Source organism: Chryseobacterium sp. FR048, from assembly GCF_056844665.1.
Map to the genome: position 1 here is coordinate 1 of NZ_JBXDSE010000001.1, position 57,671 is coordinate 57,671.

At 34.3% G+C, this 57,671-nt stretch carries 49 protein-coding genes (1 of these 49 running past the window's edge); 8 read left to right on the top strand and 41 right to left on the bottom strand.

The features are described 5' to 3' along the window. Positions 1-272: transposase (locus tag AC106K_RS00005; RefSeq protein WP_482442769.1), on the top strand; the 272-nt coding region annotated here is incomplete at its 5' end. 80 nt (positions 273-352) lie between these two features. Here the strand turns inward: AC106K_RS00005 and AC106K_RS00010 are convergent. From AC106K_RS00010 to AC106K_RS00020, 3 genes are read right to left on the bottom strand one after another with little or no spacing between them, the layout of a single operon-like run. Further along, positions 353-2,887 (bottom strand): alpha/beta hydrolase family protein, encoded by a 2,535-nt coding sequence (locus AC106K_RS00010; RefSeq protein WP_482442771.1) that lies wholly within the window; start codon positions 2,885-2,887, stop codon positions 353-355. Beyond that, the gene (locus tag AC106K_RS00015; RefSeq protein WP_482442772.1) at positions 2,887-4,266 is read right to left on the bottom strand and encodes a RagB/SusD family nutrient uptake outer membrane protein; all 1,380 of its coding nucleotides are present in this window, start codon (positions 4,264-4,266) and stop codon (positions 2,887-2,889) included. The genes AC106K_RS00010 and AC106K_RS00015 overlap by 1 nt, the downstream gene beginning before the upstream one ends. A gap of 60 nt (positions 4,267-4,326) precedes the next feature. Further along, positions 4,327-7,329, bottom strand: a complete 3,003-nt coding sequence (locus AC106K_RS00020) for a SusC/RagA family TonB-linked outer membrane protein (protein WP_482442774.1) — start codon at positions 7,327-7,329, stop codon at positions 4,327-4,329. A 654-nt stretch (positions 7,330-7,983) separates the two neighbouring features. Here AC106K_RS00020 and AC106K_RS00025 point away from each other — a divergent pair. From AC106K_RS00025 to AC106K_RS00040, 4 genes are all read left to right on the top strand, one after another. Further along, complete coding sequence (locus AC106K_RS00025; protein ID WP_482442775.1) at positions 7,984-8,244, top strand: helix-turn-helix domain-containing protein; 261 nt, start codon at positions 7,984-7,986, stop codon at positions 8,242-8,244. Between the two features lie 176 nt (positions 8,245-8,420). Further along, a complete protein-coding gene (locus AC106K_RS00030; RefSeq protein ID WP_482442776.1) occupies positions 8,421-9,509 on the top strand; it encodes a DUF262 domain-containing protein in 1,089 nt (362 codons plus the stop codon). After that, on the top strand, positions 9,509-10,012 hold the full coding sequence (locus AC106K_RS00035; RefSeq protein WP_482442778.1) for a HEPN domain-containing protein: 504 nt from the start codon (positions 9,509-9,511) through the stop codon (positions 10,010-10,012). The genes AC106K_RS00030 and AC106K_RS00035 overlap by 1 nt, the downstream gene beginning before the upstream one ends. A gap of 262 nt (positions 10,013-10,274) precedes the next feature. Further along, entirely contained in the window at positions 10,275-11,336 is a 1,062-nt protein-coding gene (locus AC106K_RS00040) for a DNA methyltransferase (protein WP_482442780.1), read from the top strand. On the opposite strand, the gene AC106K_RS00045 is transcribed toward AC106K_RS00040, so the two are convergent. The 5 genes from AC106K_RS00045 to AC106K_RS00065 all read right to left on the bottom strand — a co-directional run bounded on the left by AC106K_RS00045 (position 11,325) and on the right by AC106K_RS00065 (position 16,918). Next, positions 11,325-12,212 (bottom strand): hypothetical protein, encoded by an 888-nt coding sequence (locus tag AC106K_RS00045; protein WP_482442782.1) that lies wholly within the window; start codon positions 12,210-12,212, stop codon positions 11,325-11,327. The genes AC106K_RS00040 and AC106K_RS00045 overlap by 12 nt on opposite strands. Before the next feature lie 397 nt (positions 12,213-12,609). Next, entirely contained in the window at positions 12,610-13,227 is a 618-nt protein-coding gene (locus tag AC106K_RS00050) for a hypothetical protein (protein ID WP_104916116.1), read from the bottom strand. 48 nt (positions 13,228-13,275) lie between these two features. After that, the gene (locus AC106K_RS00055) at positions 13,276-13,950 is read right to left on the bottom strand and encodes a DUF6904 family protein (RefSeq protein ID WP_104916117.1); all 675 of its coding nucleotides are present in this window, start codon (positions 13,948-13,950) and stop codon (positions 13,276-13,278) included. 198 nt (positions 13,951-14,148) lie between these two features. Then, positions 14,149-14,976, bottom strand: coding sequence for an HNH endonuclease (locus tag AC106K_RS00060; protein ID WP_104916118.1), 828 nt, complete (start codon positions 14,974-14,976; stop codon positions 14,149-14,151). Beyond that, positions 14,969-16,918: an AAA family ATPase gene (locus tag AC106K_RS00065; RefSeq protein WP_104916119.1), complete on the bottom strand. Its 1,950-nt coding sequence runs from the start codon at positions 16,916-16,918 to the stop codon at positions 14,969-14,971. Before AC106K_RS00065 ends, AC106K_RS00060 begins: the two co-directional genes overlap by 8 nt. Positions 16,919-17,105: 187 nt before the next feature. Here AC106K_RS00065 and AC106K_RS00070 point away from each other — a divergent pair, with 187 nt between their 5' ends. After that, complete coding sequence (locus tag AC106K_RS00070; RefSeq protein ID WP_104916120.1) at positions 17,106-20,168, top strand: DEAD/DEAH box helicase; 3,063 nt, start codon at positions 17,106-17,108, stop codon at positions 20,166-20,168. A gap of 77 nt (positions 20,169-20,245) precedes the next feature. On the opposite strand, the gene AC106K_RS00075 is transcribed toward AC106K_RS00070, so the two are convergent. From AC106K_RS00075 to AC106K_RS00205, 27 genes are all read right to left on the bottom strand, one after another. Continuing rightward, entirely contained in the window at positions 20,246-25,402 is a 5,157-nt protein-coding gene (locus tag AC106K_RS00075) for an Eco57I restriction-modification methylase domain-containing protein (protein WP_104916121.1), read from the bottom strand. After that, entirely contained in the window at positions 25,395-26,075 is a 681-nt protein-coding gene (locus tag AC106K_RS00080; RefSeq protein WP_104916122.1) for a hypothetical protein, read from the bottom strand. The genes AC106K_RS00075 and AC106K_RS00080 overlap by 8 nt, the downstream gene beginning before the upstream one ends. A 71-nt stretch (positions 26,076-26,146) precedes the next feature. Continuing rightward, on the bottom strand, positions 26,147-28,417 hold the full coding sequence (locus AC106K_RS00085; RefSeq protein ID WP_260213958.1) for a hypothetical protein: 2,271 nt from the start codon (positions 28,415-28,417) through the stop codon (positions 26,147-26,149). A gap of 56 nt (positions 28,418-28,473) precedes the next feature. Then, a complete protein-coding gene (locus tag AC106K_RS00090) occupies positions 28,474-29,163 on the bottom strand; it encodes a hypothetical protein (protein WP_104916123.1) in 690 nt (229 codons plus the stop codon). 12 nt (positions 29,164-29,175) lie between these two features. Next, positions 29,176-29,985, bottom strand: coding sequence for a M23 family metallopeptidase (locus AC106K_RS00095; RefSeq protein ID WP_278379765.1), 810 nt, complete (start codon positions 29,983-29,985; stop codon positions 29,176-29,178). A 77-nt stretch (positions 29,986-30,062) separates the two neighbouring features. Next, positions 30,063-32,069, bottom strand: a complete 2,007-nt coding sequence (locus AC106K_RS00100) for a type IV secretion system DNA-binding domain-containing protein (protein WP_104916125.1) — start codon at positions 32,067-32,069, stop codon at positions 30,063-30,065. Positions 32,070-32,246: 177 nt separating this feature from the next. Continuing rightward, positions 32,247-33,032: a hypothetical protein gene (locus AC106K_RS00105; protein ID WP_104916126.1), complete on the bottom strand. Its 786-nt coding sequence runs from the start codon at positions 33,030-33,032 to the stop codon at positions 32,247-32,249. Between the two features lie 180 nt (positions 33,033-33,212). After that, entirely contained in the window at positions 33,213-34,082 is an 870-nt protein-coding gene (locus AC106K_RS00110; RefSeq protein ID WP_104916127.1) for a DUF4138 domain-containing protein, read from the bottom strand. Positions 34,083-34,086: 4 nt separating this feature from the next. Beyond that, positions 34,087-35,301, bottom strand: a complete 1,215-nt coding sequence (gene traM / locus AC106K_RS00115; RefSeq protein WP_104917219.1) for a conjugative transposon protein TraM — start codon at positions 35,299-35,301, stop codon at positions 34,087-34,089. A 34-nt stretch (positions 35,302-35,335) separates the two neighbouring features. Continuing rightward, positions 35,336-35,689 carry a hypothetical protein gene (locus AC106K_RS00120; RefSeq protein ID WP_104916128.1) on the bottom strand — a complete coding sequence of 118 codons (354 nt, stop codon included), beginning with the start codon at positions 35,687-35,689 and terminating at the stop codon, positions 35,336-35,338. A 2-nt stretch (positions 35,690-35,691) separates the two neighbouring features. Further along, entirely contained in the window at positions 35,692-36,306 is a 615-nt protein-coding gene (traK, locus tag AC106K_RS00125) for a conjugative transposon protein TraK (protein ID WP_104917220.1), read from the bottom strand. Positions 36,307-36,343: 37 nt separating this feature from the next. Beyond that, a complete protein-coding gene (locus AC106K_RS00130) occupies positions 36,344-37,579 on the bottom strand; it encodes a TraJ family protein (RefSeq protein WP_104916129.1) in 1,236 nt (411 codons plus the stop codon). Between the two features lie 2 nt (positions 37,580-37,581). Further along, entirely contained in the window at positions 37,582-38,412 is an 831-nt protein-coding gene (locus tag AC106K_RS00135; RefSeq protein WP_104916130.1) for a hypothetical protein, read from the bottom strand. Between the two features lie 3 nt (positions 38,413-38,415). Next, entirely contained in the window at positions 38,416-39,084 is a 669-nt protein-coding gene (locus tag AC106K_RS00140; protein ID WP_104917221.1) for a hypothetical protein, read from the bottom strand. Between the two features lie 11 nt (positions 39,085-39,095). Beyond that, complete coding sequence (locus AC106K_RS00145; RefSeq protein WP_278379764.1) at positions 39,096-39,782, bottom strand: hypothetical protein; 687 nt, start codon at positions 39,780-39,782, stop codon at positions 39,096-39,098. A gap of 10 nt (positions 39,783-39,792) precedes the next feature. Further along, entirely contained in the window at positions 39,793-40,446 is a 654-nt protein-coding gene (locus AC106K_RS00150; RefSeq protein ID WP_024566503.1) for a hypothetical protein, read from the bottom strand. Beyond that, positions 40,433-43,513: a TraG family conjugative transposon ATPase gene (locus AC106K_RS00155; protein WP_104916132.1), complete on the bottom strand. Its 3,081-nt coding sequence runs from the start codon at positions 43,511-43,513 to the stop codon at positions 40,433-40,435. The genes AC106K_RS00150 and AC106K_RS00155 overlap by 14 nt, the downstream gene beginning before the upstream one ends. Before the next feature lie 6 nt (positions 43,514-43,519). Beyond that, positions 43,520-43,849 (bottom strand): DUF4133 domain-containing protein, encoded by a 330-nt coding sequence (locus tag AC106K_RS00160; protein WP_078677446.1) that lies wholly within the window; start codon positions 43,847-43,849, stop codon positions 43,520-43,522. Positions 43,850-43,852: 3 nt separating this feature from the next. Then, positions 43,853-44,173 (bottom strand): DUF4134 domain-containing protein, encoded by a 321-nt coding sequence (locus tag AC106K_RS00165; protein WP_104916133.1) that lies wholly within the window; start codon positions 44,171-44,173, stop codon positions 43,853-43,855. Between the two features lie 116 nt (positions 44,174-44,289). Then, complete coding sequence (locus tag AC106K_RS00170; RefSeq protein WP_104916134.1) at positions 44,290-44,829, bottom strand: hypothetical protein; 540 nt, start codon at positions 44,827-44,829, stop codon at positions 44,290-44,292. Between the two features lie 38 nt (positions 44,830-44,867). Continuing rightward, on the bottom strand, positions 44,868-45,521 hold the full coding sequence (locus AC106K_RS00175; RefSeq protein ID WP_104916135.1) for a ParA family protein: 654 nt from the start codon (positions 45,519-45,521) through the stop codon (positions 44,868-44,870). Positions 45,522-45,598: 77 nt separating this feature from the next. Further along, positions 45,599-47,089 (bottom strand): relaxase/mobilization nuclease domain-containing protein, encoded by a 1,491-nt coding sequence (locus AC106K_RS00180; RefSeq protein ID WP_104916136.1) that lies wholly within the window; start codon positions 47,087-47,089, stop codon positions 45,599-45,601. Then, positions 47,086-47,436 carry a hypothetical protein gene (locus tag AC106K_RS00185; protein ID WP_104916137.1) on the bottom strand — a complete coding sequence of 117 codons (351 nt, stop codon included), beginning with the start codon at positions 47,434-47,436 and terminating at the stop codon, positions 47,086-47,088. The genes AC106K_RS00180 and AC106K_RS00185 overlap by 4 nt, the downstream gene beginning before the upstream one ends. Positions 47,437-48,561: 1,125 nt before the next feature. Next, on the bottom strand, positions 48,562-49,686 hold the full coding sequence (gene chrA / locus AC106K_RS00190; RefSeq protein ID WP_278379763.1) for a chromate efflux transporter: 1,125 nt from the start codon (positions 49,684-49,686) through the stop codon (positions 48,562-48,564). Then, a complete protein-coding gene (locus AC106K_RS00195; protein ID WP_104916139.1) occupies positions 49,670-50,104 on the bottom strand; it encodes a DoxX family protein in 435 nt (144 codons plus the stop codon). Before AC106K_RS00195 ends, chrA begins: the two co-directional genes overlap by 17 nt. Next, the gene (locus tag AC106K_RS00200; RefSeq protein WP_104916140.1) at positions 50,094-50,588 is read right to left on the bottom strand and encodes a hypothetical protein; all 495 of its coding nucleotides are present in this window, start codon (positions 50,586-50,588) and stop codon (positions 50,094-50,096) included. Before AC106K_RS00200 ends, AC106K_RS00195 begins: the two co-directional genes overlap by 11 nt. Before the next feature lie 90 nt (positions 50,589-50,678). Then, positions 50,679-51,482, bottom strand: a complete 804-nt coding sequence (locus tag AC106K_RS00205; protein WP_104916141.1) for a helix-turn-helix domain-containing protein — start codon at positions 51,480-51,482, stop codon at positions 50,679-50,681. A 697-nt stretch (positions 51,483-52,179) separates the two neighbouring features. Here AC106K_RS00205 and AC106K_RS00210 point away from each other — a divergent pair. Both AC106K_RS00210 and AC106K_RS00215 read left to right on the top strand, forming a co-directional pair. Then, positions 52,180-53,076, top strand: a complete 897-nt coding sequence (locus AC106K_RS00210) for a phospholipase D-like domain-containing protein (RefSeq protein WP_185117410.1) — start codon at positions 52,180-52,182, stop codon at positions 53,074-53,076. Positions 53,077-53,282: 206 nt separating this feature from the next. Next, positions 53,283-53,756 (top strand): PH domain-containing protein, encoded by a 474-nt coding sequence (locus tag AC106K_RS00215; RefSeq protein WP_104916142.1) that lies wholly within the window; start codon positions 53,283-53,285, stop codon positions 53,754-53,756. 187 nt (positions 53,757-53,943) lie between these two features. Here AC106K_RS00215 and AC106K_RS00220 read toward each other — a convergent pair whose 3' ends face one another. The 6 genes from AC106K_RS00220 to AC106K_RS00245 all read right to left on the bottom strand — a co-directional run. Further along, a complete protein-coding gene (locus AC106K_RS00220) occupies positions 53,944-54,753 on the bottom strand; it encodes a PRTRC system ThiF family protein (RefSeq protein ID WP_104917222.1) in 810 nt (269 codons plus the stop codon). A 9-nt stretch (positions 54,754-54,762) separates the two neighbouring features. Beyond that, a complete protein-coding gene (locus tag AC106K_RS00225; RefSeq protein WP_104916143.1) occupies positions 54,763-55,503 on the bottom strand; it encodes a PRTRC system protein B in 741 nt (246 codons plus the stop codon). A 38-nt stretch (positions 55,504-55,541) separates the two neighbouring features. Further along, positions 55,542-56,717: a hypothetical protein gene (locus AC106K_RS00230; protein WP_278379758.1), complete on the bottom strand. Its 1,176-nt coding sequence runs from the start codon at positions 56,715-56,717 to the stop codon at positions 55,542-55,544. Positions 56,718-56,793: 76 nt separating this feature from the next. Then, positions 56,794-57,012: a PRTRC system protein C gene (locus tag AC106K_RS00235; protein ID WP_104916144.1), complete on the bottom strand. Its 219-nt coding sequence runs from the start codon at positions 57,010-57,012 to the stop codon at positions 56,794-56,796. 11 nt (positions 57,013-57,023) lie between these two features. Next, positions 57,024-57,584: a PRTRC system protein E gene (locus AC106K_RS00240; protein WP_104916145.1), complete on the bottom strand. Its 561-nt coding sequence runs from the start codon at positions 57,582-57,584 to the stop codon at positions 57,024-57,026. A 6-nt stretch (positions 57,585-57,590) separates the two neighbouring features. Beyond that, positions 57,591-57,671, bottom strand: the 3' portion of a protein-coding gene (locus AC106K_RS00245) for a hypothetical protein (protein ID WP_104916146.1). 378 nt of this gene lie beyond the right edge of the window; only the last 81 of its 459 coding nucleotides appear in the window; its start codon lies beyond the right edge, outside the window; its stop codon occupies positions 57,591-57,593.

Here is a 57,671-nt window from a genome sequence, read left to right on the forward strand (position 1 = left end):
TTGATAAAGATCAGAAAACCAAAACTATAACATCTTCGCCTTCTAACCCAAAACTTTCAAAGCTCCGGCATAAGGTTCATAAGCTTCTCAATACAAAACGGGGCATAATGCTCAGAAAACAAAGGTGTCACGATGTAGAACCTGTTTTTGCTCAGATCAAACATAACAAAGGGTTTAAAAGATTTTTTCTCAGAGGACAAAATAAAGTCGAAATAGAAACCGGCTTGATTGCTATTGCGCATAATCTTAGAAAATTGGCTCTGGCAGGATAAAAAATCCTCCCTTTGCTTTATTCTACCATAAAAACTCAAAAATATGACCCCCGAAAAATAAATTCATTGAAAAATATGAGTTACAAAAAAATACGCCCATAAAAAAGGCTGTCCTTTTGAGACAACCTCTTTTTCATCTGTTCATCAATCCAGGGAATATGATGGTGATCTTTCAAAAAATAATCCCACCACTGCAGTGATCTATAGTAGAGATCTTTCCTTTCAGGACTCAGTGCACCAAGTGCATGTCCCTGATTAGGGTAAAACAAAGCGATGACCTCTTTGCGATGTCTTTTCAGTCCAATATAAAATTCCATCACCTGATCCCATGCTATATTTTTATCTTTTTTTCCTGCCCACAGAAGAATGGGTGCATTTACCTGATTAACATTGTGAATCGGGTTATTTTTAAAATACAATGCTTTGTTCTCCATAAAAGGAACCGGCATTTCATATTGTCCATCTTCATACTGCCAGTAAAAAGGACTGTGGAAATTATAATTATAAGAGAAGTAAGACCGTACAATATCACTGTTCCCTGCCCCGGAATGATAGGCTGCAAAACGGTTTGAATGAGTTGCAATAAAGTTAGTTTCATAGGCTCCATGCGAATGCCCGATCAACCCTATTTTAGAAGAATCAATAAAGGTTCTGGATAAAACAGCATCCAATGCTTTATTGACACAATCCAATGCTGAAACCCCTGTTCCTTGATCTCCATATACAATGTCCGGAAGAAAAACAAAATATCCCTTTTCAACTAATAAACGCAGGTCAAACCCTACGTAATTGGAGTATCCAATAGTATAATAATGATTGGAAGAAGAACTCTGAACCTGATAGATCTTTACCACCATGGGATATTTTTTTCTGGGATCAAATTGTGCAGGAAAATAGAGAATCCCTTTTAAAGGCTTTCCTTCGCTGTTGTTGTATCTGATCATTTCCTGTTGATACTGAGCTGCCTGAAAATCATGGGTCACATCTAAGGTTACCGTTTTTTTGGATAAGCCCATATTATCTTTGAAAATAATCTTAGGACTAACATTATAATTTTCCTCTACAAAAACTACTTTCTGTCCGTCTCTTGCAAATAACACCGATGAAATATTATTGGTATTGCTAGGAATAATACCTTTTACATGACCATCCTGATACTTATAGTATGAGGTTATATTTAAGTTCTCATTCCACATCTTTACCAGAAGCGGGCTTCTTTTTTCCATTATAATTTTATAAAAATGGACATTTCCTACATTAGAGCCTGTCTTTATCTTATTAAATATTTCAACCTGATTATCTTTGGTTTCAGGTATTTGCTTCAACAAATAATTATTGCAACTGAATAGATAAAGCCCATGATCACTTTCAAAATAAATCGACTGATCATTATCAGAAAAGGTAGGGTTTCTAAGCATAACTCCTCCTATTACCATTTTCTCATTAGTCAACAGATTATAATAATTCCATTTCTTGTTCATTGTTCTGTAGGCCACAACATTTCCATGGGCTGAGAGATATAAGTCAGCATTCCTGATGGTATCCAATCGGGTGTACTTTTTTGTCAGTCTGTCATAAACACTCATGTCTACATGCTCGTTCAATGTGCGATAATCCTGAACAGCTCCCTCTATAAAGGAAAAGAAATGTCGGCCGTTCCCTGATGACAGCAGTTTTTCCTGCGGTAACGTAGTAATCCTTTCCACCTTTTCCTCATATAAATCAAAGAACCAGGTGAGTTGAACATCACTAAAACCTTTTTCAGTATTCAATAGGTTTCCATCATTACCGTACCAGATCTCTACCATTTTGCTTTTTTGCTGAGGTCTGTTGACATTAATCATCAGGGACAAACCATTGTTCATTTCGGCAAAAGAAATAAAATCGTCTTTCCTTAGATCAGGAATCGATATCGTTTTAACTGTTCCACGTTCTGTGTTGATCATCACTGCACTGCTAATATAGGTAACCGGATTATATTCTTTAGCGGTAAGAAACCTATTTTGATCACTCATCTGCACCTGATCCAAAACATACATTGTACTGTATATTTTGATGGGCTTTGTTCCTGAAATATCATAAATTTCAGAAAGATGACCGTTCATTATTCTTACAAATGTACGGTTCAGCCCATTGGAAAGCGGATATCCAATAACATGAGGGACTTTATATAAAAGGGTTCCCGAAATATCATAAACCGCAGCGGTATCACCTTTCTCCAGTAGACAGAATGTTCCCGTTTCAGCGAGCCCAATGGTTTTCTTAAGTCCTTGGAATTCTATTTTCTGTTGAGTAGATAAATTCCAATATTCCGCAGTTCCTACTCCTGATGATAGAAGCACTTCTTCTTTCAGAAAGGTTCTGGAGACTTTCATATTGATAACAGCACCCATTATTTTTCCTTTTCCAGAGGTGCTATACACCATTACCGTATCACTGCTTCTCCCATATCTTCTCTCGGCAACTGCCCAGTTTCCCTTAGGCGAAAAAGCGAGCAGATACGGCTGATGATATTTGTCCATCAATGCCTCAATACTGTCATTCTTCATACTGGCCCATCCTTGATGAAATTGTAATAACAGCAAGACATATAATAGGTTAATTCTATTTTTCATTAATATCCTGAATTTTGAGGATTGAGTGCAGGATTCAAAAGCAACTCCTGTTGAGGAACCGGCCAAAACTGATGAAATGTTTTCCAGTTAGGTTTCACAGTTAGCAGTTGGTTCAATTTTCCAGCTCTTTTCAAATCAAAAAAACGTTTTCCCATCTCAGCAAAAAATTCTTTTCTATTCTCATCCAAAATAGCATCCAATAAAGCATTTTGTGTGATTGAGGATGGCAGTGCAGAAAGACCCGCACGCGTCCTCACCATATTCACAAGCGGTAATGCCTCCTGAATTTTATTCTGCTTTGCCAGACATTCGCCCAATAAGAGATAGACTTCTTCAAGTCGGAATACAATTGAATATTCCGTTGTATTATTAATTCTCAATTTATATTTATCAGCTTTATACCATGTATTTGACCCTATCACAGTAGAAGATATCCATTTCTGACGCCTCTGATCATTACTCTCAAACGAATTATAAAGGTTGAGACTTAACGCATAGTTAGTAGGTGCGGCATTGCCAAAAAAATAAATATTGGCTTCTGTCGTAGGATTTCCTGATAGTGAAGGTTTCAATTGCCATAAGATGTGCTTTCCTGACTTGAGAAATACCTTAGCAAGATCACTCTCCCAAACATATTGTGAATGTTGAACAATACCTTTTAAAAGCATCTCCGCTTCTGCCCAGCGTCCCTGCTCCATCAGCACTTTGGCAAGAAGTATCTCTACCGTTTTTCTATTGGCAAAAATCCTTTCTGAATTGGTATAATTATCCGTAAGAAGACCTGCGGACTCCTCCAGATCGGATTTTAATCGTTGCAGTACTTCGGCGGAAGCGGTACGGCTGATGTGTTGATTAATCTGATAATTGGTCGTTACCGGATAAGCGATATTTCCGAAAATTTGTTGTAAATGAAAAAACATCAGTGACCGAAGAAAGAGAGACTCCCCTTTTATTCTGTTCCTATCGGACTGGGAAAGTGCTTTTGATAACTCAACACCTTCCAGAATGGCATTGGCATTATAGACCTGCTTATAATTGTTGGACCAGAATGTATAGATAATCGAATTGCTTTCAATCTGCTGGTTCCTGTAAATATCAATGATTCCATTAGGTGTAGCTACCGCATAATTATCCAGATCATCTGTATATGTTCCCAAAACAGGTCCTGCCTGGTCTCCGGAAATTGTTGAGTTATCGCGTATTCCAGAATAAAGCCCTGCTAGAGCAGCATTGGCTGTTTGCACGTCTTCAAAGACCAGTCCTTTATCGATCTGGTTTTCGGGGGTCTCCACTTCAAGGAGCTTCTCACAGGAATACAGACCAACAGCCATTATCCCAAGCATTCCCGACAATTTTATAAGATTATATATTGATTTCATTTTGTAAAGATTTATAGTATAAAAGGTTTAAATCATTGCAGCGCATCATTTTTAAGACCGCTACAAAGTCAGCTGCATTCCAAACGAATATGTTTTTAAAGGAGGCAGGAACCCCATTCCAATAAACTCTGGATCTATTCCAAAATATGAGGTAAGAGTCAAGAGATTCTGTCCCTGAAAATATACCCGTACATTTCTGAATACTCCTTCCTTTAAAGGAATATTATAGCTTAATTGTACATTTTTTAACCTGATATATGATGCATCGGAGACAGCAGCCGTAGAGTTCTGAAAAAGTGAATGCAGTGGATTGCTGAGAGACGTATAAGGCATATACATTCCTGATGGATTCTGCGGTGACCATACATTCAATACTTCTGAAGGTTGATTGTTCATGCTTCCCGGAACGGGCATAATATTCCTGTAATTCCTGTTTTTTTGACTTACAAACTGAAATAAAAATGAAAGATTAAAGTTTTTGTAGGTAAAACTATTGTTCCAGCCTCCAAAATATTTAACCGTAAGGTCTTCTACTACCCTATTGTCCTGTGGTGAAGAAATCTTTCCGTCGCCATTATAATCGGTAAATTGATACGCTCCCGTCTGTGGATTTATTCCTTCCAGCTGATACAGCTTGATAATCGATGTAGAATATCCTATCATAAACTGGTTCGCATAGGTAGAACCCTCAAGTCCAGGAAATGAGATCAGCCTGTTTTTAGGAAATGTTACATTCACTCCTGTCTCCCACTTCAGCTTGCCCACTAAAGGTCTTACATTCAGCTCCAATTCCCAGCCACGATTTTCAACTTCAGCATTCAGATTGGACAGCACAGTGGTAAATCCCGTTACTGCGGGGAGTTGATATCCAATCAACTGGTTGGTTGAACGGTTTCTATACCAAGCTGTTGTAAAATTAATTCTGTTCTTTAGAAATCCCATTTCAATCGCTGCTTCCAGCTTTGTTGTTTTCTCCCAACTGTAGTCAGGATTATACAACCTCGATGGCAAAAGACCATTGACCGTATTATAAGGATTGCTGGATGAAACCGTATAGGTATCGATATACTGATAATCTCCAATATTATCACTTCCCGCTGTACCGAGACTTCCTCTAAGTTTTCCAAAGCTCAGCCACTCTGCTTTTTCAAGGAATTTTTCATCTCCAAACAGCCATGCTGCACCCAGCGCACCGAAATTGGCAAATTTCTTATTGGTTCCAAAGCGGCTGCTCCCGTCCCTTCTTCCCGTGATATTCAGGATATATCTGTTTTTAAATTGATAGTTGAGTCTTCCAAATGCAGCCGCATATTTATATTCTGTCCTGATCTGATCTTCAATGATTTTTGTTTTAGCTGCTCCCAAATTTTCAATAAAAAGATTGCTCTCAAAACCGACTCCAATAATGGATCCCTGCTCATTAACTTCCTTCTGAAAAGTCCCGCCTATAAGGACATCAAGTTTATGGTTTCCTCTCTCCAATGTCCAGTTGGCCTGAGGTTCTATAATAAATGAAAAACGATCCTGACTGTTCTTGGAAGCTCTCGAAGTAGCACTCGACTGACCACTTGCAAATGCAGGATTATACATAGTATTCGGCTGAAGTGAAAGTTCGTCAAAAGTCTGATAGTTGAGTCCCCCGTTTATTTTAATCGTAAAATCCTTAAAAAGGCTGTACTGCATATTGATGCTGTTGAGAAACTGCTTATTCTCATTGCTGTATGTCGCATTATAGGCTGCCACTGGGTTTGTAAAAGTATTATTCTCCCAGTTGATGCTTCCGTCTGAGTTGTACAATGCCGGAGCATTAGGTGATAGGTTAAAAGCCTGTCTTGTTAAGTCTGATCGCAATATATTGTTTTTCTGTATGGAAAAACTATTGGACATATTGAACTGAAATTTTTGGTCTTTTGAACGATGTGAAAGCTGGCTTGACAGATTGCTGTTTTTATACCGGAAGTTTTTATCAAAAACCGTGGTCTGTTCATTATGCCCCATACTTAAAAGAAAGGTCGTGGTTTCACTTCCTCCGTTCAGTGAGAGCTGGGTATTGGATGTTGTAGCAAGGTTATCCAAAAGTAGATCCTTCCAGTCTGTGTAACGACCCTGATCCCAAACTCCATTTACATCATATGCCGTTGCAGGATAATTGCTAATATTATTGTTGGCAAAGGCCTGCTTTCTCATGGATAGATATTGTTGAGTATCCATCATTTTGAGATTTGAGATAATACTGCTTATTCCGTAAGAAGTATTAAAGTTTAATCCTACCTTTCCGGCTCTTCCCTTCTTGGTTGTGATCAGCACCACTCCGTTCGCTCCCCTGGAACCATAAATGGCTGTGGCATCAGCATCTTTAAGAATCTCCAATTTCTCAATATCACTAGGATTAATGCTGTTGAGAGGATTGATACTTCTTGATGGAAGAACGGAGGTGGAATAAAGAGAGGTCATTTCAGATCCGAATGGAATTCCATCGATCACATACAAGGGCTGATTCCCATCAAACTCCGAATTATTTCTTGTGCGCAGACTGTTTCTTCCTCTTATCTGTATATCATAGCCACCTCCGGGAATTCCGGAGCTCTGCGTAATACTTACCCCCGCCATTCTTCCCTGTGCTGCAGACAGGACATTGGTTACGGGCTGATTCTCGATATCTTTAGCTGAGACTTTGGCGATGCTTCCTGTTCTTTCCTTATCTTTAACTTTGTAGTAGCCTGCATTGACGATCACCTCTTCAATACTTTTGACCTTTTGATCTAACGAAATATCGAGATGGGTTCTTCCCTGAGCTTCTACTCTTTTCTCTGTATATTCAGGATGTCTGAAAATTAAAACAATAGGCTGTCCACCTGTTACCTCAAGTCTGTAATCTCCCTTCTCATTGGTAACTGCGGTCTGATCGCTTCCTGAATTTGATACACTTACCCCAGAAAGAGGTTTTTCTCCGGCACTTACTGTACCTGTTATTGTTTTGGTCTGAGCCTTTATACTTCCGCAGATAACGGTTAAGATAAAGGCAAAGCCAATGCTTCCTATGTTGGAATAGGATTTTTTCATAGTTTTGTATGGGTTTTTAATTAAACTCCTTAACAATCATGGCTCCTTACCAGTGTTTTAGTCGACTTCGTGGTAAGGGGCTTTTTTATGTAAGGATTACTTCTATTTCATTGTTTTTTAATTTATTATTACTACTGGATTCAGGTATTTGAAAACAAAACTTTCGTAGTGCCCATAAAAGAATGCAGAGGATAATCCTGAGCACCATTATTAGGCACCGGAAAGCATTTAATATGAATGAATTTGTGTCCCGTGAAAGCTTTAAAAGCCGCAATAGGTTGTACATTCCTATTGTATCGTGTCTTTATACTCTTTTATGTTAAAAGCGGCTTAGAGGGTAGAGAAGCTGGACGGCATAGAAAAAAAACGGCATGGGACTCTACATTATCCAATTCGGGGTACTGGTATACCTTGTATACAGATAAGAGAGCCCACGCCTAGGTCGTGAGCTTCCTGCTTATCGTCTCGTATACTAAAATTACCAGTTTTCGAATTGAGATTCTAAGCAATAGCTTCTATTATTCTTTGAAGTATCGCAAAATTACATATTCTGTAACTTATTTTACAAATATAATAATTTTATTTACAGCATGGTAATATATTACCATGAATTTTTAAATCAAAAATCCAAAATTGCTCATAAATACATTATTTATGGACAGCAAAGAAGTCTTAAGATTATTTATGCTTGAATTTTCTGAAAATTTGAAAAAGATACGAGCTGCAAAATATAACTCAATGGACGAGGTTGCAAAGAATTCAAATTTCGATTCAAGCAATTATAATAAATTTGAAAATGGTAAAGGCAATCCAACTATAGAGACAATGTTAAAGATGTCATCAGCTTTTGGTATTACTCCCAAAGAACTTTTTGACTTTGATTTTGATATTAAGAAATATAAGATTGAAGAATAGAAAAATAATTTTGATTATACTTTAAATAATATAAGAAACAAAAGCTTAGTTAAAGTTGATAGTCTAATTTTTGTATTTAATATTATATTGAGTAGTAAGATTATATTTTAATTTTAAAATATCAATCAAGTTTTTGTATTTTTGAAAATAAATTTAATCAGCTATAGCATAAAAAAATGAATGCCAAAGACCAAGACACTAATATTGACGAAATAGAAAGATTAGAAGAGGAGCAATTATTTGAAGATAATTTAAACGAATTACCACCAAGTGACATAGTTGCTTTCAACGAATTACGTTCTTGTGCTGATTTATTAAGGATGTATGACAGTGAACAATTAGATATCCAACCTGATTTTCAAAGAGATGTAGTTTGGTCAAAGCCAGATCAAACCAGATTTATTGATAGTCTGATAAAGCAACTTCCTATCCCCAGCATGTGTATTAGTTTAGATTATAAAACTGATAAGCGACAAATAATTGATGGCCTTCAAAGGATGACAAGTATAATTAATTTCCTGTCAAATGATGAATGGAAATTATCACAATTAGAAGATATTAATGAAGATCTATCTGGTAAAACTGTTCACACTATAAAAACAAAATATAAAGAATTATATGCTAGAGTTCAAAACGTCGTAATTCCAATTACTGTTATTAGATGTGATTATTCAAAAGAATCCCACTCCGAATATTTGTTTACAATTTTTCATAGGCTAAATTCGGGAGGAATGAGATTAAATAATCAAGAAATTAGAAATTGTATTTTTAACGGTAATTTCAACAGTTTACTAAAAGAGTTGGCTTCTTCTGAACTGACTTCAATAACAATTGGAAAAAAAACAAGGTTTGCCAATGAGGAACTACTATTGAGATTTTTTGCTTTTAATGAAATTTTAAGTTCTTATTCGGGAAAATTATCAACCTTTCTTAATTCCTACATGCGTTCAAAGAGGGATTTAAATGATCAAGAGATATTAGATAAGCAATTATTAGCAAACAGAACATTAAATATTATTTATGAGAAAATATTTAATTCTCAACCTATCAAAGGGATTGGAAAAACTGTTTTAGAAGGCTTAATGTATGGCATTTCACAAAATATCGATTATCTAGAAAAGAAATCTGAAAAAGAAGTTCAATCATTATATCAACAGTTCTTGCATCTTAAAGAGTATAGCATTGTTAGTCTTAAAGAGGGATTAGCACAAAAAGACAAATTGATTTCAAGGTTAAACGCATCTAAGCAAATTTTCGCAAAGTAGTGCTAGCTAAAGCTCCAATAAAAAACTTAATAACTGAACTTAAAACTTTATATGATTCTACTACGGATAGCAATCATAAAATTTATTATTCCAAACTTGCATTAATTGAATTATGTGGATGGATAGAATTATGTATAGATGAAATACTTGAAAAGTATATCGATGCTAAACTCTTAAAAATTTCTAATATAAATTTAGCAAAAAATATATTTGTTAAAAATACTTACGGCTTTGAATACGATACAAATTTAAGACAATTATTAATTAAATTAGTTGGTATCGTTGGTGTTGAAGAAATTGAAGATGTTCTCGAATATGATGGAGGAATATATACATTACTGAAAGCACAATTAAATAATTTAGTAGCCTTAAGAAATAAAGCAGCTCATACAACTATTGCAGGCGTTACACATTCATATCAATCACCTCATGCTATATTAACAAATTTAAATAATATTTATATTTATCTGGCAAAATTGGAAACTGTCCTTTTCATGTTATGATATCATTAAATAAAAAATCTTTTTGAAATAGAATTTTAAATTAATTCCTTCACATTATTAGTTACCTCATATTCAACTCTGTAATATGTTAAAATAATCCTGTAGATTTTTTTGTCACAATTTTAATTTAATTCATTTTAATACGTCAAATTTTGTCGCATTAAAACTTACTTTTGCAATTAAATTTTAATATTAATAAATATTAGTAAAACATCATTTTTTTTCATACTTTTGCGTAATGATGTATAAGGTTGTATAACATATGGAAAAACTATTAAGTATTAAGCAGGCTTCAGATATTTTAAAGGTCAGTACTGAAACCCTTAGAAGATGGGATAATAATGGAAAGTTTAAATCATTAAGGCATCCAATTAATAATTATCGAGTTTACTCCGAATCAGCTATTGAAAAATTAGCAAAAGAGATAAATAATAAACACTTAGACATTGACAATAATAATATACCGTCAATATTTTTCCAAACTGAATTAGGAAAACTTTATAACTACGATGCTATTGAACTTTTAAAAAAAATGGATTCAAATTCTGTAGATTTAATTTTTGCAGATCCACCGTACAATATTAAAAAAGCTGAATGGGATACATTTGCGAGCCAAAAAGACTATGTTAAATGGAGCATGGAATGGATAACAGAAGCTAATCGAGTTTTAAAAAATACCGGTTCGTTATACATCTGTGGGTTTTCCGAGATATTAGCTGACATTAAATGGGCAGCCTCACCACTATTTAAAGGTTGCAAATGGCTTGTATGGTTCTATAGAAATAAAGCAAATTTAGGCAATGATTGGGGACGATCTCATGAAAGTATTTTACATTTTCGAAAATCTAAAGATTTCACTTTTAATATAGATACAATAAGGATACCTTACAATGAACACACATTAAAATACCCTAAAAGAAAACAAGCTGAATCCTCACAATATAGCAATGGAAAAAAAAGAGAAGTAGACTGGGAACCTAATCCATTAGGCGCAAAACCAAAAGATGTACTTGAAATACCTACAATTTCAAACGGTTCTTGGGAAAGATATGAGCACCTTACTCAAAAGCCTATTGAATTACTTCGAAAAGTAATATTATCTTCATCTAATGAAGGGGATTTAATACTAGATCCTTTTGGCGGATCAGGAACGACTTTTGCTGTTGCTGAAGCATATAATAGAAAATGGATAGGAACAGAGCTTGAAACGAATTATTGCGAGGTAATCAAATCCCGTGTATGTGATAGAAATCATATACAGAGAATAGCAACACAGAAAGACGAAAATGAATCTGTAAATAGACGTAAAAAGCTACGAGGATAGTAGCTTTTTATAATCTTCAACAATCAAGTCAGAAAATCTTTTCATATAATTAGAAAAAGGCTGTTTCAAGGCATTAGGAGGGGGATCCAAATAGTAAATACCTTCTAATCCTGTTAAAAATTTAGAATATACCATAAATAATCCTGAAACCAAGGTAAAGCTAATGTTATTACTAGATTTCCTTTGTACATCATTTAAAAAAATTCCTATAACTTTTTGAGGGTGCCCAACAAATTTTTCTAAAAGAATTTTATCAATAAATATTTTACCAAGTCTATCTTTAGATGTAGTTTTAACAGATACTACAATTTCTTTTTCATCTAGTGAATTTATAGTTGATTGTACTTTATCATGTGGTGACAGAATCAGATCATTTTCACATTTGTATATTTTCGAACCCTCATCTGTTTCATAAGGAATTTGTAATACCACTTTTTTATTAACAATTTCTAATTCTGTAAACACAGCTTTTATGAGCTCTTCAAATCTATTTCCAACATGTTTACGTGCGCTATTTTCACTTACTAATAAATCAAAACCAGCTCCAATTGACTGCTGTATAGTATATAAGACTGCATCAATAGAATCTTTTTCACTATCAGCGATGTGATCATTATTTTTAATTTTACCAAAAATTTCTTTTAAATTATTAAAGTTATTCAGGAAATCTTCAGGCTTACTTATAAATAAGTTATTATTAATTGGTCTAATAAACTTCTTACCTCCTCTAATTTCAGATGTATAAATTGTATAATTATTTTTGATTTCTTTATTACTTATTACATTAGGAAGATATTGCAAAACGCGCAAAGTAATATCTGCAAACTGTTCTAAATTTTGTTTTTGTGTTTGTAAGTCTTTATCTAAAGGCAGCATTATTATAATTTAATCAAATATAGGCATTTATTATAATTCATAAAATTCATAATAAAGCTAAAGCAACAAATCTAAATCGCAAAGCGACTATAACATTCTATAATCTAATAAAAAAGCTTTGAAACAAGAGTTTCAAAGCTTTTCCTTTTTTTAAAATGCGATCCGGACGGGACTTGTACTTTTTCAGAAAAAGCCCTATCCATAAGCTTTATGCTGTTCTCTTATTTTATAGGTCACCGAATAGGTCACTTTTCTAAATTAAGATTGAGAGCGTCTGTTTTTAACTGGTGCAAAGATATAGATATTTTTATTTTTCACAAATAAATTAAGTATTTTTCTTTTCAAACTACTGTAAATACCAGACTATCAAATATAAAATTTCCAGTAAAATACTGAACTATTCTCTAAATGGTTCAAAGTTAATTTTTTGCGCAAACTCAAAAATATTATCAATTCTATACTTTCCCACTACATATTTAAAATCGTTATTTAAGTAGAAAATACCATTATTTGATTCCCCAAATAAAGCAAAAATCCTATTAAAATTTTCGATGGCAAAAAAAGTACTTTCTTGACTTTTTAAATAGTCAAAATCTATTTGGTAAATCATGTCATCAACCAAGTGCACAGGAATGAATCCATTTCTACTCATTTCATCCAATATTCGAAAAAATTCATGAATAGCATCTCTATAGTAATCAACTAAATAATAAAATATCAATAGACCAAGCTCAACATAAACACAATAAGAATGTTCTTGCTCTACACATAAATTCATTGACCTGTAAGGTTCAACAATAAAAGGAAGGCTTTCACTATACTCGGGTTTATATAAATCCATTAAGGTTAAATGCTCAAATCTTCTTAAAATTTCCAGGTTTTCACTCTGAACAATGGAATAATCTTTTTGATAGCTCTTATAAAAGCCATCTTTATAATATCCCGGAGTTTCAACAAAACTGTTGGTTAACTGCTGGTATAGTATTAAATACTTATTAAAATCTGTCAAATTCATAAATTATCTAAAAATGGTTATTCTCTTAAATTATTAAATAAATTTCAACTACCATTGAATTTCATACAACTCATTAGCATCATCTAATTCAAGATCTTCAATATTGCAATTAAACCTCTTTGCATCTGCCTCTAAAAAATTAAGGAGATCATTATATTCCTCCGAAAAAATAGTGCATCCCTTCATTAAATCACCCAATTTTCTAAATGAAGACTTTCCTCCCTTCATCCTAAAAAAAGCAGCATTTATGTTTCTCATATACAAATATAGATATTCATTTCCAGCATATATTCCACCTTCAAGAAATGGTAAAAGTTTCTTCGCTCCAATCGTATCATAATCATTCATTGAACGCTCTATCCAATATTCTAGGTGCAAAAACATTGCAACATCCATTTTTGTCATATCAACCATATTCATGTTATATCTAAGCGCAGATATACAAAACAAAATATGAGGCCAAGAAATCTGAAAACCCAAATATGGAATTTCTTCAAAAGTAAAATGGCTATGTGATCTCTTCAATCTACTCCCGTAAGAAGCTTTTCTCATTTCAAAAGAAAAACTGCTTATCAACTTATTTTTATCCTCATATCCTTTAACACTTGAAAAAGATTCATTATCCCATAATTTCGATAAAATATCATAAAAGCACTCTAAGTCATCCCGGGTTCCCCATATTTCAACCCCTAAACCTTTCTTAGTTGGTACACAATAAATCATATATAACAGATATTAGTTAACATCAAATCTACTGAAAAAAATAAATCTAAGAGAGAATTCTAAATCTATTCTGGGCAATCAATCCTTGCGACATCATATCATTTATTCTGGTTTCAAAATAATCTTTCTACAAAAATTGCAGAGTAGTATATTTAAACCTAAATACTACTAAAATTGAACTTAATTTTATAAATTGGATTACTTTATCATATCCATAAAATCTTTACAACCCAGCAAAGCAAGCTTCAATATGGATTCCCAATAATTTGCCCCTTTAGCTCTTTGCTCTGCATAAATTTGTTTTTTTACAATTTCAATTGACTTATTGGCTAAGGGAAATTCTTCAAAAGCTCTTAGATCTGAAAGAAAACTCGAAATTACAGCATCTGAACTTTCCCCAAACCGTTCACAAAGTTCTAAGCCTTCATAATGATTTTCAATACGCTTAAATAAACCAGCGTCTATTCCCGCTTTATTTTCTAAATAAAACTCAGCTTCAATTGTTTTGATATTAGTAATTGTAACAAATAAATACTGTTCAACTGGAAGAATATCTTTATATAGGTTTAGAAATAATACCTTTCCTTTGTCTCTCCATTTATTGTTCTTTTTTGAATTACATTCAGAGCAACAACAAAGAAGATTCTTAGGATGAACTGAAAATTCAGCAAACTCTCCTTTGGGAACAAAATGGTCAAAAGTATTTACTTTATTTAATGTGCAATATTGACAAACAACCATTCTTCCACTTCTAGTAGTTGTTAGCTCTGTACGAAGATCAATAAAAGTCTTCGCAGAATATTTGTACAAATCTTTCAAATGAGTACAAACATCATCCGCAAAATCTTTTTTTACTAAAACTGCTAAAGAATTCTTATCGAAATTATCATCGTATGATTTATAAAGGATTTCAATTTCATCCGATATTCCAGCTAAAACACCTTTAGTTATTTTATCTCTTTTTCGAGCAAAAACTTTTTTATAAAAATCAAAAGCATTCCCTGTAAAGTGTTTATAATTATTCATTCTTTCTCTCAATAATATGTTTTAAATAGATACGAGTATTAAGACTTAAAGGTATTTCATCAAACTCCAGAATATTTATGATTTCATCAAAAGTATTTCCTTCATCAACAAGCTTTGACAAAATCTTCTTATACTGCTTAGGTACTCCCCGATCTCCAAATACTTCTTCTGTTAAAACACCTAAATTTTCACCAAAACTTTCTATTCCAATTCGCCTAATTACCGGAATATTACTTTCGCGTTCTAATATGTAAACATTCTTTGAAAACAATTCCCTGATTACTATGGGAGAGTGAGTTGCTATAATACAGAAAGATTCAAATTCATTCACAAGATCATACAGAGTGTTCATCAATTCTACTACTGCATTGGGATGCAAATGCGTTTCAGGTTCGTCATACAAAATAAGTGAATCAAATCTAATATTAGCAACTACTTGTGTTATAATATAGAGCAAAATACTTTGTCCGGAACTAAGTTTGTTTTTAACCTTATTGAATTCATCAACACTCACCGCAGGAGTATTTTCATCATATACATAATCATCGTCAATAAATTGATTAATAATATCACTATCAATAAAATTCAACAAAATTCGTTTCCATTTCTTAATACGATCCTGATCCTGAATTCGCTTCCAATTATGATGAAAACTTACAACAAGTCCCTTATTTGATCGTATATCACCTTCTGCATCTTTTAACCCACAATAAACATAGTTGAGATTAACATTTTTTTGTGGCAAGGTAAAATTATCAAAAACACTGTAAGAAATAGCAATCACTTTACTAAATGAAGGAAGTTTATTATTAAATTCTTCATTTTTTTTGCTGGATAAACTGTGGGGTAAACTATTTAACAATTGAGTTTTACCTGTTCCATTTTTTCCTATTACTGCAAAAATTCTATCAGCAATTGGTTCTTGAGTATTAAATCTAAAACTCACACTTATTTTCTGTGTACTATATGTGGGTTTAAAATTATAAGCAAATGAATAAAAATTATCCATATTTGCACCATTGAGTAAAGGACGAACTTCTCTTAGATAGCGTTCCGAATTATCAAAGCGGATCAAAGACTTATTAAAATTATATGTATTTTCGAATTTTTCCTGAATATCTGAAAAGTAAGCAACATCCTGAAGTGCAAAAAGTAAAGATATGGTATTGTCAATTTTAAATACCCTTAAAAAATCCTCATAGAAATTATCGGAATAACCAAGTGAACAGAAATCATTACTCAACCTTAAGAATTTATCCGGTAATATTTCCCATGTAGTCAACTTATCTATATGAATAATCCTAAGATTACCCATATCTATTTTTTTCTTCCCATAATCATAATAATAAACCAAATTAAACACTGAGACAACACTATAATCATTCCAACGCTTATTCGGATCTAATATAAAATACTCTTGCTCTTTTGCCTTAATAACTGAATTTTTATATACATAAAATGGTATATCATTCACTTTCACATTTTGAGGTAGATCTTGTACATTTTCAACCTCATCAACAACCTGTATTGGAAATTCAAGCTCATCATAATCCAGTATTACTAACCTAAAACCTTCTTTCATCAGTTCATAGTCTAATGAACTACTAAAAGCCTGAAGACTATCAAGATCATTAAAATTTTTAGGATCGAGTACTGATTCTATAAACAATTTAATACTGCTATATCCAAGAGAATATACTTTTAATACCTCTTCAAATAAATAACCTGTTTCATAATCATTATTTCGGACATAATGCTGTATCAAATCTTCTTTAACCTCCTCAAATGTTTTTTCTAATAGGGAATCTGAAATATCACTCCATACACTTTCTATAACATCAATTGCTTTATCAATATCTTCGTTTGCCAATAATTCCCAACGCGGAATTAATAAGCTAAAAATTCTACGAACTGTTGTTTTTGCTAGGTTATTATTAGTCATAAATAAAGTATTATTATTTTGAATAAAGAATAATATACATTGATTTACTAAAGTAGCATAAAATCAGTCTAATCCCCAAATTACATTGCTATAAATTCAATAAGTAATGAACATTAAAGATAATGTTCCTCCAAAGAAATTCATTTAAATCTTTTTTTGTAATATAGCTTTAGTAAATCACAATAAATTGAAATCAAAAAATATTTTAAGCTTTTGGAGAAATGTTGAAATTTTTGATCTTCCGGATTTTAAAAAAGAAGCAGTGCTTCTTAAAAATGATGATACCCTGCCATGGCTAAATGAAAGAAAATTAACATCGAAAGAAAACTATATCTGGCAATATACTTTGATTTTTGGCAGAATCGAAAAGAAAAATGTAATAGATTATATTGATAAATTATTAGGAACTGAAAATAAAAGACAAGATTGGGAAGAACCTGTACGAGGTTTCACCTGTTTATCTGCACTGGTTCTTGATGAAGATGGAAGACCTGATCAGCGAAGTTATATACCCGCAAGTTTTTCCTTTGGAATTCAGGCATTAGAACAAAATGAAAATTTATCTTCCATCTCCACAAAGCTTACAAAAGCTCAAGAAGATTTTGAATTGCGGTATAATATTCTGCCACAAGCAATAGAAGATGAATCTTTAAGAAAAGGAGAAATTATAACTCCTATTCACTTAAAAGCTGAAATGAATTATCTAACAAACATAACAGCAAATTGGGACTGCCAACCTTCGCTTGACATCTTTCTATATGCCAAAGAGGTTCATAAAAATTCTAAATCTGATCCTATTTTTTTAAATAGTTTTTTTTTAGGTGATCTGAATTATTTATCTGACTTAGCTACTAGTAGGTATAGTAAAACTTTGAAAGAGTATCTTAATTTACAAGTTGACGAAGAAAATCGAAAAGATATTATTGCGGAAAAGCAATATCTTTTTGATACGATTAATCCCAAAGTTATGACTGCCGGGCGATGGCCATCATCTATAAACCATGGGCTTTATACTGCTCAATTAGGAGCTGTAAATACAATATTTTCCGAAATCGGTAACAGTTCAGGTATTCAGGGTATCAACGGGCCTCCTGGTACAGGCAAAACTACACTCTTACTAGATGTAATTGCAGAAATTATTGTGAAGCGAGCTCAAGTATTATCGGAAATTGGTTACAGTCGTATATTTGAAAAAGGTTATGATAAAATAGAAAAGGAAAATGGCTTCACGCTTTATAGCTACAATATCAACAACAAACTACTGAATGATTTTGGGATTATTGTTGCAAGCAATAATAATTCTGCTGTTGAAAATATAACAAAAGAACTTCCTGCTAAGAAAAAAATTGATGCAAAGACTTTTTCTGAAGCAGATTATTTCTCTGAATGTTCGGGAAATCTTATTAATGAAGAAAGTTGGGGAATTTTAGCTGCTTCTTTAGGTAATGCAGAAAATCGAACTAATTTCAGAAATGCTTTTTGGGAAAATGATAAAAAAAACAACATAATAGGTTTTAATAAGTTTTTGTCTGCAATTTATCAAGATCAAAAAAATGATCAAACATCCCATTATCAAGATCTATTTAATAGTACACGTGACAAATTACAGAGATTGTTAAAAAAATTTGAGGTATTTAAAGAAGTAGCAGGCTCTTTTCATTCTTTATTGCCTTCATTTAAAAATGATAAGGAAAGAATAAATATGCTAAAAAGCAAGGCAGCAGAAATTGAATCCTTATTAATAGATTTACATAAGGCTCAAACCAACTTATCAGCTCAAGAAAAAGAGAGCAGAGAATCTATGGGGCATATCCAAACTGCTATAAATTTTTTGACAATGAATAAGCCCTCATTTTTCATTTTTCAAAAAATATTCAATTCTAAACCCTATAGACAATGGAAATTACAAGCAGACAATTATCTTAATGATTATAATATACAGCTTTCCAAAAATAACACTTTAAAACTTGATTTATCAAAAATAAATGATCAGATTGCTTTTGAAGCAAAGCAGAAAGATAACATCACTAATGAAATTGCTATCCTTCAACAGTCTATTGACTTATATCTTCATAAAAAAAAGCAACTACAAAAGGAATACGAAATTGATTCAAAGCAAATTTATGATGAAGACTTTGAAAAATTATCTTTAGATGAAATTCACATAAGAATGCCTTATTACTCAACTATAATAGCAAAGCTAAGAAGTGATATATTCTTATTGAGCCTTAGTTTACATAAATATGCAATTCTTTCCAACGCAAAGAAGTTCAGAGGCAATCTTAATACTTTCTTTGAAATGATTGGTGGTCAAGCTACTATTGAACCATACATATCAGAAAATTTATGGAGCACATTTTTTCTCTGTATCCCAGTGGTATCTACTACATTAGCTTCAGCAAGCCGTCTTTTCCCTAATTTGTATCCTAATCAGTTGGGATGGCTTCTTATTGATGAAGCAGGACAAGCTACCCCACAATCTATTGTAGGAAGCATATACCGCTCCAAAAGAAGTATTATTATAGGAGATCCGCTACAGGTAGAACCTGTTGTTACAATTCCGGCTGGACTTGTCTTCAAATTAAGACAACAGGAACAAGTAGATACTATATGGTCTCCTACCCAAACTTCAGCCCAGCAGTTAGTCGATAGAATCTCAACTCGTGGAACTTATATGCAAAATGGATTTTCTGATGATTTAATATGGACTGGATTTCCATTGAGGACACACAGAAGATGTAATGATCCTATGTTTACTATTGCCAATAAGATAGCTTATGGAGAACAGATGGTAAAAGATACCATTGATGAACCTTTGGAATTTGATATTGGTATATCCCAATGGTTCGATATTGTTGATGAAAAGCCTCCAATTAATAAACACGCATTAAAAGGGGAAATTGAAGAACTTAAAACAAAAATAATTCAACTTCAAAATAAAGGGTATAATGGTAATATTTATGTTATTTCTCCCTTTAAATCTGTTGCAGATCAATGTGCTCGGGAATTTTATCGCAACCAAAATATCTCCTGTGGAACCATTCATAAATTCCAAGGAAAGGAAGCTGACATTGTATTTTTAGTATTAGGAAGTGATCCCAAATCTTCAGGAGCAAGAAATTGGGCTTCATCAAAACCTAATATGTTGAATGTTGCACTAACAAGAGCTAAAAAAAGAATCTATGTCATTGGAAATAAAAATTTATGGAGACAATGTTCTTATTTTAATGTAATGGCAGCCACAATTTAACCCTAAAATAAAAATTCTACATAAAGACATTTTGTAAAAAACAACTTCTTTATGTAGAATTCTATAAAAATTTCCAGCTATCTTTTTCTGATTACCGCCGTTACAGTTTCCAAACTCATATTTTCTTCTTGATCTGATACTATATTTACTTTATTTTTGAACTCCATATTCTCAATAGATTCTACTGAATTTTTATATAAAATCCTATTTTCATCAGCTCTCTCCTTTATCAAATCTACATTTTTGTTCTTTTTTAAACTTTCTTCTTTTTCTTTTTGATATTGCTCAACTAACTTATCTCTTATCTCAGGAAGTTCTTCCAGTTTTTCATCCAACTCTGCAATTTTATCTTCGGTAGTTTTTGTCTGATTCTCAATTTCTGTAACATTCACCCCCTTTTCTGCTAAATACCCGATTGTTTTTTGAACTTCTAATTTTGTAAGATCAATTGTTTTCTGATAAGAGGAAAGCTGATTTTTCCAATATTCAGCATTTTCTCCTTCTTCTTTAGAGTATCCCAATATTCTGTTGTAATTGTGCTGTGCCTTGGTCACATTTTCCTGGACTTTGATAAAATCCTCATATTTTCTTAATACAAAGGCCCTATCAGCATTGAACCTATCTTTTTCATTTTCAATTCGCTTTTTCATAAGCTCAATTTCAATATTGGCTCTTGTTTCGGGATTGGTAATAATGGCAGTTTTTAATTCCTGAGTACTAATATCCGATATATCTAAAACATCTGCTCCTTTCTTCATAGCTTCTAGATATCTGGCTTGTTTCGATTGCAGCTTTTGAAGCATGAAAACATCAATACTATCATTGGTTAGCATAAAATTGATTCTTATATTCTCATTTTTGTTTCCCTGTCTCCATGCACGCCCTTCCACCTGTCGCAAGGCTGTAAAATTATAGGGAAGAGAAAGTATATACACATCGGTTGTATTTTCCTGAAGGTTCATCCCCTCCTGAATGGCTTCACTACCGATGATTACTTTTATTTTCCCGGAATTAAAATCATCCTGAATCTTTAGCCTGTTTGGTTTACTTGTCGCTCCGGTAATGATTCCAATTTCTTCAGGCTTATAGCCTACTTCCTGTACCAGATATTCTTTCAGCTTTGGAAATTCTGCAACAGCCAATTCTGAATAAATAATTTGTCCTGAATCCGGTATGTCTTTCTTATTCTGGCGAATCAGGTCCATTGTCTGCTTCAGCTTAGGAGAATTCTCTATAAACTCCTTTATAGTAGGAGTTTCTCCATCATAATAAATCGAGAGATACGGAGAAATAGCAATCAATCGGGCATTGAGAATATGAGTAAGGATTGCTCCTTTCTCTGTTTCGCTAAAACTCTCGTTGAGCAAATCATACTGCTCTTTTGTCAGATCATTTTGCTCGGTTTTATATTCTTTATTGATTTTGTTAGGCCGCTTCAGCTCAGGATTATCTTCTTCTCCTTTAATATCAATGAATTCAGAAAGCAATTGTTGAAAAAGAGAATTATTTTTAAACCTTCGTACATTAGCTTTGAATTTCACATCTCCTCGGGCATCGATCTCCATATCATTATCCGCTTCCATAAAGGTTTCAAAGAAATTATTGACATTGAAATAACCAGACTCTTCGAGACGTTTATTAGCAATAAGGGATAAAATTGAATAATATTCCAGGGGTTTATTGGTGAAAGGGGTAGCCGAAAGCAGCGTTATGTTTCTACCATTATTTTTATCCTGAATGTACTGCGCAGACATCCATGTATTGATTCCCAGTTTAGATGTCTGCTGGTTCTGGCTCCGGAAATCCGAAGCAAATCTACGGTCTTCAACTCTAACCTTTCCTACAATATGATTGGCATTGTGTACTTCATCATAAGTAAGGTGATCAAAGCCAAAATCTTCCCAATCATAGATTTTGCCACGCTTCATCCTACCTTCCACCTCTTTTTCTTTCTCTAATTCCTTCTGAAAATCCCTTTCGCTGATGGCATTCACACTTTTCAACTCACTTTCTGATATGTAAGAAAATTTGGAAGCCAATTCCTGAGTAATATTCTCGGAAAAACCAATATTATTAAAGCCTTCATAGGTAACTATGGTAATTTCCCCGTCCTTATTATCAAACTTTGAGAGGTCGTAATCTTTACCAAGATTCCCCAGTACATTCACTTTAGCATTAGGAATTGTTTCAAAGATCGTTTCTACCCATTGTTTAAGAATACTCTCGTTGGGGACAACAATCAATGGTCTGTTTGCATTTCCACGTTCTACCGCCTCGTGCATGGAAAGTATTCCTGATAGGGTTTTTCCAAAACCAACCTCGTGGGCTAATAATCCAACGCCTTTTGTGGTTTGTCTTCCGATTCCTGCTTTCTGAACTTCAGTTAATTTTAGCTCACGTCCTCTAAAATTCTTATGGATTTTAGAAAATAACGGAAATTTGGAATAGTCCGGAACATGGATATTATTATAGTTTCTGTTAAAGTCTTTTACAAAACGCTGCCTTAATTCATCTGATAATTCTTCTCTCAAAAATTTATAAAACAAATCATTGGCAGCAGCTTTTCTCCTTTCACGAACTAAAGCATTTCTTTCTTTATCACTTCCTGTAACGGTCTCATTGTCCACAAAGCTTCGGACTTCCCAAGCTGAAGAACCTGCAAAAGCCTCACTGGATAACGTTCCGGCAAAATCTTTAAACTTTTCAGCTAGGTTATAGGATACCATTGCCGGTTCTGTTTGTCTTGTATTAGAATTCCACTGATCTTTTTCTACATAACCCAAATCAAATTGATGTATAAACTCATGATTCGGACTGATAAAAATTTGATCTAATGATTTAGTCTCGGGCAAAACACTTTCTAATAATGCCTTTTGTTTCTCATACTGTCCGGCAATGCCGGAGCCGATAACTTCTTTATCTATTTCTAACTGCTGGAGCTTAGCATAAATATTCCCCTCGGCATAATAAAAGTCGTGTACCCATTTTCCTCCAATATAGTTGGCAAATTGTGAATGCTTTACATGATTATGTAGAGTCCCGTCATAAGAAGTATCCCGAAATGCCTCAATCTGTTCCTTAGAAAGCTCAGAGCTGTTTTGGAGCGAAGTATTTACAATATCATCAGATTTTAGGAATTGGTATTTTAGAACTCCTTTTTTAAGCTCTACCTGGGTCTGAATTCTGTACTCTGTATTTTTTCCACTATAAGACTGAATAATCTTATCCGTTCTCTGAAGAATATCATCAATTCGATTTTGATCGAACTTCTGAGGTTCACTGGTAATTTGGGATTGAAGTTCATTGTATTTATCAATCTCCTTTGTAATAGCAGGAGATTTAAATTTTACAGCATTAAGAGCCAAAAGAACTTGTTCAACTTTTTCATGGATTTCAGTAAGATTTACTTCATCTGGCTCAGTATCTGTAATACTTTCCGATTTATCCTCCGAATCCTTATTTTTTAAGATGATCTTAGGTTCTTCAGCTTCCAGAAATAAATCTTCAAAAAGATTCCCGATTCTTTCAACTTCCTTTTTGCCCCTTTGCCGTTCTATTTTTAATAAAGCATCCTCTAAATTTCCATGAACATAGTTTTCTTTTCGCCCAAAACGATTGGTTTTTTCACGGGTTTCGCCTAGAATTTTTTCAGGATTAATTTCAAAATAATCGGAAATATCTCTGGAAATTTTCTGCGAATCCTTTTTTAGAATAATAATATCCGTACCAATACCAGTTCCGGCAAAAACTCCACTAGGTAAACGAAAGCCTTCTATTAATTGAGCATTTTTTAACTGGCTTTGCCTGTTTAGCCAACCAGACGGGAGTACCATTGCCAAAATGCCATTGGGTTTTAAAGAATCTAAAGAGCGTTTAACGAAATAATCTTCATATTTTGAGATCTTCGGTTCTTCTCCCAAACCTTTGTAAAGTCCCCGATGTTCCCCGTAGGGTGGATTCCCAATAACCAAATCATATTTTTCAGAGAATTCCTTTTTATTACCCTTTTCATCAATAAATTCGGTTTCAAAGCAGCGGAGATGAATATCAGCTTCAGGATGAAAAACTTTTGCAATTTTCGCTGTGGTCTCGTTAATTTCAAAGGCTGTAACATTTGTCTTTACTCCCAGCTCTTTTGCAGCATAGAGAAAGTTTCCTGTTCCTACACTAGGCTCTAATACCGAAATTTCCTGTCGGTTTTTAAATTGGTCCTTGATTAAATTACGAATGGCATCTACAATCTTTGAATCGGTGTAGTATTCATCTAATATCCCCCTACCCTCTTTTGCTGTACCGCCACTTTTGAACTGTCCACAGAAATCTTTCAGATCATTTGTAAGATTAAGATTTTCTTTTAGAATGATTTTGCTGTCCCTTGAAACAAAACAAGTTGCAGAAACAATTTCTGCAACTTGCTCATTATTAACTTTCTGCCCTTTATATTTTGAAATAAGAATCTCTACATCCTCATTATTTTTATGGGATGTATTTAATTCTGATCCTGTTCTGTCGGATAAAGTTCTCCCGGATATGATTCCGCCCACGGAATGTTTTCTTCCCTCATCTTCTTCATCATGTTTTGATTGTGTTCCAGAAGCGGATCTTTCTCTTGCTGCGTTTCCCAAATCGCTCCACCCTGTGCCTGCAAGTCCATTTCCAGCATGGTTGCTGCCCATAGTTTGTCTTCCCTGGTTATTTCCGTTTTGCTCGGGTTGGCTGTTTGCGATAGATTTTCCAGAACTTCGTTCAGAAGAGTCGGTTCCCACGTACTGAGTGTCGGAAATTCCGTTTGATTTAATATTAATGTATCCATCTTGTGGTTTTTCTTGTTCGACTAAAATAGTATTTTTATTTTGAAGACCTAGTTTGTTTTTTAAATATTCACTTAAATTTTGATTACCGTTTTCTGAGATTCCATATAATGGACGAATATCCTTTATATTCTTCCCATTCATATCCGTAAGAATTTTAAGGGTCATCATATTTCCCGCCCTGCCTCCATCCAGACAAAGAAATATTTTACCTGTATAATTCTGATACCTGCCAATAAATTTTTTGGTATTTTCTCCGGAATGAAGCGCAACAAGAGTTCTATTATTATTCTGATTATTTAATTTCAGAAGTTCCAAAAAAGAATGTTTATCATTTATACTTTTAAAAACAATAAGTTCTTCCTTATTTCCCTCTATTACGGAAATATCATCATCTTTATATGCTAAGCTATTTTCACTCACTTTTTCGGCTTTTTACAAAATGGTTAAATTCAAACAGTTCTTTAGCATCACTATCCCAGTTCTTTCTGGGTAATAATTGAAGGGTCACAAATATGTCGTCCTTCTTATTATAGGAATCGATACGCTCTAATCTCCCGTTATAATCCTTTTCTGCATGTTTATACAGTGAATACGGTAAGATTGTGTCTGTTGGATAGATATAAAATCTTGTATAAGTCCAGGGAGAATTAATCTCAAAGCGCCTGTACTTCTTCTGAAATAAGATCGTATCGGATAGATTTCTTCTGTTTCTATAATTAGGAATCCACTCTTTTGAAAACACAGCCCCCTGTTTCTTTTCCCAAACCAGAAAAGGCTGCCTCTTCTTAGAAAGGTCAGAAAAGATGAGATTACTCTCCATCAGGTCAAAAGGATAGTAGAGTGAATCCCTGATATAATACATTTGCTTACTTATCTCAGGAAATGAAAGGTCAGGAACCACTTCTATAAGCTCATTTTTAGAGTAATTTAGTTTTGATACATGAAAACTCTGCATCTTACCCAATCCTTTGGACGCATCAAAATAGACGTTCGATATAATATCAATTCCCCCTTTATCGGATTTAATTTCTTTATGACAGGAACTGGTGATGAAAAGGAAAAGCAGGTATAGAAATATTAAATTTATTTTCATATTAATGGATTTAAAAAAGGCGGCAAATCATTCTTAGACTTGCCGCTTTAAAATAATAGACAGGTATAATTTTATCGTTTAATGCTTTGCTCCTTTACATTGGCCTTATCGTGCCCTCTCTCATCTTCCATCCCCTGTAAAGGCTTGTTGGTATTGATCCTGGTCATATCCTGATCATAAAGGTTCAGATTTTTATATTGTGGGTTTAAAACCGCTTTTGCTTCAACCACCTGATCATTCTCTTTTATCTTTACTTTAACTATATTACCTTTTTCCAGAGATTTGATGGTGCTGTCTTTATACTCCGGCTTATCAAATACTAAGTTGGATTTTTCGACAATCTCAGCAGTATCAATACCATAGTTTTTATAAAAATTCTGGAATTTGTAATTTCCTTTTTCAGTTTTGGGTTCACTAAAATCGAATCTCACAAAGGCTGGCTCCTTTTGATCAGTCTTGGGATTAAGAAACTCTATTTTCACACTGCGCCCTTCCAGAAGGTTTACAGCTTCCTTGGCGGTAAAAGTATTCTCACGGTTTACCGGAAAATTATGGGATATCTCTTCATTTTTATCATTTGCTAATTTTGCGTGATAAGAATTAAGGAAAACACCACCACTTTCAGTTTTATTGAATTTCAAAATAAAATCTACCTTATTTCCGGGCAGAGTTTTATCGGAAGAAACTTTAATTTCAAATTCTTTTTTTGTGGATTTAATTCCTTTTTCCAAATCTTTTTGGAGCTTTTCACCTTCTCCAAAACCAAGATATTTCATCTGGTCTTTTAGGTATTGTACCTGATTAAATTCTTTTTGTGTTTCCATAATGTTAGAATTTTGGTTGTTAAACTTTATATCATTTATTGTTAATATTTTAAAGGAAGGCAAGTTATCTTCGTTTAGATAGTTTTTTAAAATTTCGCCATTTCCTAATAATTCATAAGATTCGCCGTACTCCTGCTTTTCCAATAAGCCAAAAACTAATGCGTATTTATCATTCTTCGATAGTTGGTGTCCATCAAGAACATCAGGTATTTGATCCAATTGTTGCTTTGTCAAAGAATAATCATCGTCTGTTGTTCCAAATTCAGTTTTTTGCGCATAAGCTGCTCTTTGATTTTCAGTAATCTGTAATTTTTCAAGTATGAATTCATTTTCTTTCATAAAGGTTCTGTAGTTGAGCAGATCTTTTTTTTCCTCTACTGAAAGTTTCGGGGAAAGATCATTTTTTGCCGCCTTTTCTTTTAAGTTCTGTTCCGCAAAGATTCTAAAGTCGAATAATGTTTGTGGATGGTTATAATGATCTCTCAGAGTTCTCCATCCACTGCCATCGGGTAATCTGTATTCTTGAGTTTGAAGATCATAGCTGTAGTAGCTATTTTCACTCGGGCTTATCAACGAACCGCTACCATCATCATATTCCCGCCAGATCCATCCTTGCGGAAGACCGGATGCAGGAACCAGATTTTCTTCAAAATCTTCTTTTAAAAACAGATCTTCAAATCCAAGATTGTTTTCTTCCCAATCAAGATCACGGGTACTTTTCCGGCTTTCAGGTGAATTTTTGATGAGTTGATTGACTTCAATATTAAAGTTATTCTCTACTCTTTCGTATTTGTGGTAATGGTAAGCCATTCGTTCCTCAATCTGTCTATTGTCTAATCCTGAGCTTAAATCAGTCCTATTCTGAAATTCTTTTGCCCATAAATCGAAAAGTAAATTGTGCCTATCTGACTGATTATCTATTCTGACTATTGTATTTCTTTTGTTATCTACAAACTGTAGGATTTTATCATCATCGTAATTATTTAGAACTTCTACCGCATATTTTGCCGTCATATTTCTGAATTTTTCCTGAAAACTATTACCAATTAATTCATTTACAGAATAAGGATGAGTATTTACAGAATGAGACATTTTAGCTTTATTCTTAAATTGATAAATAGTGATGAACTTTTTTTCCTGACCGGAAAACTTCCGTTCTCCATCCTTAAACCATTGTTCCGGAGACGTATTTTTCATCTCTTTTACAAAATTTTTATAAGCCCGGGTTATCGGAGTAATATTCTTATCATACCAGCTTAAATCATTGACCAATTCCATATTTTTTTGATTATTAATAGTCAGATTTTCTAATTTTTGCGCTTTCGGATCAATGGCACGTAAATCAAAAGGATCTGCATCCAGCCCGTAATCAAACGTATAACCGATAGCTTCGCATTCTTCCTGAAAAATGGCGCAATCATTATAGTCAATTCCCTCGTACATTGCCTTTTGCTGCCATTTATCACATATGGCCTTCAGTTCTTCAGGAATAAGCTCATAATCTTCAAATAAATCCATTCTTAAATTTTATTTACTTTGAGATTCTACTATATATTAGGCTTATCAACAGAGTTTTATCTTCTAAAACCCCTTTTTTCATCCCTCTCCTTCTGCTCCTCTTCTCTCATTCGGTTACCATCCTGATAGAGATCAGGATCGTTTACATTCAACTGAACATCCGATTTTTCCTGTTTTTGAAAAATCTCATCAACAATATCTATCTCTCTTGATACTATATTCAGATCACGGGAAATCTCTTTTGCGATTTCAGGTGGAAATCCTAGTTCTAACTTATCCTGAATAAATGCTTTAAGCTTTAATAACTCATTTTTGTAGCGACCAAGTTCCTGAGCATCCTTTTTATCTGCAATAATGGCAGTAAGCTCAGTAGCATGTCCAATCAAATCAAACTCAAATACTTTATCTGTTTCTTCATCAAAGACAAAAGCCTTCTTTTCAAGTCCCAGAAACCCCAAAGGCAATTTATTTGAGACTTCCTTTATATCAGTGTATTCAATTCTCTTTTCACTGTTTTTAAGGAGTTCCGAGAGATTTTTATCACGTTCTAAAAAAATCACATTAAGCCGACTATTATTCTCAACAAGCTGAAAAGTGGCTCTTCTTTTATCATTGTCTGCAACGATTGTATATCCTTGTAAAAACCTCTGAATATCTTCAGGACTTAATTTTTTGGAAAATGTATTATCCTTGTCAATAATTCCATATTTCTTGAGTTCATCTGTGGGTAAATTATTATTTTTCATTTTTAATCTATATTAGTAGGGTTTGTATAATGCTGTACTGGTATTAGGATAGGTTACCATAAGGTTATTGACTTTTATTAAATCATTTAGAAAATCAGCGGGGTTGATCCTTTGCCCGAATTCTTTTACTGAAAAATGTAAATGCGGACCTGTAGAATTTCCGGTATTTCCACTCTTTCCAATGATAAATCCGGCTTTCACGGGCTCTCCGACTTTGTAATAGACTTCCGATAAGTGCAGATAAGCCGTTTCAAAGCGGTTAAAGTGCCGTATCTTAATATAGTTGCCTCCGCCACCAGGGTCCCAGCCACTGGCCGTTACAACTCCATCCATTACAGCATATATATTTTCATAATGAGCTTTTAAATCAATGCCTCCATGCATTCTCTTCGTACCGAAAATAGGATGTACCCTCGTTCCATAAGGAGATGTGATACTCATTGTATTACGCAGAGGCATTACAATTTTTGATAATTGTTCTTTAGGCTCTTCTACAAAGTCATATAAAGCGCCAAGGGGGTGATTTTTAAAATCCTCTCTTTTTTTCTCATATCTAAGCTGAGTCACTAACAATAAAGAATCTTTTATTCTTTGAATGTCTCTTCTGGAATTGTTTACATGGCTGTATTCTTTCAACAGTATTTTTAAAGAATCGAGTTCATTCTTCAAATCCGACTTTGTGGTCGTATTGAAGATGTTTTTCCAAAAGTTTTTCCCATTTTTTTTATTTAACTGCTCATCCTCTTTTGCCGTTTCAATAATCTTTGGGCTTTCAGGCTTCTTGGACTGCAAGGGTGAAAGTGTATTGAATTGAGCAAACATTAAACTGCTTATTAACAGGAAAATGGGGAAAACCATCTTATAAAACCTGGCACTTATTATTTTATTCTGTATCATAATTATACTTTTACTAATTCTCTGACGATTAATTCCACTTCTTTATTGATTTTTCTAAAATTGGTCATCAGGACCTCTTCTTTACGATTAACTCCTGCTTTGTCCACAAAAGAGTAATAAGTAGGCATCTCTACATAGTGGTTTTCTTCTTTCTTAATGGCTTTCATATCCAGACTTATTTTACCATGCACAGCGGAGGTTTTGTATTCTTCAGTATCATTTTCTTCACCCTGGGCTATCATTCCTACCATTTCTCCGGTTTTAAGCGCTGCAATTTTTCCGGCGGGAATCATGTGATCCATTTTCTCATTAATACTGGTAGTGGTTCCCTGCTGAGAGATAGATTGGGAAAACGATTTTTGCTTGATTTTACCGAATAGTTTTTCAAGCCAGTCCAATGTATTTTTATCTCTTGCAGAGCCGGAAAAAATATTTCCCACAATAGCAGAAATGGTATCCGCCACTTCTTTCTTATAAAACTGGCGAAGCTGTGGAAGCTCCTGAAGGCCCAATAGAACAGCAACCTTGTTACTTCTTGCCGTAGCCACAACATTATCAATTTTATGAATGTAAATCGTCGGAAACTCATCTGCTATAATTCCACCCGGAAGATTATTCTTGGAATTAATTAAACGTAAAGTCCTGTTGAGTACTGAGGAATACAATGCTGAATTAATATCCTGAGTTCCAGGATCTGAAGCCAGAATAATAATAGAAGGATTATTCCTGTCTGTCATTTTTAATTCTACTTCATCACCCGAAAACACCCAAAAACTCTCTTTGGTAGCCAATCTGGATAAAAATATCTTCAATGTTCCCACCTGCCCTTCCAATTGATCAAAAGCCTTATTTTCATAAGCTGACTTAAAAGGTGAGAGTAAAGAATACAGCTCTTCATGGGTGAAAAGCGTATCAAAAATTTCCTTATAACTACGGTTCATAAAAGAAAGAATATGGGGTAAATCCGAATACTTTCCATTTTCGTAAGTAGCAAAGAAATAAATACAGGAGGAAAGAAAATTAATGGCTGATTGTGTAAAAAAAGCATCCGAACCACCTCCGGAACTTGTATTTCCTTTTTGTAAAGAAGATACCATCGCTTCTGCCATTTCCTGAGCTTCTGCCAAGGTTTTTACATATTCCTTTTTAAAAGGGTTAACCCTTCTTGATTTTTCAACTTCATTAAGATTGATAACATGAAAAGCCAAAGTTTGGCTTCCATTTTTTTCAGAATTTGAAAGTTTACTTTGCCGTAATAAATAATGGTAATAAGCAATCTGTCCCAGATCTGGAAACTTAAAATCGTAAATCATGAGGCAGAATCCTTTGGCTATCATCTGTCTGATAGCAGGATTGATCACCCCAAATGACTTACCTGATCCAGGAGTTCCGATCACCATCGTTCCACGAAACGGATTAACGTTGATCCAGCCCTCATGACTTTTGCCCTGATACCAAAATATATAAGGGATATTGATACTCGTATCAGATTCTACAAGCTCCTGATTCTGGTCAAAACTCTCTTCTTCTACATTCCATCGGTCTTTTCCCATTTTCTGCTGCATCAGCTTAGAGATGCTATCAGCTCCCATCTGTAGAATTACAGCTCCCAAAAATGAAAGAACAGCATAAATAACCTGATACAAATTCATCCCCGGAAAAATTTTTGGAAGTGAAGAATGTCCGGCTTCAACCTGCCAAACCAATGAAGAAAACATCATTACTAGACCTAGTAGTATAGGAATAACTATTTCTGTAGTGATATTAAGATCTTTCTTTTTCTTTGCTCTTGTGCCTATAGCTACCAACCCTATCAATAGAAGTGTCGCAAATTTGGCATTGACAGGAGGGTAAATAAAGCTCATCTTCGAAAAATTCCTGAGCAAATTGGATACAACCGGAATATTAGCATGAAGATAAAATAGCGATGCACAATCTAACGTGACTACGGCGTACACCACTTTTTGCAGAAAGCTGTAAATCCTAATCTGATGTTGCTGTTCTTGCATAGTTTCTACTATTATTTATTTTAGAACTTATTCCAGAAAAAAAGCGGTAAACCGTTGAATATTCGGTTTACCGCTTAGAGCAATGCTTGTATAGACTTAGCTATTCTTTGTTATAATAACCTGTAAGTATTGTAACTGTATTATAGATTAATTTAATTTTTCCTTTTCAAAATTTGATTATTTATTGTAGGTATAAGTTGTTGTTGTTTCTTTTTCCGACACATTAACGCCCACGGTTTTAGCTATTTTTTTCGTAATGTAATTACTACTATTATATTCATTAAAGTAGGTTGTTGTACTAGAAGATTCTGATGTATTTGTTGTTGTATTTTTAATTTCTTCTTTAGTTAAATTATTGGACGCATAGTCACTATCTAATAAAGCTTCCATACCTTTTATATTTTTTAATGGATTGTTTTTATTATCATATGAATAATTATACTCAGTCTTACTAATAATACTACCATTTGAGTAATTTCGTATTTTCTTTACACAATTTCCATTAGAAAAATAATAATCAGTTAAAATATTATTACTCCCATTATTACTGGCTGATGTTTCTGTAACCTGATTGGCATCTATCCATTTATAGGTCAAAATTGCAGTAAGCTTCTTTTCACTAGGTAATCCAATATTATCAACTTCTGTAGTAGTCTTGCTTGAAATTTTCCCATTATTGTAAGTGAAAAATTCAGTCATGATCTCCCGCCCCTTTTCATCATAACTTGAGGTTTTTACAATGTTGTCTCCTTCATATTTAAAGGCTTGTCTTGAACCATCAGTATTAATTACCTCTGATATTTTTGTTCCATTATATTTAATAATAGATTCCGAACCATTCTCTACAATTTTCACAGGTAAAATAGCTTCATTGGAATTAGAATTGTTGTCATTACGATTATCATCATTAGAACAACTGAAAATAGCCCCAAATAGTAGAGCAGATAATAAAAATTTTCTCATTGTGTATATTTTTTTCGAGACAAATATAATAATTAATTCAATATATGGTGATAATTAGTTTTTATCATTTTGGGTAAACCGAATATTTCAAAGATCATTTTTCTGGTCTAAGACCTATTTTTGAATATTATTATTTATTCTAAATGGAAGCGGAACTTCCGCTGGAGGCCGAACTTCGGCTTAGAAGGTGTCGGCTTTAAGAATATCCGAGTAGTTGATTTTCATTTCCAGAGTTCTTCCAGAAAGCTGTTCTTCTATCATACGAATCATCATCACTTTAGAATTCGGGTAAGTAAATTTTTTAAACACATAAATATTCCGGAAATTTTTCCTAAAATATTTTTGGGTATTCAGCTGAAAAATCGGAGTCATTTCAATGCTCTGATTGTTGGTAGCCTTATGAATCTGCTTATCTTCTACAGAAAATTTCAAAGCTTCAATGTCATAGCCCAAATTGGAATTGTTTTTAAAGGTCATATCCAAGAAAATGTAATCACTCATAACATAGACATTATTGAGCTGGACACTGAGCCTAAGGTTTTTCTCTTCCCGAATCGGATCTTTTTCTGATTTTGTCTGTATAATATTCAGCGCAAATTTTCTAAGCTCAAAATTGGAAAACATCATTTTATTAAACTCTATAGGCTGCATTGCCTCCGGCTGAATATGGACATTGGCAACAGTACTCCGAGTCTCAGAATTCCTATAAACTGCTTTATATTGAGCAATAAAGGACTGTGCTACTACCGTGATAATACCAATTTGATCTCCGTTACTGTGTACAGATAGGTCTTTATTTCCCTCTTTATCGATCGCATTTGACTTATCTGTAATTTTGACCCTGGCAATATGACTCAATGGTAAATCACCTGTCAGCTGCTGAGTGGAAAGATCAACATATTGAATGGGTTCCGGAGAAATTAGATGAAGACTGATTCCTTCGGTAATGTCTATTTCTGGTAAATCTGAAATAATCTGCTGCCTTGTAGCGGTTTGTGCAGTAAAAAATTGAGCTATGAAAATAAGTAACGTATATAATAGAGCTTTCATCTGTTTATTTTTTTTGTTGGTTTTGTGAATCTTTCATTTGTTTTTCATCAATCAGAAATACCTGTGAGCCATATTTTAATTTGGCTTTATTGGTTTTAATCAGATTGGCAATGGACTTAGAAGTGGAAGTGAATAACTTGGAGCCTATACTGGTAAAGAATCCCTGTCCTCCCATATCCATCTGCGTTCCCTGTACTGAGTTACTTCCCATTTCCCGGATCATATCCCGGAAAATGCTCTCCGGTACATACAGACCTTTCATTCCATCAACATCGTAAATAGATAAATTGACAGGATAAATTTCTCCTTTAATGAATGCAGAAACTATAGTAAGATTCACCCTTTGCATTGAGAATCCTGAGATTTGTCCATATAGTATAGAACCTTTCTCTAGTCTTTTATTTCCAACGAAAATATCCTCTAAAAGTCTCAGCCGGATTCTGCTGCCTAAATAACCTTTATTATTTTCGTCAATGACCGCTTTGATAAAACTGTTTTCCCTTTCTCTATAAAAAGCATTGAACTCACTGTTTATACCTGATTTGCTGACATTGAATGTTGAATTAAGGAATTCTTCAAGCTTTTCCTTACTGGCTTTTATCTTTTCTTCAGCCATCAACTTATTTTGATATTCAGGATCTCGTGATTTTTCTAAAGAATCCATCACCAGCATCTGTTGTTTCAGGTATTTAGCCGGATCATGAGCCTGTGCTCTATTTTGGAGTTTTGTTCCAGCACTTTCCATAGGACTACTGCTTTCTCCTCTTCCATAGGATTTATCGTTCAGCATTCTGATAATCTCCGAAGACCTTTTATAGTCTCTGTCAGTATTTGGCTCTTGTTTGGGATTATAGTAAGAGGATGAATTTCCCTTGGGTCCGTATTCGTTTTGTCTTTTAGATAAGCTTTTAAGTGAATCTATTTTTCTTTTTTGAGCTAATGATAACTGGTCTTCATAGTGTAATAAACTATCCTTCTCTTTGTCAAGCCCTTCCAGCATTGTTCTGTTATCCTCCTTTTTGAAAAATGCATCATAAGCATCATTTTTACTCATAATAGAATCCTTAGACTCGCCAAGAGAAAGAGAGAGTTCTTTGGGTTTATCTTTAGGCGGCTCCTTTTGGGTAAACCCAGCCCCCACATAAGCAAAAAGAAGCAGGAATGGCAAAGCCAAAAGAGGCAGCACATATTTTTTTTCCTTAAAATTCAGTTTTTTCATTGAGTTTAGATTTTTAGATAAATTGCCTCCGGTGCTACCGGTCATTTTTTAATTGCTGATATTGGTTAAACAAATATTCAATCCTCAAGCTGTCCTGCTTTTGCAGTTGTCTCTCGTCCCTTCTCACTTTTAAAATTTTAAGCTCTTCCACAATCTTTTTCATCTCTTTTTCATTGTTTACATTAGGATTCTGGGGCATCTGACTTTTGGAATAAAGAGTGGGAGGTTTAATTTTAAACACCGTCCCCAAGGGAAAGAAAATGCCCTGAATCAGAGAACCTACAAAGGACACTGAGAGAAAAATCATCGAATAGGTAAAAAACTTTTTAGGATGATGGACTATCCAGTCCAGGCATTTCCGTCGTGTTTGTTTAAATAAAGAGTTCATGGCTAGTACGAATTTTTAGTCTGATTAGAAATGTCTTCATTATCGATGATACGCCAGTTTCTGAGGATCACACCATGTGAATTATTAGGACTGCGGATAAGATCTTCAAAGAAACCCTCTGTGATTAATTTTCGGGTAATAATAGATGACTTCCTGGTAATCATCTGTTTTCCGAAAAAAACAAATTTCTTTTGCTCCGGATTTAGGGTTATCGAATCCGTATGGATACTAACCATTGAACTCGAAGCTATAATCTGATTATAAAAACCTTTTTCCCTTAAATTGGTATATTCTTTCTTTCCACTGTCATCAATCAGATAAAGGGATTTCTGAATATTGTCCTTGATATAGGCATCGTCAGGAGCCAACGTGAAAAATAATCTGTGAAAAAGTTCGATCTGAGCTTTATATTCAACGGGTCTGTTGAGCAAAACATCGGTTTGTTTAGCTAAAACCGGAACGCCATTATCCAATATGTAAATGGATTTTCTGGAATCTTCAATGATTCTATAAGCAAAGAAAAAACCACCGATAACAATGAAAACCGCAAAAGCAATACTCGCCAGAGAAACAATCTTGTTAATCTTTATTCTTTGTTCAATATTTTTGATAAGCATTTTTATTTTAGAATTAGAATTAGACATTAGGGCTTCTTTATTTTCCACTTTTCATGGCTCTGTTCACTCTACCGGATGCAGAGCCTGCCGCAGCGGATTTTGCAGCCGCTACACCTCCCGTTTTAGCAGCTAGTATTGCCGTTTTTACAGTACTTACCATTTTACCAGCTGCATTTTTCATTTTGGTCATTACCCCTGCTCCTCCGGCCGTTACAATCGTATCAGCAATAGTGGGTGTCATTAAAACACCTATGCCGGTAACGATATAGGCAACACAGGTAAAAAGCTGATTATAGATCATTCCTGAGTTATTGATATAGATCATCAGGGCATCTAAATTGGTAACAGTACCATCCGTTAGAAGCGTGTTGTAGCGGTCTATTTCCATAGTATAACCGGAAGCAATGAGTTGCTGACCTATATTGATAATAGTATAAGCAACGAAAGTGTATAGATTGATGTTGATGAATTTAGAAACCCAACTGTATAAAGAGTTTTCAAATCCCGGAACAAGAGCCATTCCCACAGCAATAGGTCCTAAAATAATGAGTATATAGGCCCAAATCTTCTGAATAAAGAAAATAAGGTAGACACAAATCCTGAGAATGGAGAGACATACAAATTCAATGACTTCAGCTACTAATTTTTGCATCTGGAATTGCATTCTGATCTGCCATTCCTTAATAGGTTGGATCAGTTTATCCAATCCGTCACTAATATCAAACCAGGAATCATCTGCATCTTTACCGGCATTTTCAATAACCTCCTGCTTGGCATCTTCACTGGCTTTGAGTTTTATTACAGCATCCAATAATTGCTGCTGCTTCTTGAACCTTTCAACTCTTAAGTCATTGACCTCAGATTCTATATCACTAAAAATAGCGACTCCCGGTTCTGCAATAGCTTCAAAGGGAGCTTGAATCAAATTCACAAATCCTGTCCAGTAGATTAGGGTAAATCCAATCAAAACAGGTTTTAGCATAGGCGTAATTTCCCATTCCCTGTCTCCGGCGGCCATTTGCCATCCCATATACCCCAGATACATCAAAGCACCTAGTCCGCCTATAGCCTTTCCAACCAGTGCAGCATCATTTGCACTATCCTGAACACTGGTATCGAGCTTTGTAAACACTTCCATAAACCATTTTTCAAAAGCACCATCACCTTTTAAAAACTGAAGTAAATTACTGTAATCACTGTCTGTTTGAGCAAAGCCCATTACTGGTAGTACTATTGCCAGTAAACAACAAAATAAGGTTAGCTTTCTATTCATATTTAATATCGGTGTTTGTATTGTTGCATTATACGCTCAGCACGCTGCTTATCTGATGCCGGAGTCCAGCTCGAAGGCAATGCAGAAGGAGAATAATCTTTCAAAATATTTTTATAGTCCAAAAGCAGGGTCGTCTTATTATTTTGCTTTCTTAATTCCTGTACAAATTTCCTCCACCGTAAGAGTGTTTCGTGGTACATCATAAAGCGTTTTCCCCTTGGCATATCCATAGACCGGGACATAGCATATTTCTCTTTAATAAGATCAAGTTCCTCCTGAAGCCTTTTTAATGTTCCTGTAGTATGAAGTGCCTGGTAAGCCTCCTGATTTTTCAACCGCCACTGCATAAAATTTTGTGGCGTATCAGGAAATTCTGTGATTGGCTTTAACATCCGCTTGTAATACAAGAGCCATAACGGATCAGCATCTACAGTAACAATTGTCCAATGCGCAAAATCCTGAACGCTCCTTTTGTAAATGGTATCGGAGGCTGCCTTTATTTTTTTAGCCTCTTCTTCCTCGTATTTCAATTGAGCAAATCGCTGATTCTGTACTCCTGTAGGCTTTAGTGGTCTTATGTCTTCTCCATCCTTATAATCTCTATTGATATTTGGAGCCCACATCCCCCATACCGTGGCGTAAGCAAAATTGGTTTGAATCCCTAAAAAATATTTAGGATAGGGTCGCCAGTCTCCCCAGCTTTCAAAAACCATTCTCTTATGTTGGGCAACAATGGCCGGATCATTCAGGCGCTTTACACTCACTTGTGCAAAAACTCCCATAGTTATAAACAAGAATGAAAAGCCTATTAATTTTCTGAATTGATATTTCATCGTTTAATTAAATATGTATTTATATTTTTGAATAATATCTCCTACGATCGCTCTGTCGACACCTATGTAATTCCTAAGAATAGGGACCTGATAGAGATAAGGAATCTTCTTGGCATTTTCTAAGCGTAAAATGATATAGAGAATATTACCATTGATGTTTCTAGCCCTTGTAAATACCTTTTCTAAAAGCATTTCCCGATCCATAGCATCCATCAAAAAGTCTTTGTTTTCATTTAATATATCCGCCGATACTTCCTTCTGAAGCTTTAGCACCTGTTCTCCTATTGCGCTATAATATTTTGAAACTAAAACCGCATATTCAGGGTGTTGTATCGATAAATCCAGCATTCTGTTAGAATTGCTTACGATTTTTCCCACATACTGATAGAGATAGATGAGCTTTTTACTCTGGGTAAGGGCTGAATTAACATTTTTCAGCTGCTGATAGATGTACTCTTGAATGGCGATCACTTGTGCGGTCTTATTTTTAATCTCATTATAGAGCTCATTCTGTTTTTCATAAGAATCTAAAAATGTCTGTTCACTTCCCAATCGAACACCATGATTTACCGTTAGTTGCGATAAAAGTTTATCATTGATAACTATTTGCTGACTTCTTACCGTAATGGAAGAAAATGCCAGAATTCCTAAAAAAAATATTCTTCTATTCATCTCTTTCATGTTTAAAAGGATTTAATATTTTTCATGATATTTTCCACAACCTGCCTATCCCTGTTCACATAATATTGGAAGGCTCTCTTGTTTCTTAGGACTTTAGCTTTAATGTCACGTATTTTTAAAAGCATATGGGTAGAATTCCTGCTAAGGGTTTTCACCTCTCCTAAAGCATAGTCCAATAAAATTTTACGTTCCGATTTTTCCATTTGATTGATCGCTCCGTAAGAGAGGATAATTCCTGTAATCAGGCGGGTCACCATTTGCAGATCATCCACATACTGCACTCCGGAAGGTAAAACCGTTATAATGGAATAAGGTGCTGTACTCAATTCATCAATAATGGAAGCCTGGTTTTGAGTAATTTTCTTAACCTCCCTGCTCATCGCTACTCCAGTTGGAATGGCCTGAAGAGCAAATGAAACAACCCTTAGCCTATCCTGTATTTTAGTAACCTTATCCTTAAAGCTATTCCATTCATTTCTGTTGGTACTCTCAATACCCGCATTCAGAGCCTGATTCTTTCGCATTTCCTTTTGCCTGTCATGCTCTTTCATCGTAGCATTAATTTCTATATTCATCATCGGAAAAGAAACATTTTCTTTCTGCCAGGCGGGTGTTGAGCTCCCACCGGAAGAAGTGATTATGATGTAAACCGTCGAAATAAATAAGCTTAGAAAAATTTTCTTTTTCATTGTATGGTTTTTAAAAATTCCGTTTGTATCGGTTCATAATGTCTTCAACAATAGCCTTATCCGTATTGATGTATCCGGCAAAAGGATTAATGGAATTCCAAAAGCCCAGTCTATTGGCCTTTTCAAGTCTCAACTTTATGGCCAGAAGCCAAAGCTTTAGACTTTTTACATTTCCCGAAATATTATGCAGAATTTTATAGCGATCACCTGCAGTAGCAAGATTAAGCTCTCCCGAAGAAAGAATATCCGATACATCTGTTACGATTTTCAAACTTTGCTCATACGTTTTCTGAGATGCTTTAGTTCCAAAAATGGCATATTGAGGATGTGCGGAAGCCAGTTGCACCACATCAGAAGAATATTTATAGCACTTATTTAGTTCTGAATAAATTTCTTTTACCTGAAGTCCATTTTGTAAGGTCCCTGAAACTTCTTTTAAGCCTTTAAGTATTCTATTCTGAATATCATTAGCTGCCACCATCTGGGTTCCTACCCACATTTGTGCATCTTTCAACTTAGAAGTTTCCTCTATGACTTCATTCTGTTTGGCTTTCAGATTTTCTGAATATAGGATCATCGCTGCTGTTACCGTAGGATCTATATAAGTATTTTGGGCATATAGTAAGCTTCCGAATCCTAAAAAAAATAAACTAAACTTTTTCATACTCATAGACTTCTCTGTTAACTAATTCTGAAAAACTGATGTCGTCATCTTCTAATTCCTGAGAAATGATTTTGAAGATATTTTTACCGATATTTTCCTTCCTGTTCTTAAACTCATGATAGAACCTAAGAACCTTCTGATCTAAAGGTCTTTTATACAGATTTACTAAAGAGACCATGCTTCCCATATCATCCCCGAAGTTTTTCACCTGTTCTACAAAAATCTCCAGAGCTTTATCATAGTTCTCATACTTTTGCACATAGTATTCAACAGCCGATTTTTCAGGCTTTTCTGTAGTGTAGGTTAAATACTGCTCAAGAGATACCTCGTTGCCATATACTTCTCCTTTAGAACCTCGTTTCAGATAAAATTCCTTGAAACGGCTTCGTCCCTGCTTATTATTTAAGTTGTTAATGGTAAAAATTTTGTTCTGCTCTACTTTATTCAAGGATAATAAAGCCGCTATACGATCAAAATTGTCCTTGAACTTGGTCTGATCCAGAAGGATAAACGTATCTGAATTATTGATAATACTGTCTTTTACAACAGCATTTCCGATAATATCATCCAGTTCCTGGGTGACCACTACCGCTTCACCCCAGAATTTCCTTACAGTCTTATAGAGATATAAAATATACCCACCCATTAATTTTGATGCAATTGCCTTCCACGCTTCTTCGATTATAAGGGCTTTACGACGATCTTTCCTGAGTCTCATTTTCTGGATGAAAGTATCCATAATGATAAGTGTTACAATGGGGAAAAGCTTGGGATTATCTTTCACATTATCAATTTCGAATACAATAAAAGGTTCATCAAATAGCGTATTGTCAGCACTTTCATTGAGTGTGGTTTCATATCTTCCGCCTTTATAAAAATCCCGCAGAACAAACAGGAAGGTCCTTAAATTAAATTCTCTTTCCGTAATTCTGTGCTTTTTATTACCCAGGTAAAGAGGCAGAAATTTATCGCAGTACTCATAGAATCCATTAAAGGAAAGCTCTCTTGTATTGAGCCTTTCTTCCAGTTCCTTAATTTTTCTAATGAGAGCCTTTTTAAAAGATTCATTCCACTCCTTCGGATCATTGGGCTTTTTTATAATTTCATTAGCCTGAATAATCATCATCAGGGTTTCATTATAAGCCCTACGCTTTTCTTCACTACTCATAGTTTCATAAGCCTCATAGACTTTATAGAATTTTTCACTGTCATAATCAGGATTATTCATGTTTTTATCCGGGTGATATTCAATCGCCAATTTTCTAAAGGCTTCTTTGATTTCATCTGAATCGGCATCGAAAGTTATTCCCAGTACATCATAATAGCTATGTCTCTCCGCCATTCCTTCCTCATACTCTGCAAGAATATCTTCTTCATGAATATTATATTTACTTAAGTAGAGCATTAATTCTTCAGAGCTTTTATGCTTATACCACTCTGTACCGGAGTTGAAATAAGTATGATAATAAGACATCAGGACATTGTCCAATATCGATTTCTGTGCAGAGCTCATCATGGCATCCGGTCCTTGCCAGATTAGAAAGATCAGATTGGTCAAAAATTCTATTTTTTCAATATTGAATTCTTTCTTATCCATCAGAAAAGGATTCATCGTAATCGGCTTTTCCTCAGTATACTGAATGTATCGACCACCTTTGTACATACATGTTCCCCAGTAGGAATCTCCTGTATCTACGATTACAACATCATAATTATAGGTGAGATACTGCTCCACGATATTATTCATCAAAAAACTCTTGCCTGATCCGCTGGGGCCCAGCACAAACTTATTTCGGTTATTGATTCTTCCGATCTTCATCGGTAAATCCGCAGGATCAACTTTTATGGGAACCCCCTGTCTGTCGGTAAATCTTAGGTAGAAGCTGCTTTCTTCACTCAAAGGGTAGCTTTCTTTAAAAAAAAAACAAAGCGCAGCTTCGCTTGTCGTCATAAACAGATCATATTCCCTAAGCTCTGTAGCGTTACCCGGAAGAGCTGCCCTGAAAAGCTCAAGCTGATTGTAGGCATTCTTCGAAACAATAATCCCTTTGGTGAATAGTTTATTCTCAATCATGGACTGGATATTTTCCATTTTTTCCAGTGTAGGCGCAGAAAACAAAATGGAAAAATGGGCATTGACAACTAACTGACCATCTATAGCGATATTATGAAGCAAAGTCTGAATCTCCTCAGCAATAATGGCGTTGGAAGGAGAATTGTTAGCAGCACTTTCGTGCTTTTTCTTCTTTTTATCAAGTTCCCTTTGCTGCTGTGCCTGATGTGGAATGGTAATGACCTGGTTGTAGATAATCGTTTCGTAATCTTCCAGCTCACCTATAAAAGTGAAATTATCTACTGCCGTTTCTCCGGCAGCTCCGTTTCCTCCCAGTATGGAAAAAGGTTCTATTTCAGAGGGTAAATCAATCTTTTCAACATCGACATAGGAAATATTTTTAACAAACCTGCTTCCTATTTGCAAATACTCCTCAGTACTTTTAATATTATCATAAGTCGGAGTATCTGTAGGCTGCATGGTTAGAACTCCGGACAGGTAATATTCAAAATCTTTTTCAAATAAGAACTCAGGTTCACAGTTATTTTGTTTTAAAAGCATATAGACCTTTTGACATTTATCCCGAAGCTCTTTATAGTTTTTTTCTGAGAACGCCGAGATTCGGCTTCCATTTTTCTTTATTTTGTCATTAATAATATCTGTAAACAGAAGTACAGTTTCAATGGTTTTGAAAAGTCTACCGTCAAAATGCTCGGAGTATTTCTGTTGCAAAAACTGATTGGATTTCTCAGCCGTGTATCTTTTTTTGGCGAAAATATCAAGCTTTTGAACAATTCTTCCTTCTCCGATAATGGATACTACCTGATTCAAAACCGTATGGAAATGGAGATAATGATCCGGATCTGCAGAGTACTGTTCCACCATATTTCTAAGCCTGATACCTATAATAGGATTTCCATACTGCCCGAAAAGAACATCAAAACCCCAATCATAATTTTCCCCATAATCATAGCCGATGAAAGGAATAGTAAATGCTTGTTTTTTGGTTTTCATACGGAATTATTTATTTTTTGATTTATTGTATGGCCTTTTGGTTCCACCTTTCTGGAAAAGCTTTTTATTGTTTATCCTTTTGGGAAAAATGAAAATTTGATTACTATTTTTAGTCTTATCGTACAGTCCGTATTTGTCTTGTCTTCTAAAGATCAGATAAACACCTCCTCCGGTCACTAAAAGCCCTAGTAAAGAGCCTAATAGTCCGAATTTGGACAATATGAGAGCTGCAATGACTCCGCCTCCTATAACACCCACAGCATAAAAAATATATTTGCCCTTGAGCCCGAAGAATACAAGAGGCTTTTTCAGCCCCTTGTATAGGTAGAATCCCATGACTTATGCAAAGAATGAGGTTACGAATTCTGGAACTACAATCAGAAAGATCATCGCTCCACCATAGCCAAGGATTTCTTTGTTCACATCCTGATCTCCATTGGTCCATTTGTTATATACTCTAAGACCCCCGATGAAGCCTACTAATCCGCCCACGGCTTTTAAAATCAGTTTAATGGGGTCCCAATAGTCCTTAATGTCACTGGCAGCATTTGAAATAGCCGTTGCTCCCCCCTGGGCAAATACAGGACTGATAGCGAGAAGAATTACACAGGCGGTCAATAATTTTTTTATAGATTGATGGCGTTTAAATTTGTGATTCATAATGATTAAATTTTTATTATCAGAGTTAGATTTTATGCTTAGAATTGGGCATAAGGGGTATGCTATCCTTATTGGTTAAGGATCATACAGGGTAATTTTTGAAGTGTATGTGTTGCTTAAATTATAGAGTGGTAGACTTTCTGTCCTTCGTAGTTAGCGACCATTTGAACAGTTGTCTCTGATAAATTCAGGAGCTCTTTCCAGTGGGATTTAGTTCTCTCCTTTTTTTCTCTCTTAGAATCCTGATCTGACATATTAGATACAGGCTGAGATTGGTTGGTGTGATCTGGCTGATTCTTTTCTTCAACTGCCGGCGCACTATTGCTTTTTGCTGGTAAAGGCATATCATCAATATCCTGTTCAGCTTCAAATCTCTTCCTTAAGTCTTCCAAATCTGGTTGCTGCTCATTAGAAGATTGTGTTGGAAGATTAAGTTCCCTTTTCAAAAAGGATTGGGGAGTGCGGATGTTTTCAACATCTTCAATTCCGATGGAAGTCGGAACCTGGTCCCGAGTCTTGGAAAAATCACCAAGTGAAAATTCCTCAGTTAAATCTACATGTATGATTTTATCTTTCCTTAAAAACAGATCATACAGGATATTTCCGGCATAATACAGGAAATAAAGTCCCAATAGAATTAGTGAATACTTTATCATTTCTTATTTTTGATTTTGTTTTTACTAAGTGGCTAGCCTTAAAGGGTAATTTGTAGTGCTTCATTAATCTCTTCTATGATTTCATTGAATGGTCTTTTTATAGCATTTTTTTGTTCATAAGTCAGCTTTCGGGTATCAATGGTCTGTAGACAGTTTCTTTTATACACAGGGCTTTCAATCAGGGTTCCGTATTTTGAAATTTCTATATCCATTTCCTTTTGGTTGAGATATTTATAGCCTTTATCATATTTGGAACGGATAAAGATCCGCTCTGCCTCACTTTCAAGAAGTCCCAGCAGATTTTTGAATACCAGAGTAGATTTTACAGATACATCAGAATATTCAAAGGGAATGATGATAAAATCGCTGTAAATTAGTAGATCACTGTATTTCTGATCGAGGGTTCCCGCCAAATCAAACAGATATATTTCTTTGCTCTCCTTTAAGTCAATAATTTTTTCTAAATCCGCAAAAGGTTGTTCTTCATCCTCATCTCCTATAACTTCCACATCATACAGCTTGGGCAAAACAGAATATTCATCTTCTTTCCATTTATTAAAAAAGGACTTCTGATAATCAAAATCAAACACATTGATCTTTCTTTCAGATACCATAGATAGATAATTGGCAAATGCTAAGGCAAGCGTGGTTTTCCCCGCACCGCCCTTTTGGGTTGCGAACGTGATAATCATAAGTATAATTGTCTGTTGCTTGTTTATAGTTGTTGCTGATTTATTTTTTATTGGAAGCCGAACCTCGGCCGGCTGGCCTATCGATTTTTCTTTTTACGCCTTTTCTTAAGTTCCTCCTCAGCAGGATCTTTTCCAGATCCTCCTGAATATTTACTGAATTGAAAAATCAAATCATTGATACTTTTACTAAGCTCCTTAGTAAGCTTATCATTTGGGCTTACTGAGACCTGCTGCTGGCTTAGATCGGGATTCAGAAACTTTTGATAGTCTTTCTCCCCTATAAGCTGTTCCAGCTCTCCTACATAGTGTAACTTTGAGTGAACAGCATAGAATTTACCGTCCTCAGACTTTACAATATGGACATCTTTCGGACTTTGTGTTTTAACATATTGCTTTACTTCTCTCCTAACCGAGCCAAATACTTCTCTCTTCTTCCTTTTCTTAGTTTCAAAAAGCATAAAATCTTTTGGTACACCATTAGGATTCTGGCGTTTTAGATATTCTATCAGGATCTCTTTAGAAGCTTCATCAGTTATATTGTAATCCTTTAGTACTTCAAAAAGCCTTTTATCAATGACTTCAGCGGTAAATTCAAATAGCTCATTCATTTTCAAAATATCGCTTCCTTTATACACCGTTCCTGTTTTATGGTCAATCAAACTATATCCGAAAGGTTTAAGATTGGTAGCTGATCTCTCTTTGTCAGAAATATGGAATACAATATCAACCCCAAAGACATCTCTTAATTTTTTCTGAAACTCACTCTCAAATTCAATTTTTGGTTTCCGGTTCTCGTTTTGTTTTTCTTCCGGTAACATAGCCTCTTGTGCTCTATAGTCTTCAATTTTGAACACTTTGCACGAATACAGCTCTTTGTATTTTGAGAGAATCGCCTGAAGCTGCTTCGCTCTGGAATCATGCTTATGACTACTAAAATTTAGCTCGACTGCATTAATTGTTTTCTCCCGAACTCCGTTTTTCAAAACATCCAGAGCATTCTCATTATTCTTATTTTGAATAAGCTTAAATCCGTTTCTTGCCAAAAGCAGTTCCAGTTGCTTAAGAGAACCATATCGGTAACCCAGTAATTTTTCTATTTGCTCCTGCGTATTTAATCCATACAGCTTTTCCATTGTTAGGCTTAATGCTTTCTGGGCTTTAAGCTTTTCATAGCTATCATTAATTTTCTTACCAGTTTGCTTATCTACACGGGTTGAAACAATATGTATGTGATTATTTTCCGTATCATTATGGAAAACTACTATATAGGGCTGTTGCCCATATCCCAGCTCATCCATGAAATTTTCTGCAATTTTCGTGAGCTCTTCTTTGGTATGTTCCCTAAACTTCGTGGAAATAGCAGCATGAAACTGAGGTTTCTTTACCCTTTCATTATTTGAAACTGACTTAAAATAATCCCGTACCTCTTGCTGAGCGCTGTTTTCATTAATAAAGGATGGAAAATTTTTCATTAGCATCAGCTCTCCAGAGCCTTTCTCAACTTTTTTGTCGTTATACTGAACTCCGGGAAAACCTGAACCCGCAGGTTCCATGATCTTCACAATCATTCGCCAAGAATTGAATAGATTCTGGAAAAGATCATATTCTGCTCTCTCTTCAATTTTTCAATTTCAGAAAGCTTATCCATAAAATCCATCAATCCCCTCTCAGTAATAAACTTTTGTCCGTTCACAATTCTTGCAACCTGGTTGATATTGGTTTCTATCTTAATAAAGATGTTGTCCTGTTTTTCAATGAAAGCCATTACCTTTCGTCTTTCATCATCCAGAATCCTGCTCTCTACTGAATGGACAATCAGGCTAGTCAGGGAAATTTGCTTTTCCGAGCAGATCCTTTTCCAGTTTTCTTTTCTGGATTTTTGGATTCTTATGTAAATCCGCACCTCCTTTTCCATTGTTATCCATTTTCAGTTTTTCCTATGGTAAATAAATAGTCGAGGTTTTATCTAATTAAAAGAGCTCTTCACTTCTTGGTAAATAAGGGGTGATGTCGTTACCAAAATAAATGACAGAAAAATAAATCAGTGTTTTCATTTTGTTTTGATTAAAATTTCTTTTGCAAAATTGGGGCATAAAAACACTGAAAGCAATAGTATTCAAGGGACGTGGGCTAAAAAAGAACACGCTGGACTTATCTGGAAGATCCGAAGATTAAAAAAGAATGTAATGGGTTATTCTGGAAGATTGTACCTAATTTTCCCAAAATAAAAAAACGAGTTCCGAAGTTTTTCCCCTTTTTGCAAAAAAGGCAAGATCGTCTTTGTAGGTAAAACTTGAAAAGTTTGTACGTACAAAGACACATCTTGCTCCGTAAAACCGCCCGGTTTTTCATAACTCCCAAAATTGAATATAACACACTAACTTACATAAACTTACAATCAAGCCTATGTATTTTGCCATTGAAAGGAAAAATATTGCAAATATTGAAATAGGAAAAGTAGTCCGACGTGTGCATATTTAACTCAGGTGAGAAAATGACCTGATACATTTTTACACACGTCCTGCAATAAGATGGGTAAAATTTACTCATGTAAGAGAAAAAAATAGGTAATTTCTACGTAGGTCCTGCTTTAATCTGTAATGATTATGCATGATTAAATAATTATATTTTACAACTCTCAAATATCACATATTGTGTTAATTATAAATTATGATCTATACATCATCTATAGGGTAAACATTACATTTTGCTCCGTAGCTAATAAAAAAAGAAGAAAATACTTCATTTGGGTGCGATTTGTGTAATCCATACGAATGCTGAAATGACTGCCTATTATCACAGGCGCCAAAGTGAAGGCAAGCATAAGGTGACTATTATCAATATTGTGAGAAGTAAAATTGTGACAAGAGTTTTTACGATTATAAGACAGTGGCCACCTTTCGTTTATATAAAAAAGTTTGTTGCTTAATTCAATATAAAAGATTACAAAAATTTAGGTGTTTTATGGTTATTTATTATCGAAATTCATAGTAATAAAAGCTGATATATTAAATTTCAAGAAAGCGATTTCACCTTAGGATCAAATTTTAAAAAGAAAATAGCCTAAAACGGCACCACCGAATACAACAAATGCGCTGTTAATTTTATTGAATTTAAAAACAAAAAGCAAGCTGATTACTGTAATCACTATTGTTCGCCAATCAGTTATACTGTCTTTTGCCATTTCATAGCATACAGTCACAATAATAGCTACCGATGCTACATTTACAGCATCTAAAAATGCAGATAACGGCTTTGAATTACGCATCTTTTTTATCAGGGGATGAAGTAAAGCTACAAATACAAATGATGGTAAGAAAATAGCAATAGTTGAAATTATTGAGCCGGAAAGCCCATTAATTTGATAGCCGATGAAAGTTACTGAAGAAAAAACTGGTCCTGGTGTGAACTGCCCAACTGCAATAGCATCTATCAATTGTTGTCTGGTAAGCATGCCTGTTGTTACCAATTCGGCATCCAGAAAAGCAAATAAGACATATCCGCTTCCGTACAAGATGGCTCCAATTTTTAAGAAAGCCAAGAAAAGATGAAGATTTTTGGTTGAAGTAAAATCAATAATTGAAACCTGAAATAATGTAATGGGTATAAATGAATTAACATTATTCTTCGTATTCATAAGATTTAATAGCATAGCCAATACACCCGATCCAAATAAGAGAAGAATCTCATTAATACCCAATAATGATAAAATTAAAACAGCAATACCAATAGCCCAAAGCTGTATAGTTTTCAATGACTTTTTTGCTAAAGGATAAATAGCTGCCAAAATCACAGATATTATTGCAGGCTTTATTCCATAGATAAATGGCTGTACTTCGGGAAGTTGACCATATAACTTATACAGCCATGCAAAAAATAAGGTAATAATAACAGCAGGGCAGATAAAACATAATCCAGCGACTATCAACCCTTTCCATCCGGCTCTGACTTGCCCGATGTGAATTGCCATTTCAGTACTGTTAGGTCCCGGTATTAAGTTGGTTGCACCTATCAGGTCAAGAAAATGTTCCTCACTCATCCATTTCCGCTTTGTGACCACTTCTTGCTGCATCATCGCAATATGTGCGGCAGGACCACCAAAAGCTGTAATTCCTAATTTTAGAAAAACTTGTGCAAGTTCTTTCAGATTATGATTTTTTTCCACGTTTCCTTATATATTTGTCAATTGAGCAATTTCCACCACCATAATAGAGTAACATGATTAACAATAATGTCATTGAAAAATCAGTACGATATTCATGAGCAAAATTCCAAAACCCCTTTTCAGAAAGAGTAGGAACTTTAGTAGAGATAAATGCCACAGTCATAACAATCAAAAGTGGTATTGAAGCAAGTCTGGATAACAAGCCTATAAGTAGTAGAATACCACATACAATTTCTGTTATACCAACAAATGCAGCCCAGAATTCGGGATGTTGAAAACCTATTTTGGCAAAACGTCCTGCACCAGTACTTTCTGGAGCTATAAACTTTTGTATACCTTCCGAAAGAAAGATTAAACCAACTATTATTCTTGGAATAATGAGGGGCAATGGCTTTTTTGCGAAGATACTATTTTTCATTGTGAGGTTTAAAATCCTGGTTATTGAATGGTGGTGACGTAGGTACTGTAATCACGTTAAACTTGTGTTTGGTAGCCTGATGACAGGAATTACAAGTATTGGTCAGATTAACATAGTCATCTTTAAAAGCAGTGGTGTTTTGCTGTTGGATTGCTTTCTTAATATTATCTAAAGCAGGATCTATCATAGGGAGTGATTGAACTTCAGGACGGTCGGTACAGAATTTTCTAATACCATTTATACTTTCCTGAATTTCGCCAACCTCAAAATCTGCGAGTTTCCAGTTTTGGTTCATACCGGCAAACCAAAGCTTAGCATGATGAACCTGTACGCTACTCATAAATTCGCCAAATCCCGGTTTATAACTGTTATTTAGTTTGGCTTGAAGGCTATCTACCTGGTTTTGTAAGGTCTGCTGATTGCTGTCTGTCTGATTACAGGCAGACAAAGTCAATATAATCGGGGCAATAAACAAGTATTTCATACCATTTTATATTACTGAAAGATGATTGCTATACAAAATTGGTACAATATCACTTATGGATTACGGTATATTTGAAAAATACTATTGCTTTTATTGTTCCTTGCGAAAGGTTTGAGGTGTAACGCCCGTATGGCGTTTGAAATATTTTGCAAAATGAGAGGTGTCATTAAAGTTCAGATGATAGGCTACTTCAGATACATTGCATCCGGTATAAAGCAACAGTCTTTTTGCCTCGCAAATGATATGCTCTGCTATAATTTCTGATGCAGAAAGGTTAAATGTTTTTCTTGAAATGGTGTTTAGATTTTGTGGTGTAGTATTTAGCTTCTCCGCATAATAAGCCACATTATTTTTTAGATCATCTGAGTTATTAAGTAACTCCCTAAACTGCATGATAATGCTACTTTTTTTATCTTTACTCGCGGAGAATGGGTGTGCAATGCTAATGATTTTAGCCAACAGTGCTTTTAATATTCCTTCTGTTACTGTAAAATCATTTTCTGAAATAAGTAATTGAAAAAAAGTTTCAATTTTATCGGATTCGTGTAGATATAAGCAGCTAATAGAACTTAATTTGGATAACAGGTTTTTCAGTTCGTTATCCACTGACTTTTCGAGAAAGCCTTTTTTCAATAAAAGTACATAACCTTCAGGTAGAGATTCTATATTCCAATGATGAACCTGTTCTCTTCGTACAAAGAAAATTGTTGGCGTTTCAATCGGATATTGAGCATAATCAATAGTATGTGTACCTTTTCCTTCACGTAAATAGATAATCTCAAAATAATTACCATGTTTATGAGGTAGGGTTTTCCTAATTTCCTTCCTAAATGGTGATACTTTTATCAGTTCATCACTTTCTATTTTATTTTTTACAATAATGGAATCTTTCAATTAATTAACCTATTAAATTTTCTTTCTAAAATTAATTATAATTTCTTTCATAACTTGCATAATCCAGCCTTATAAAAATTGGTTGGTTAGCAACTTTATCGAAAATATGAAAAAGGCGCAAAATTACCAATGAAGGATAGTATTCATTGCTGATTTGAAATTTTTGATACGACTTTAAACAATGTAAAATATCCAATGATTTTTTTGCGAGAAACTTAGGATGATTCGTAAAAACGTCCATATTTTTTGGAACTGTCAAAAAAGATTTAATACAATAACATACAAGCCTTCACAATCAAACTTATATACTTTGCGCTTGAAAAAAAATATTAGGAAAGTGGTATACTGACTTGTATCAATTTTGCTCAGATAAGCCTGTGACCTGCTACTATTGCTCGCAGGTATTATAGTAAGGTGGCTAAGTTTTATACAGACCAGATGAAAACATAGGTAATAATTACACAGGACTTACATGAACTTGAGCCTTGTCTCAATAAAAAGATAACTTGTTACTATTTCACTCAGGTATTATGATTAGGTGGGTATTTTTCATCATATTAGATGATTTTCATCCACAATTTTCAACAATTCATATAGCAATTTAAAATTTAAAGTATTATCTTTAGTACCCATATTGATATAAACATGTGTTTCCTAAAAAAATGTTTTATATCTTAAAAATCACAAAAACATTAAAATGAATTTTTTAACCGGAAAAGAGTTAAGTGAAAAAATATATGATACCATTTATAACTCCGAAAAATATCTCTTAATTCTATCACCATTTATTCAATTAGATCCATATTTTAAAAATGAGGTTTTCAAAACGCATTTAAATAATTCCAGTGTCCATATCATCATAGGTTTTGGGAAAAATGAAAATGATGTAAGCAAAAGTTTTAAAAAAGAAGATTTTGATTATTTTATGCAATTCCCCAATATTACAATAGTTTATATACCTAAACTACATGCAAAGTATTATGGAAATGAAAATAAGTCGGTGGTAACGTCTATGAATTTAATAGATTACTCTTTTATAAATAATATTGAATTTGGTGTCTATTCCGAAAAAAAACTAATATCCATCAACCAGAATCCATTTTTTGAATCCGCAGTCAAAAAGTGCTTTAGTATTGTTGAAGAGGAAGGTTATACAATTTTTGTTAAAAGACCTAAATATGAAAAGAAATCAATATTTGTAAAAAACTATGTGGGCTCAGAAGAAGAATTAAACTATATCGATGATTTAATAAAATTTGGACAGGTTAACAAAAGGAAGTTATCAGATTTCACAAATGAAAAGTATGTAAATAGCGCTTTAAAAGATCAAAGAAAATCAAGAGAGGAATACCAATCCAAAAATGTCGATAAGCAAAATAAAATTATTCACAGTAAAGGATACTGTATTAGATGCAGGACCTCTATAAAACTAGATTTGGAAAAACCCTTATGCTGGGATTGCTATAAAATCTGGTCAGTGTATGAAGATCCTTTTTATAAAGAAAAATTTTGTATTTCGTGTGGGAAAGAAAATAATACAAATTTTAATAGGCCTGCCTGCCTTAAATGTTTTAAAGAACTAAAGAAAAAATAAAATAAACCCGCAACCTCTTTTAAAAAACACAAGGCAATAGCACCAGATTGTTTTTCAATGGGGTTGCTCCGATTTTCAAAAAAATACGTTTTCGACCAAAGCAAGAAAGTGCATTTTTTATTACTCTATTTTTTTAATTAAATTTCAGACATTTCTTTAGTTAATTTCGTTATTTTTCACTAAATTGGGATTATAAATAATTGATTATGGAAGACTTACATACAAATTTTAAAACATCTTCCGAACCTTTAAAATATGAAGCCAAAATCCATTGGTTTTCTTATGTTATTCCTATTATCTTTATAGCAATCGGTTCTATAGGTGTTCTCTATTTTCTATTGCTCGGATATGCATTTATGTTCGGATTTATGGGCATTATTTCCTTATTTCTTATCTTTCTTTTCATTAAAGGTATTATTAAAGTAATCCGGAATAAAAACACAAAAATTTATGTTACGGACAATTATCTTACACTTTCCACAGGTATATTAGGAAAGACATTTTCCGATATTTCATTAAATAAACTTGAAGGAATGTGGGTAAATCAAAGTTTTTTAGGAAAAATGCTGAATTTCGGATCTTTAATTGTAACTACCGGAGGCGTAACCCACTTGTATTCTATTGAAAATCCAATGGAGCTAAGAAGCGTTTTAACCTATTCGCAAAAACATGCAAATTAAAAAAAATAGTTTACTAATTTGCAATTAATCATTATAAATCAATCCCGCAACCTTTTTTAAAAAGCATTGAAAGCCAAAGCACGGGTATGCTTTTATAATAAGGTTGCTCCGCTTTTCGCAAAAATGTGTTTCCGACCAAAGGGAGGAAATGCATTTTTGCCGCCTGATATTTTTCAGACGGCAGAAATTATGCAACCTTTATAGGTTGGGAATGAAAGTTCTTAAGATTTAGGAAAAATCCCCTATTTTCAGTTAACCCATTTCGGAATAAATTCCAAAGCAGGGAACTACCCATTTGTGCCAGAGTTGAGTTGATAAACAAATCCTGCTTCTCTAGTGCTTCTGCAAGGGAACAACTTGGTATATCCTCCCCTGTTTCTGACTGACGTAATAGTTCTTCAAATTCCTGTGTAACATACGGCAGATGTGATACTGTTTCGTATTTTTCAGAATCAGGTTGGGAAATATCACCAATCGTGGCAAGCAATGCCTGACCTGAATTTAAGTTATTACCTGTGTCAATCCAATATTTTGGACTATTTCTGTACATTCCTCTCCTTCCTTTTAATTCATCCAAAATATCGGCAATGTCAAATCGGGATTTTACACTATCAGTACATGATATATAAATTGAGGACTGCATATTCTCCTGAATCCTGCCTAAAGAATCTCTCTCAAACTTTCTGACTTCTGCCTTCCAATTCGTACCCGACCAACGATTTGCTCTGTTTATGAGGGCTACTGCTTTTGATAGTCCTACTTCACACTGCGCAAAACGTTGTCTTCCCTCATTTGCATGCGTTACAATATCATCATCCCACAACCGTACCTGTAGTCCTGCGTGCCCCAATTCAATTAAAGAATGGTTCATTTCCATTAATGCTATCAGCATTTTTGAGCCAGTACCTCCTGCTCCTATAAGATTTACCGTTACAGGATTGGTCGGATATATAAGGCTTTCCTCCGTAAAATGAACTTTTAATTTTTCTATAGCTATCATTATTATTTAGATTAGGTGTTTTAAGGTTATATTTGAATTGATTAATATTTCCATCGGAAAAATTTCTTTTGTTTTCATCTGCTTTTCCCACAGGTTCACACAGTTCCCTTTTACTGGATTATGACTTCCAATCAGGTGGCTGAAATAAGAATTGAAAAAATATTCTTCCCATTTCTTCATAAACTCTTCCAGCGAAGCAGAATTTTTAATATTAATATCAACTGATCCCATGCATACACTACCTGTTTCATACACATTAAAAAACGGAGCGTGGAAAAGTGCTGTTTTTTCAGTGGGACGTTTGTCGGTTTTAAGTGCAAATATTTTTATAGTCTGCTTATTGGCACACCACAGTAATGCAGGTACTTTTGCTATTCCATTTGGGATAGACAATCTTTCGGTAAAGAACATTTGTCTTTCCTGTGCTTTAGTGTACCAAATTACCTTTCCGTTTTCAGAGCCATCAATAAAAAGTACATTTGGAGAAATAATACCACTTGGTTTTAAAAAATCTTTGTCTTTTTTATTATGGATGGTAAGTGTTTTAGCTAGTCGTTGTGCTTCCCTTACGGTTAAGGGGTGGGCATTTATAGGATTTCCATTACTATCAATATCAAAATGCTCTACATACATATCGGAATGATGTCCTTCTGTCTGATAGATCAGTAATGCCGATTTAGGATGATATAACGTACCAAAATTACGGGTAATATCAATTTCCTTGTTTTCATTTATAGTATTTCTCATAGCTTTTCTGTGATTTATTATTTATTCAATATAATAGGTTAGTTAAGCAGTCTGCATAATTCATTTAAAATTCCAAATAACCTACTCTCAAAATCAAGATTTTCATCCGTGACATTGCTTCCGTCAAAAGTTTTAAAAATCATCGGTTCCTGCGCTTCCCCGTATTCATTAAATTCGTTATTAACACAATCCATAAGATTGTCATAAATAAGCCCATCACTCTCTGCAAAAAAAGAAATGTATTTATCCATTGTAATGACCGTATCCTCATTATAATACTCATCTTCGTCAGATTCTCCAGGTCTTACCACATTATTATAATACGTATTTCTAAAAACACTTGCTTCAGCATATTCTCCGTAAAGTTTAAAGGTTTTTTCAGCCAGTAGAAAGCATTCTTTGTCAAAATTGTCTTTCGGCTTAAACTTCTTCAAACGCTCTTCAAAAAAGAGTAGATTTTCTTTGCAGGCTATCTTTTGTTCCATAATATCCCCAATAATCTCAGCTTTTTGAAGCTCTTTTTTACTGATATGATTATCATCCACTTCTTCATCCTGTTCAAGCCACTCTGTAAGCATTTCGTATATCCAATAGAGATAAGAATCTTCCTGTCTATAGTATGGAATATCAGCTATTTTATAGAGATAGGTGCAAACTGATAAGAGTAGAAGCCCTGTTTTCTTTCTATTCTTATTTCTAAGCATCTGGTAAAGTGGTATAACAGGAATGTAATAAAGTGTTGCTCCCGTGTTATAACGCTCCTCAGCCACAAAAAAAATTTCATCCTCTTTTTCTATCAAGCGGAAATTTTCACAATTTTGGACTTTACTTTTCAACTGCTTTTGAATATCCCAAAGACAAAGGCTGATATTATAAGGATAATTAAAATCATGTGTAGACAATGGACTAATACCGTAATGCTTAGTTAATAGAGAAAGGGATTTATAAAAACCCCTTTCTATTTTAGTTATATGCAGTTTGTCTTCCAAAGAAAATATTTTATCTTCCTTTAGTTTGGGCATAAAACAGGTTTTCAGAAAAGCATGGGAAGTTCCGATACCGGAACCGATCTCCGCTTGTCTTTCCTTATTTCCGAACTGTCTTTTTCCCACTTCATCCATTCTACAAATTCCATGAATTGTCGGTGTAGTTGTTTTTGCTTTTTTTCTGCGGGTGGCAGAATAATTCCCGATATTATTTTTCGTTTCATTCATCTTTATTTTGTTATTGATTATTGATTAATGGCGATTAACACCAATAATGGGACTAATTACCTCTTATGATGATTTTTTATCCTTTCGTCCCCATCACACTTTCAAATCGGTATTCCACCACATCATCTTTGATTTTTGGTGCTGATACCTTTGATGTAGTTAATATTGGATAGGTATTTGCATAAAAGTTCATGACAACTTCCACGCTCCATTTAGGTTCAGGGTCTGTTAATCGAATCTCCTGTCCGTTATCTATGAGGATAAAGATTCTTTGTAATTGGGTTGCTAATAACATAATTGTTGATTTTAGAGTTGACAACTTGATTCTTGTTCAGTATTTCCCACACTTTCTGTATGAAACAGACTTGGCGCAAAATGCCGTTCATACTCATCCTGTTTCTTACGAATAATTTCTGCGTAATTGGGACATTCAGAAGCTTTTGGCAGTGCTGACCACGCTTCTTTATATTTCCCCTCTTTTTCAAGATTTTCGGCTTTCTGTAAAGCTTCCTTATATTTTTTCTCTTTGGCTTCTTTTTCCTTCTTTTCCTGCTCTGTCTTTTCTTTTTCCATTGCAGATCTTTTTCTGGCTTCTTCTAACTGCTTCATAAAATTTTCCATCTCTACCATTAATCCTGAAGCGGATTGCAATGGTGTGGCAACACTGTCAAAAAAGCCGTTGTCTAATTCTTCTGCTGTTCCCCTTAAATTAAAAGGAGGAATGGCCTTACTAGCTTCGTCACCGCACTGCTCATTATTGAGCAGTACAGAAAGGACAAAACTGTTTTCACTTGACTGTCGGAGTATCAATTTTAAATCTCCAACAAGGTTTAATTTTGTAAGTTGTCTGAAAAAATTGGTTTGCATAACTTATTAATTTGTAAGTGTGATAGAGTATTTTATAAGTTCTTCGAGTGGAAAATCTTCTGTCCAGAAATCTTCACACATGTGTTT

What these genes read in the sequence shown, in the direction of transcription:
- AC106K_RS00040 (WP_482442780.1), top strand. Translation starts at nt 10,275, where the DNA reads ATGGAAAAACTATTAAGTATTAAGCAGGCTTCAGATATTTTAAAGGTC.
- AC106K_RS00200 (WP_104916140.1), bottom strand. Translation starts at nt 50,588, where the DNA reads ATGAAATACTTGTTTATTGCCCCGATTATATTGACTTTGTCTGCCTGT.
- AC106K_RS00180 (WP_104916136.1), bottom strand. Translation starts at nt 47,089, where the DNA reads ATGATTGTGAAGATCATGGAACCTGCGGGTTCAGGTTTTCCCGGAGTT.
- AC106K_RS00195 (WP_104916139.1), bottom strand. Translation starts at nt 50,104, where the DNA reads ATGAAAAATAGTATCTTCGCAAAAAAGCCATTGCCCCTCATTATTCCA.
- AC106K_RS00085 (WP_260213958.1), bottom strand. Translation starts at nt 28,417, where the DNA reads ATGGATTTATTTGAAGATTATGAGCTTATTCCTGAAGAACTGAAGGCC.
- AC106K_RS00170 (WP_104916134.1), bottom strand. Translation starts at nt 44,829, where the DNA reads ATGATAAAGTATTCACTAATTCTATTGGGACTTTATTTCCTGTATTAT.
- AC106K_RS00150 (WP_024566503.1), bottom strand. Translation starts at nt 40,446, where the DNA reads ATGAAAAAGTTTAGTTTATTTTTTTTAGGATTCGGAAGCTTACTATAT.
- AC106K_RS00095 (WP_278379765.1), bottom strand. Translation starts at nt 29,985, where the DNA reads ATGTTTGCTCAATTCAATACACTTTCACCCTTGCAGTCCAAGAAGCCT.
- AC106K_RS00030 (WP_482442776.1), top strand. Translation starts at nt 8,421, where the DNA reads ATGAATGCCAAAGACCAAGACACTAATATTGACGAAATAGAAAGATTA.
- AC106K_RS00235 (WP_104916144.1), bottom strand. Translation starts at nt 57,012, where the DNA reads ATGTTATTAGCAACCCAATTACAAAGAATCTTTATCCTCATAGATAAC.
- AC106K_RS00065 (WP_104916119.1), bottom strand. Translation starts at nt 16,918, where the DNA reads ATGACTAATAATAACCTAGCAAAAACAACAGTTCGTAGAATTTTTAGC.
- AC106K_RS00155 (WP_104916132.1), bottom strand. Translation starts at nt 43,513, where the DNA reads ATGAAAACCAAAAAACAAGCATTTACTATTCCTTTCATCGGCTATGAT.
- AC106K_RS00020 (WP_482442774.1), bottom strand. Translation starts at nt 7,329, where the DNA reads ATGAAAAAATCCTATTCCAACATAGGAAGCATTGGCTTTGCCTTTATC.
- AC106K_RS00060 (WP_104916118.1), bottom strand. Translation starts at nt 14,976, where the DNA reads ATGAATAATTATAAACACTTTACAGGGAATGCTTTTGATTTTTATAAA.
- AC106K_RS00055 (WP_104916117.1), bottom strand. Translation starts at nt 13,950, where the DNA reads ATGATTTATTGTGTACCAACTAAGAAAGGTTTAGGGGTTGAAATATGG.
- AC106K_RS00225 (WP_104916143.1), bottom strand. Translation starts at nt 55,503, where the DNA reads ATGAGAAATACTATAAATGAAAACAAGGAAATTGATATTACCCGTAAT.
- AC106K_RS00140 (WP_104917221.1), bottom strand. Translation starts at nt 39,084, where the DNA reads ATGAATAGAAGAATATTTTTTTTAGGAATTCTGGCATTTTCTTCCATT.
- AC106K_RS00160 (WP_078677446.1), bottom strand. Translation starts at nt 43,849, where the DNA reads ATGGGATTCTACCTATACAAGGGGCTGAAAAAGCCTCTTGTATTCTTC.
- AC106K_RS00015 (WP_482442772.1), bottom strand. Translation starts at nt 4,266, where the DNA reads ATGAAATCAATATATAATCTTATAAAATTGTCGGGAATGCTTGGGATA.
- AC106K_RS00050 (WP_104916116.1), bottom strand. Translation starts at nt 13,227, where the DNA reads ATGAATTTGACAGATTTTAATAAGTATTTAATACTATACCAGCAGTTA.
- AC106K_RS00210 (WP_185117410.1), top strand. Translation starts at nt 52,180, where the DNA reads ATGAATTTTTTAACCGGAAAAGAGTTAAGTGAAAAAATATATGATACC.
- AC106K_RS00105 (WP_104916126.1), bottom strand. Translation starts at nt 33,032, where the DNA reads ATGAGAAAATTTTTATTATCTGCTCTACTATTTGGGGCTATTTTCAGT.
- AC106K_RS00010 (WP_482442771.1), bottom strand. Translation starts at nt 2,887, where the DNA reads ATGAAAAATAGAATTAACCTATTATATGTCTTGCTGTTATTACAATTT.
- AC106K_RS00025 (WP_482442775.1), top strand. Translation starts at nt 7,984, where the DNA reads ATGGACAGCAAAGAAGTCTTAAGATTATTTATGCTTGAATTTTCTGAA.
- AC106K_RS00230 (WP_278379758.1), bottom strand. Translation starts at nt 56,717, where the DNA reads ATGAATGAAACGAAAAATAATATCGGGAATTATTCTGCCACCCGCAGA.
- traK (WP_104917220.1), bottom strand. Translation starts at nt 36,306, where the DNA reads ATGCTTATCAAAAATATTGAACAAAGAATAAAGATTAACAAGATTGTT.
- AC106K_RS00175 (WP_104916135.1), bottom strand. Translation starts at nt 45,521, where the DNA reads ATGATTATCACGTTCGCAACCCAAAAGGGCGGTGCGGGGAAAACCACG.
- AC106K_RS00185 (WP_104916137.1), bottom strand. Translation starts at nt 47,436, where the DNA reads ATGGAAAAGGAGGTGCGGATTTACATAAGAATCCAAAAATCCAGAAAA.
- AC106K_RS00100 (WP_104916125.1), bottom strand. Translation starts at nt 32,069, where the DNA reads ATGCAAGAACAGCAACATCAGATTAGGATTTACAGCTTTCTGCAAAAA.
- AC106K_RS00045 (WP_482442782.1), bottom strand. Translation starts at nt 12,212, where the DNA reads ATGCTGCCTTTAGATAAAGACTTACAAACACAAAAACAAAATTTAGAA.
- AC106K_RS00080 (WP_104916122.1), bottom strand. Translation starts at nt 26,075, where the DNA reads ATGAAAATAAATTTAATATTTCTATACCTGCTTTTCCTTTTCATCACC.
- AC106K_RS00110 (WP_104916127.1), bottom strand. Translation starts at nt 34,082, where the DNA reads ATGAAAGCTCTATTATATACGTTACTTATTTTCATAGCTCAATTTTTT.
- AC106K_RS00120 (WP_104916128.1), bottom strand. Translation starts at nt 35,689, where the DNA reads ATGAACTCTTTATTTAAACAAACACGACGGAAATGCCTGGACTGGATA.
- traM (WP_104917219.1), bottom strand. Translation starts at nt 35,301, where the DNA reads ATGAAAAAACTGAATTTTAAGGAAAAAAAATATGTGCTGCCTCTTTTG.
- AC106K_RS00130 (WP_104916129.1), bottom strand. Translation starts at nt 37,579, where the DNA reads ATGAATAGAAAGCTAACCTTATTTTGTTGTTTACTGGCAATAGTACTA.
- AC106K_RS00145 (WP_278379764.1), bottom strand. Translation starts at nt 39,782, where the DNA reads ATGAAAAAGAAAATTTTTCTAAGCTTATTTATTTCGACGGTTTACATC.
- AC106K_RS00165 (WP_104916133.1), bottom strand. Translation starts at nt 44,173, where the DNA reads ATGAATCACAAATTTAAACGCCATCAATCTATAAAAAAATTATTGACC.
- AC106K_RS00215 (WP_104916142.1), top strand. Translation starts at nt 53,283, where the DNA reads ATGGAAGACTTACATACAAATTTTAAAACATCTTCCGAACCTTTAAAA.
- AC106K_RS00090 (WP_104916123.1), bottom strand. Translation starts at nt 29,163, where the DNA reads ATGAAAAATAATAATTTACCCACAGATGAACTCAAGAAATATGGAATT.
- AC106K_RS00135 (WP_104916130.1), bottom strand. Translation starts at nt 38,412, where the DNA reads ATGAAATATCAATTCAGAAAATTAATAGGCTTTTCATTCTTGTTTATA.
- AC106K_RS00240 (WP_104916145.1), bottom strand. Translation starts at nt 57,584, where the DNA reads ATGCAAACCAATTTTTTCAGACAACTTACAAAATTAAACCTTGTTGGA.